We start from the raw sequence: 57,671 nt of genomic DNA on the forward strand, positions 1-57,671 counted from the left end.
TTCCTCCCTCAGGCGCCGCGGAAGCCGCGGGCGCGGGCGTTTTCAAGCGCAGCGGCCTTCACCGCCGCATCGTCGGCCGAGCCATTCGACAACCCATTGAGACCGGACATATGCTGCTGGCCGCCGAAGGTGGTGAGCGGCACGTCCTTCTCCTGCCCGGGCTCGAAGCGCACGGCTGTGCCGGCGGCGATGTCGAGGCGCATGCCGAATGCGGCCGCTCGATCGAAATCGAGCGCCTTGTTGACCTCGAAGAAATGGTAGTGGCTGCCGATCTGCACCGGACGGTCGCCAGTGTTGACGACCTTCAGCGTCAGCTTGCGGCGTCCGGCATTGAGCTCGATGTCGCCATCCTCGGCGACGATCGCCCCAGGTTCGACGTCGTCGGCCGCAGCACCCGCCGCAGGGCGCAGTGGCTCATGCACGGTGACCAGCTTGGTACCGTCACGGAACGTCGCCTCGACCTGCAGCATCGGCAGCATTGCCGCGATCCCGGGCATGACGTCGGCCTGGGTCAGGATAGCCGAGCCGATCGACATCATATCGGCCACCGAGCGCCCTTCCCTGGCACCTTCGAGGATCTCGTCAGTGATGATCGCCACCGCTTCGGGATAGTTGAGCAGGAGCCCCTTGGCCCGGCGCTTGCGCGCAAGTTCGGCCGCCGTGTAGATCGTCAGGCGCTCGAGTTCGGTCGGTGTCAGCAACATCGTGGGTACTCCTCAATTCGAAAACAGGCGCTGGCCCGAAGCGCCGTGCATGGCGACCGCGATCTCGCAGAGCGGCGTGAACGACCGTAGCGGCTCGTCGTCGACGACAGGCACGCGGGCCGCAGCCTCGATGGCAGGCAGAGCGCGCGCAACAACCTTCTGCGCGTCGATGGCGCCGATCACGCCAAGCCGCACCGCGGCGGTCGCCAGCGACGCCACCATCTGGTAGCCGCCGATCGCAACGGCACTCGCCTCATCGAGTTCCAGCGCCTGCCATGCCAGCCCTTGCACAACAGCCAGGTGGCCGCAGGCTTCGCCCTTGCGGACCATCGCGCGATAGGCGGCAGCGCCCCTCGTCCCAATCCGCTCATGTGTCGTCAGCAGCGCCATGCCGTTGCGGCGCGAGCCAGATCGCAGCCCCTCGACGAAAGTCGAGGCCTCGACCTCGCGGTCGAGTTCGGCCAGCGCCTCGAGGTCCCCTGCGAGTCGAAAAGCCCGCACCAACGCGACGCGATCGGCGGCGGCCCAGCGATGGCGGATCTGGATATCTACGAAGCCGGCAAAGTCAAAGGCGCCCAGTTTCCCGGCAAGCGTGGACGACGCCTCCAACCCTTGCGAAAAGGCAAAGCCGCCGGAGGGAAACTGCCCGTCGGCATGTTGCAGGGCGACGAGCAATTGTGCCGATGGGATGCTCATTCGGCCTCCTCGGCCATCTCGACGCGGCCGCCGGAGATAAGCTGCTCGATGCGCGCGGCGTATGCCGAGGCAGGGCCGTCCTGTGCGACAAGCAGGTCCTCGCCGTCGAAACGCACTCGCCAGTGCAGGTTGCCGGCGTGATAGCCGAGTTCGAGCGCGTCGCTGGCCGAGCGCGGCGTGAACCTCAGCCAACGCTGCTCTCCGGCGCGCACGATCACCGCGCGATGATGGTCGAGCACCAGCACCGCCCCGTCATGCAGCTTCTGGTCGCGCGGCAAGGTGATCGCCACCTCCTCACCCTTGTCGGTCCGCGCCATCAGCCGCCGGCGGTCGAGATCACTTGCCGCCACCGTCACGAACTCCACGGCGTGGTGGTGTTCGAGATGATGAATGGCCTCATGCATTGCCGGATCGCTTCGGCTGCCAAGAACGCTTTCAACTCGGAGCATTGTTACCTCATCCGGCCCTCTTGGAGCCGCTAACGGAATGACCGGTCACTGGAGGACCCTCAGGCGTTGCCAGTGAGCATGTCGTAAAGGGCCAGTGTCACGACGTTTGTCGCAAGCACGAGGTCATCGATTTTGAGCTTCTCGTCGGCGCGATGCGCATTGGCCTCGAGCATCGTTCGCGGACCGGCGCCGTACAGCACGGTCGGGATACCGGCATTGCTGTAGTGTCGCGCGTCGGTGTAGAGCGGCACCCCGTGCGTCGGGACTGCCTCGCCGATGAGCTCGGACGCATGTCTCTGCAAGGCACCCGCCAAGCGCTCCTGCCCGTCGAGCGGCTTCAGCGGATTGGCCAGCATCAGCTGGCGGACATGGCATTCGACGCCCGGCATTTCGCCAGCGGTAGCCTCGATGAACGCGATCAGGTCGCGCGCCACCTCCGGACCGTTCTCTTCCGGGATCATGCGGCGGTCGACGCGCATCACGATCTTGTCGGGGACGACATTGGTGTTGATGCCACCTGAGATGAGCCCCACCACCAGCGACGGCGTCGTGATGCCTTCGACCGACGAGCGCTGCTCGGAAAAGCCCGAGCGCAGCGAATAGAGCCGGCTGAGAATGTGGGTTGCGGCCTCGAGCGCGTCGATGCCTGTTTCGGGCCGCGCCGCATGGGCAGACTTGCCGCGGACATCGATGTCGAGGTGCAGGCAGCCATTGTGGGCGGTGACGACGCCATAGGACAGGCCGGCGCAGATCGCATAATCCGGCTTGGTCAAGCCCTGTTGCAGCAGGTAGAGCGGGCCGATGTCGCCGCCGACCTCTTCGTCATAGGTCAGGTGGATCTCGACCGTGCCTGACAGCTTTTCGCCCAGCGAGCGCAGCGCCAGCAGTGCATAGGCATAGGTGACGAAATCCGACTTCGAGGTCGCCACGCCACGGCCGTACATCCAGCCGTCCTTGGCCACAGCGCCATAGGGATCGACCGACCAGCCTTCACCAGGCGCCACGACATCACCATGAGCATTGAGCGCGATGGTCGGGCCGGGCCCGAACGTGTGCCTCACAATCAGGTTGGTGGCGCTGATCATGCCGACGCTCGCAACTAGCGCGTCTGGCACCTTGTGTCGCTCGACGGTGAAGCCAAGGCGTTCATACAATTGGGCAGCGCGATCGGCATGCGCTGCGCAGTCTCCGGGCGGATTGTCGGACGGCACCTTGACCAGTTCCGCCAGCATGCGCACCTGATCGTCGCGATGCGAACGGATGATGTTTATTAAAAGGGGTTTATGTTCTGACGTCTCTATCTTCAGCATCGAACGTTCCCCTCAATGACATAGGGCTCGGCGAAATTGTATTCTTCCAGATTACTTCCTAGTCCACCGCGATCGACGACGAGAAAATCTTGCTCGTTAACTAGCGGAGAAAGCACTCCATGCCACACGTTGCTGTGGTAGTTCACGCCCTGTCCCGGTTGCGCAATGAATGCCCTGGGCGCCTGTGGAACGCCTTGCCGGTCAAGACAGACAACCACCAGGAACGATCCCAGCTTCGTCGGGATGAACGCCTGGCTTCCATACGGATGCCTCTCGACAGCTGAAACAACCAACGGAAGCTCACAGTGACGACTCCGGACCATCGAGATCAGAACTCGCCCTTCTGGCCCACTTGCCTCCACTTTCGCCATATCGTGGAAGCGATCCGCCATGCCACCGTTGATCGAGTAGCTTGCATCGCCATCGATCTCGATTACGTCACCAAACTCGCGAAACCGATCTCGTGTGAGCGGTTCAACGTCTACAATTTGCGGCATATTTTTCGTTCCAAGCTGAGCTGACGCATAAGTACAGAATGCGCTCTAGGCATATCTAGGAAGTATTGAGGGGTACTCCGCCTACTCGGCGTGATGCTGGTGCCAATGACGCGCAATTTCGTCTCTACGACAAATCCACACGTCTTCGTGCTTCTGCACATAATCTAGGAAGCGCAGAAACGCTGCCCACCGGCCAGGGCGGCCAACAATCCTCAGGTGCAGACCGGTCGACATCATACGTGGTGTTCTGTCGCTCTCGCGATAAAGCACGTCAAACGTATCTTTAAGGTAGGAGAAGTACTGATCGCCTGAGTTGAAACCCGCGGCCGACACGAAGCGCATGTCATTTGCTTCCAGCGTGTACGGTATCCGCAAATGCTGCTTGCCATCCACGGTAACCCAATAGGGAAGGTCATCCGCATATGTGTCGGAGTCGTAGAGGAACCCGCCCTCTTCGACTACCAGCTTCAACGTGTTTTGACTGCATCGCCCTGTATACCAGCCCACGGGGCGCTCCCCGGTAATCTCTGTGATGGCCTCGATGGCCAGCTTCATGTGGGCGCGTTCCGTTTCCTCTCCCATCCATTGGTGGTCGATCCACTTCCAGCCGTGACTCGCGATCTCGTGGCCCGTTGAATGCATGAACTTACCCGCTTCCGGATAGTGCTGAAGAGCAAGCCCGTTGGCGAGGACCGTGGATCTAATCCCTCGTGCGTTTAGCTCGTTAAAGACGCGCCAAAAGCCGACTCGTGTGCCGTACTCGTAGAGCGATTCCATGTTGACGCTGCGGACACCAAAAAGCGGGGGTGCGCCAATCATGTCGGAGATAAAATTCTCGGAATGGGCGTCACCGTGAAGCACGCTGTTTTCTGAACCTTCTTCAAAGGCCACAATAATCTGCAACGCCAACTTGGCGCCCTTCGGCCAATTGGCATTTGGTGGGTTGTTTCCATATCCGACCATGTCGCGAGCGTAGGTCATACTGTAGTTCCTTTCGAAATCTGGCCGTGTTGCGCGGCGGATACTTATCGAGCGTCGTGGGTCTGGGGCCTGAACGAGCTTGGAAGGTGTTCAAAGATGTCGGACAGTGGCGGTATCATCCTGTTTGCCGGGGTCGCTACCAATAGCAACCGCAGCACGCTGCTCGCTCACTCGGCGGCGGCCCTCCAGAAGAGGTCCAAGCACCGAACCCAATGAGTCAAGGCTGGCGGCAAATACAAGGGCGAGTCCGGCAGCAACGAGTTGTACAAATGGCGTCACATTCAGCTGCGTGAGTCCATTCTCTAGAACCCCGAGAAAGATCCACGCCGTCGCCACACCACCAATTCGACCGCGACCGCCAGCAAATGCAACGCCGCCCAGCAGCACGATCGTCAGCGCTTGAAGTTCCATCTGCAAGCCAAGTGCGCCTGGTGCGGAGCCATCTAGCCGTGCTGCCGACATCACGCCCGCCAACCCGGCAGCTGCCCCGGTAACGACATAGAGTGCAAATGGCAGTGCACGTACCGGCAATGCTGCCAAGAACGCAGCCCGCGGATTTGACCCGATGGCGTATACGTAGCGGCCCCAGGTGGTCAGTGAAATGAAGACGGCCGCAGCAATGAAAGAGATACCTACGATCCACAGCTGAATCGGAACATAAAGAAATTCGCCATTGCCCATAACGACAAAGAACTCGTCGAGGCCCGCAATTTCATTGTGCTGGATGAGCAGTGTAGTCCCACGGAGAATGCCGAGCATGCCAAGGGTAACGATAACGGGATTGAAGCGGAGAATACCGCAGAGAACCCCGTTGACGACGCCACCCAACGCGCCGCCACCGATACCAACCAACATGCTCACCCAAGGTGAAAGACCCCATTCCGCATTGGCTAGCGCAACGAGTGTCCCGGCAAACCCGATATTTGATCCGACAGACAAATCTACGTGCCCGGCGATCACCAACAAGGCCATTGCTGCCACCAGAACACCGATGACTGCATTGTTTGTGAGGATTACCTCGAAATTCGACACGGTAAGGAATGTCGGCGTCCTGGAGGAGAAATAGACGATCAAAATGATAAGCGCGATCACCAGGATATTGTTTATTATAACCTCCGGCCGCTTAATCTTATCCAAAAGTGATGATGAGCGCTCATTGTTTGTTGCAGCGCCGGTGCTGGACGTAGTTGACCTGGTCATCTCATTCTCCCACATGCGCCAAGTGCAGCAGGCGCTCTTGATTGATCTCGGCCCCGTGCAGAACTCCGGCAACGCGGCCTCGAGATAGCACTACGACCCGATGGGCCAATTGCATCAACTCTTCCGGCTCCGACGAAGTCACCACGACTGCAAGGCCGGTTTTCGTGCTCTCCGACAGGACGTTGTAGAGGTCGCCGCGGGCACCAACGTCCACGCCTTGGGTCGGCTCATCGAGCAACAGCATCCGGCAGTCTTGGCCGTCTTGGAGCCACCTGCCCAGAACAAGTTTCTGCTGATTTCCACCCGAGAACCGCCTGGCCTCAAGTTCAGACCGCCGCGGCTGCAGGTTCAGCTTTCGTGAAACGTCGTGAAAAGCCTTTTGCTCTGAAGATTTGCTCCGAAAGCCCAAAGTGCCCAGTTTGGCGGCGCTGGCCATCGCTACGTTCTCGCCTGCCGTCAGCGTCTGAAATACGCTCTTCCTAAGCCGATCTTCTGGGACAAGCGCTATGCCAGCCCTTACTGCATCGGACGGTCGGCGCAAATTCAACGGCTTACCGCCCAGAGTAATTGTTCCGCCCGCCAGCGCTCGCGCGCCGAACAACGCTTCAAGCAGCTCAGTCCGACCGGAACCAACCAGGCCGAAAATACCCAGTATCTCGCAGGAATTGACATCGAGGTCGATCGGTCCAATGCCTGGCGCAGTCAATCCACGAACTTGAGCCAGGGGAGATCGTCTGCTCTCCTGACTGGCATAGTCAGGGGGCGTAGTTCCCACACTGCGGCCCGCAATTGCGCTGACGATCTCTTGCTCTGTCACATCAGAGACCTTGGATGAAAGAACAATCTTGCCGCCTCGAAGGACAGACACTCGATCAGCAATGGCAAAAACTTCTGCAAGCCGATGCGTAACATACAAGAGTGGCAGCCGTTTCTTTTTGAGAGCGAGAAGCTGAGCTGACAGTTGCGCAGCCTCGCGTTCAGTGAGTGATGCAGTAGGCTCGTCAAGTATCAATAGTTTTGGATTTGTACGAAGAGCCTTAACGATCTCAATGACCTGTAGTTCTGCGTTGCTTAGTTTAAGCAAATCAGCTTCAGGGTCGATACTTACTCCCAAATCTGCAAACCATTTTCGTACTTCTCGTTCCTCTTGGGCTTTGCAAACAAATGGACCGCGCTTGTATTCCTGTCCAAGAAAGACATTATCGAGCACGTTTAGGCCAGAAGCTAACGAAAGCTCTTGGTAAACAACGGAAATACCTGCTCGCATTGCATCTCGAGGTCCGCTTGCTGCAAACGGTTTTCCGTCGACTTCGATCGCGCCGGAATCCGGCTGTTCGGCCCCGGACAAACACTTGATTAACGTCGATTTTCCAGCGCCATTGGCGCCTAGAAAGGCATGGATTTCTCCATCCTCAATTTCAAGATCGACCCCCTTGAGGACAGGAACACCAGAATAGGCCTTCTTGAGATTGCTGATCACAACAGACACGGAAACCACCTTGTTCTATAGTATTTTCCTTGTATCGTGCGATAAGGACCGCGCCTTTTGTTGCTGCTATGTAACAAGTGCGGCACTCGTGCTCGGCGCCTGTCCTTATCGCGTCGATATCGTAAGGAAGACTCTATTCGATGCCTTGCTGTTTCAAGTACTTGTCAGCCAGTGGCGATTTAGCCTCGACCAACTCCAGCGCGATGATGCGTTCGGCAACGGTTTCACCATGCGCAAGCTTGTCAGCCGTCGTTGCGATCGCCTCACCCAGGTCGATCAAGGGGAGAGCCATGGAAGCACGATAAATGGTGTCACCGCTTCGCAGCAATTTTAGTGCACCTGGGGTGCCATCCATTCCGCCAATGAACGCCTTTGGATCGGCCTTGTCGCGCCCAGCTGCGATCCAGGCCTTGTATGCACCCTCTGTTGCCGGATCTTCGATACCGAGGATCACGTTAACTTCAGGGTGCGCTTGAAGGATACTGCGGGTCGTTTCGAGGCCCTCGGTTGCGCTGATGGCATCCTGGCGAGCAACAATGGTTGCACCGGGCGCCACACTGGTAAGGCCTTTCGCGATGCCATCCGCTCGAGAACGGCCCCAGAAAGCTCCTTCATAGCCCAGAATTACGACATTGGCCTTGCCGTCCAGGTTGGAATTTATCCACTTGCCAGCATACTCGCCTAGAACTGCAGCAGACTCGTATTGGCTGAAACCTACGGTCGCGTCCTGGTTCTGTAGCTTTTCCGCATACGTGATCCACTTGATGCCGGCACTGCGAGCTTTCTTGGCGACACTTTCAAAGACCGCTGGATTGAGTGTAACGCAGACAATGACCGCTACTTTTTGCTCAATCCACGTGTTGAGGGTATTGATCTGCTTCTTCAGGTCTGTTCCAGGGTCATCTACAACGACCTGATAGCCAAGCTCTCCTCCCTTCTTCTTTGCCGCCTCCAAGGTGGCAATAACTGCACCCTGAAGCGACGAGTTCGGGAAGCTGACGGCGATTACAGGTGACTGGGCAAAAGCAGGTTGCGGCAGTGCAATTGAGATAGCGGCCAGGCCAGCCATCCCTAGGGCCACAAAGTTTCGCCTCGACAGAGAACTCCACATTTTGTCAGACATTTACTATTCCCCTTTTTTGTTAGCAGTTTTGTTCCTTTTTCATTCCATTTCGAATTCTTACGGATTCTCCTTCCTGGCAATAATTTCGCCATTTCGTACTTCGATTTTGGTTCCAAACGGACTGGATAGCCGCCTAAGGCGAGAGAGGAGGCGATCTAACTCAGCGCCCTTCGCAAGCCCGGGCAGGCGTCTTGCGTTAAGGATGTGAGGGACAAGCTGCACCTGGGGATCGGCACTTGAGTGGGGGCACAGCAACGCGACAAAACCCTCTGCCGACATCTCGCTCCAGAGCTTTTTGATCGTCGGGGCCGCTTCCATGAATACCTGCTGGCCGACCAACGTCCCTAGGCCGTATAGAATTGGCTTATTCCGATAGAATTCTATCGGATGGATAGTATGGGGGTGGTGACCGTGAATCATGTCGGCGCCCGCCTCGATCAACGCATGAGCCAACGGCCGCTGGTACTCCGCCAAGTCATCGCCGGAGCCGAAACCCCAGTGAACCGTCACAATCAAGAAATCGAAGCGAGAGCGGCAATCGCGGACACACCGGCTGGCAAACTCCATGTCGTCGTCATGGACACGCGTTCGGACCCGCACTGCCGACAGGTCACCTGGCTCCTCCATTTGATAGTACGGGTCGATCTCGTATGAGGTCACTATCTTCAGACCGGATATCCCCGCCCTGCGTTCTGCCGCGCCCATCCCGGTCGGAACAAGGCAAGAGAATGCCAGTACTCCAACGCGCTTGCTGCGGAGAAAAGCCTCCGCTGGCGTGACAGCCTCGGTTACTGTCTCCCCAGCCCCTACGACTTGCAGGCCCGTGGCGCGTAGATTTTCAACCGTGTCCTTCAGACCCTCACACCCATAGTCGACGGTGTGATTGTTGGCGACCGTGACAATGTCGAGTCCAAGGGCGTCAAGGTCAGATGCGATCGATGGGTCTGCGCGAATATTCAATAACTTTTGAAGCGGCGTCTCCGCGCAAGTGAGCGGCATCTCAAAGTTCCCAATGACCAGGTCTGCGTCATGAAGATGCCGCAGGACCGCCTGGACTTCCGGCGCTTGCGCATCCGGTCGCAAGTGGTCAAGCGGGATGACATCCCCTGTGACAGCCAATGTGGGCACTGTTTCCTCCAACTGCTCCCTGGCTCCGTCGCAGCTAATCGCTTTGTTTTGCGTCCGTGAGACCTGGCTGCTTGGTATTATCAACCTAACGAGAGGTCTTTACTACCTAGCTAACAGGGTGTACCCTACTGGAGAGTGCCGACAGTGTCAAGGCGCTACGCAATAACCAGCGCAGGAGATGCAAAAATGACGAAATGCACGCAGCCAGACTTCGCAAGCAGGTACATTAATTTGGCGAATCCGCAGCTTGGCGCCGAGGCTGTTTTTGCCAACGACGAATTTTTTGCTTCGAAAGAGAGAATGCTAAGCCCGATCAGCCCAGTATTTATCTTTGGAAAGAAAGACGATACGCGGCCGGGACTGTATATGGACGGTTGGGAGACGCGACGACGCCGAACTGAAGGTCACGATTTTTGTATCGTAAAGCTCGGTGTACCAGGAGTTATTCAAGGCTTTGATATCGACACGAGCCACTTTACCGGGAATTTTCCTCCTGCGGCCTCAATAGAGGGCTGCAATTCAGAACAGAAAGTCCCAGCCGACGATGCCAAGTGGACTGAAATATTGCCTTCCACGGAACTCTCCGGCAATGCACACCATTTCTTGCCTGCTCTAAATTCCGGTATCTTCACTCATATTCGCCTAAACATTTATCCGGACGGAGGCATAGCGAGGCTTCGGGTCTACGGCGAAGCGGCGGTCGATTGGGAAGAGGCAAACAAGAGCGCCATATATGAGTTGTCGGCTTTGGCGTTTGGCGGTCGCGCGCTCGCTGCCAGCGACCAGCATTACGGTTCGCCCAATAATCTGCTTATGCCCGGATCCGGTGACTCTCCCATTGACGGATGGGAGACACGTCGGCGACGCGCTCCGGGCAATGACTGGGTGGTGGTGGCATTAGGGCACCGGGGGCGCGTTTCGGAGATTGAGGTGGATACAGCACATTTCCGCGGAAACTACCCGGACAGGTGCTCTGTGTTGGCCGCTGACCTCAGTGGCGTCGACGTAAATGGGGTAGTTACCCAAAGCATGTTCTGGCGGACATTGCTGCCCGAACAGAAGCTAGAGATGCACAAGCGGCATATATTTGAACGGGAGATTCTGGACATTGGAGCTGTAACTCACTTGCGCTTCAATGTATTTCCCGACGGTGGTGTAATGCGCTTTCGCGCGTCTGGCAGACTCGCCTAAAGCGCCGGCTCATTGGTGAGCGGGTAACTATACATAGGTGGCGCGATCGATACGTTGAGGTATTAGGAGATGATGGGTCATCAGGTTTGGTCCAACCAAACTTGATGCCTACAGGAGGCGAAATATGGAACGTGTTACCCTGTCGAGACGCAAGCGTCCGCTTTCAAACGAAGTTTGCGACCGGATTGTTAATGACTACATCGCGAATGGCAACGTCAAGCCAGGATCGCTTCTGCCAAGTGAGAAGGAATTGACGGCGAAGTACGACGTCTCGAGGGTAACGTTGAGAGCCGCCATCAAAAGCCTCCACGATCGAGGACTCGTAAGCGTTCGAAACGGGGTTGGCGCGACCGTACTGCCGCGCCCCCCCGTTTCGTCAAAGATCGTGCACCACCTCGAGAGGCTTGCTTCGCTGGACAAAGCGGCCAGCGAAGCAGGCAAGCTTCTCGAAACTGAGGACCTGAAATGGGGCGAAAGTATCGTTACGCCAGAAATAAGCACAAAGCTGAGACTTCCTGTCGGCGATCCGGTGTATTTTGTGCAACGCTCTAAGATTCTTGACGAAGCGCGAATTGCATGGACAATAGACTGGCTTCCAACGACAATAATAGATCTTGATTTGATTCGAAGCGAGTTTAAGGGATCTCTCCTTGATGCATTGCTGCAGCATTCAGAGCTGGAGCTAAATTATGCCGACTTAGAGATAGTTCCACAAATACTTAATTCAGAGATTGCAGAGCATCTGGGAACCCCAACTGGTGGACCTGTGCTTTATCTCGATACTGTCGTCTATGGAGCAGCAGGTCAGCCAGACATATGGGGACAGGTTTGGGTTTTGCCGGAGCATGTTCGCTTCTTCATTCGTCGTCACATGCAGTTTTGAAAGGCCGCCGAGCTCCATGCTGGATCCAACAGCAGCCAAGCGCATTGCACGCTTGCGCGGCGCGCAACGACCTCTATCTGGTTAACTCGCCCCTCATGAGCGCACCCCAATTGCTCATGGTCGGATCAATCCCCGCAAGCATGCATCCCTTCCAGAACGTCACCGCGATTGAGTCAATGACGGGCTTACCGAGTTCTCGCTCCATCTCTTCAACGAGGAACGTTGCGGGAAGGTTGGTGCATACCTGCGACAGATCCTGGCAACGGAACAAAGCCCCGGCGAGGTCGGCCTGTCCCGCCAGATCGGCGGCTGTCACGAGCGCAACGTCGCGCTTGTCGAAATGCTCTCCGGCCCAGTTGTCGGCATAGGACTTCTGCTTGAAATCGTCGCAGTCGTTGGCGAAGAGGCACTGCCAGCCGCTGCCGAGACCCATTCGAGCCATGCCGACACCAGCGAATAACTCATAGTATTTTAACTTAACCGTCAAGTCCGCCCCGTCAGGGGTTATAATATAGATCAAGTTAAATCGTGATGCAAGGCAGTCGATTTGCACGAAATTTGGTTGCAGACATCCTAATTCCCTACCTCTAAAAACGCCCAGGCAGACCGACAATCAACCGACGCCTGCAGATGGGAATGCTCAAGCGATTGGCCGCTGAGCTGGTAACCTGCACGGTCGGCATCCCGCCCCGTGTGCCCACGGGCGAACAGCTGCCACGTCGTTATCCCGCCAGTCGCGTCGATCGCTCAACGACGAATGAGCGGCAGCTTTTGGGTATCGCACCGTCTCGTCCGACGACCGAAATCAGGGCGCAAAGCCGACATCCACGGGTCTCTGCCGTCACGTCCGCTTTGCGCGTAGGCAAAGTTTTGCCTGAGCCACCTGTATGAGGGCGCGAGCTGTTCGTCCGTGTAGACGCGCCAGTTGCTGCATCCCCTATGTACCCTTTAGGCAAAATGCAGCTGTGGGGAAACTTTGCCTGACCGGGCTCTCACGCCAAAAGTATCGTGCTATGTATCGTTCGAAGTATCGCTGAATGCGTTTCCGGTCGGGCGACTGGCGGGAAAGTGGTTTTTTGCGGGTATCTGGCGAAGAATCCCTCCCTCTCCGCCACTTGATCCAAGTTCCTTGATTTGAACCGGCGCCCCGTCGACGACCGCTCCGAACAACATTCGCGCCGCCGTTGTACGCTTGGAATATTCCTTCGCGTGCGCAGAGCAGCCTTAGAGCAACCGCTTGGTGTATACAATTATCTAACCACACCACGTCCAAACAAAATTCCTTCGAGGCCACGCCACGCGATCTTGGCCAGATCCCAACCGGCCTCTCCAAAAGCCCTAAACCTATAAAAAGCTCGGACTTATCTGCCGCCTTGCGTGGGACGCGAGCGCCCGTGTTCCGCCAAATCGCGCCAAGCTATGCCTCACCCGCTGCAGCAGCCGCTGGATTTCGTCACAAGCCGTGTTGACAACAGCAAATTATATCCAATACGAATATCTAATAGTATACAATTTTGAAGCACGCGGGATTGGCCCGCGCTTCCACGTGCCCGCCGGCTCAGAGGATCGCATGAGGATCAAGCTCATCAATCCGAACACGACCCAGTCGATGACCGATCTCATCGGCGATGCGGCGCGGGCGGTGGCGGCACCGGGGACAGAGATCCTGGCGGTGACGTCGCGATCCGGCGCCGCATCGATCGAGGGTCACTACGATGAGGCGATGAGCATCATCGGCCTCGTCGACGAGATCATGGATGGACCGGCCGCCGATGCCTACGTCGTCGCCTGCTTCGGCGATCCGGGTCTGCTTGCAGCGCGCGAACTCACCGGAGCGCCGGTGTTTGGCATCGCCGAGGCGGCGATGCATGCCGCGACCTTCGTCGCCACCGGCTTTTCGGTCGTGACGACGCTCGAGCGCACCCGCATCATCGCCGAGCACCTCGTGCGCAACTACGGCATGCAGAACCATTGCCGCCGGGTGCGCGCCACCGATGTGCCGGTGCTCGAACTCGAAAAACCGGAATCGAACGCCCGCGCGATCATCCTCGCCGAATGCGAAAGGGCGCTCGCCGAGGACCGCTCGGAAGCCATTGTCCTGGGCTGCGCCGGCATGGCCGACCTGGCGAAATTCCTCGAGGACAGGTTGCAGGTGCCCGTGATCGACGGCGTCGTCGCGGCGGTCAAGTTTGCCGAGGCGGTCGTCGGCATGGGCCTGAAGACATCGAAGCGCGGCGACCTCGCCTATCCGCTGCCCAAGACCTATCGCGGCAAGCTCGCCGGCTATGCGCCCGACACGCGGCTTGCCGACGGGCTGGCGGCACGCAAGGTGAGTTAGCCGACCGGCTTGAACAGCGTCTTGAAGTCGACGCGAACGGGGTGATCGGCAAGGTCGATCTGAGCCTCGATATGACGGAGGTGGTGGTCCATGTACTGCGCAGCTTTCTTGCCGTCCCGCCGCTTCAGCGCGTCCACGATTTCCTTGTGCTCGCTATATGAACAGGGCACCGCGCCCGGCGACTCATACAAGGCGATGATCAGCGACGTCCGCGACACCAGTTCGTGGACGAAGTCGCGCAGCACCTCGTTTCCGGCAAGCGAGGCGAGTTCACGATGAAAATCCCCGGAGAGCTGCAGCCGCCTTTGCTTGCTGTCTTGCTCGCCTGCCTCCGCCTCGGCGCTCACCATGGCCGTCAGCCGATCGACGTCTTCCCTGGTGATCGTCGAGGCGAGCTTTTCGGTGAGGATGCATTCGACCCCGCGCCGCGCCTCGAACACCTGCCGCGCCTCCTCGATCGAGGGCTTGGAAACAAAGGCGCCCTTGTTGGGGATCAGGTCGACGAGCTTTTCGTGCGACAGCCGCTGCAGCACCTTGCGGATGATCGTGCGGCTGACGCCGAAGGCGGTCGCCAGCGCGTCCTCCTGCAATGCCGTTGCCGGCCTGATCTGGTGGTTGATGATCGCCGAATAGATCTCGCCGTGGATGTGCTCGTCGGTCGGGCCGCCACGCTTCCTGGTCTTGTCGGGGCTCGGCGGGACTGCGGATTTCAAGGCGCGGGGCTCGCGTAACATGTCACGATCCTGGTGAAGCGGCATAGGGAGGGCTGAGATGTATTCTATCCTGTACGTTGCTCGCTTGGAACACGCCTTTTCCGCCAGCACAATCCCTCAAGCAAAAGCGGTGCGATGATGCCTGTTCACGTTGTCGAGACCGGAACGGCGGCGCAGATCCTGCCCGTACTGGATGTACACAATCTCCGCATCGAATTTCCCTTGCGCCAGCGCGCGCTCGTTGCCGTCGATGACGTCTCGTTCAGCATCGGCAAGGGCGAAATCCTCGGTGTGGTGGGCGAGTCCGGCGCCGGCAAGTCGCTGACCGGAAGCGCCCTGATCGGACTGCTGCAACCGCCGGGCCGCATTGTGGGCGGCACCGTTCATCTCTCCGGTCAGCGCATCGACGACCTGCCGCAGGCCGAGCAGCGCAAGCTGCGCGGCCGTCACATCGGCGCGATCTTCCAGGATCCACTGACCAGCCTCGACCCTCTCTTCACCGTCGGCCGCCAGCTTACCGAAACCATCCGCGCGCACCATCCCGGCAATGCCGAGACGGCACGCGCGAAGGCGCTGCAACTCTTGCGCGAAGTCGGCATCGCCGATCCGGAGAACCGTTTCAACCAGTATCCGCACCAGTTTTCCGGCGGCATGCGCCAGCGCATCGTCATCGCCTTGGCGCTGGCTGGCGAGCCGGAGCTGATCATCGCCGACGAGCCCACGACCGCCCTGGACGTCTCGGTTCAGGCCCAGATCATCGGGCTCCTGAAGCGGCTCGCGGCAACGCGCGGCACGGCGATCATGCTGGTCACCCACGACATGGGCGTCATCGCCGAAACCGCGGACCGGGTGGCTGTGATGTATGCCGGCCGCGTCGTCGAGATCGGGCCCGTCGACGAGGTCATCCACCGTCCAAGCCACCCCTACACGGCCGGGCTGATGGCCTCGATCCCCTCGCTCAACAGCAAGGCAGTGCGCCTTGCCCAGATCGACGGCTCGATGCCGCGCCTTGGCAGCTGGCCCGACGGCTGCGCCTTCAACCCGCGTTGCCCCAAGGCCGGCACGCGCTGCCGGTCGGAGCTTCCGCACCTGGCGGACGCCGGCGGCACATCCGCTGCCTGCTTCATCCACCAGGGCGGCACCCAACTCTGACCGAAACCGCATCGCCGGCAGGTGCAGAGAGTTAGGCAATTCGCGCCTGCCAAAACGGCAATTGTTCTGCCTGCCTGTTTTCCGGGCATTTGTGTATACAATTGATGCATATCTGCGCATACAAGCCTGTAGACGAAGCGTATTCAATGTGAAATCATCCTTCCTGTCGGCTCTCAACAGGCTGGGTTCCAGTGACAAGCGATCGAGATCAGAACGGATCGAAAATGGGCATTCCCCGACCCTCGGGGGATGAGAGGATCGCGGCTTCGATCTTGTCACGCCGGCCACGCAGCACTGTTGAGCCACCTCAAGCACCCGATGGATGCCGCGCGTTTCGGCACGCTCGACGCCGCGTCCTCGGCCAGCCGACGCCTGAACGAGAAAACAAAAAGCCAACAAACAAGAACTGCGTGGGAACAGCCGATGAAAAACTACCTGAAACTGCTACTTCTCGCCTCGTGCGCCGGCCTGGCCGTCAACGCGGCTGACGCCAAGACGCTGCGGTTCGCTGAATCGCAGGAAATCAGCTCGATGGACCCTCACGCGGCGCGCGAGGATTTCACGCTCAGCCTGATCGGCAACGTTTACGAAGGCCTCGTCCGCTGGAACAAGGAACTGAAGATCGAGCCGGCCCTTGCCGAAAGCTGGGAGACCCTGTCCGACACCAAATGGCGCTTCCATCTGCGCAAGGGTGTTGAATTCCACAACGGCAACCCGTTCACCGCCGACGACGTGATCTTCTCCTTCGAGCGTGCCGGGTCGCCCGGCTCGCCCTTCGCCGGCCTGCTCGAGCCCATCGCCGGGGTGGTCAAGGTCGACGACCACACGGTCGACATGACGCTGAAGCGCAAATACGCCTTGCTGCTCAACGACTTTGCCGGATGGTACATCCTCGACAAGGAGTTCCAGGAATCGATCGGCGCCCAGAAGCCGCTCGACCTGTCGACCAACACCGGTGGCGCGATGATCACCCAGGGCGTCGGCACCGGGCCGTTCAAGGTTGCCAGCCGCGAGCCCGACGTGAAGACCGTCTTTGCCGCCAACGAAAAGTGGTGGGACAAGCGCGAGCACAACATCGACGAGATCGTCTACACGCCGATCGCCAACAATGCGACGCGCGTGGCAGCCCTGCTTTCGGGCGAGGTCGACTTCATCCGCAACGCGCCGCCGCAGGACGTCGCGCGCATCGAGGCAACCGCCGGCATGAAGGTGATGCGCGCCCCGCACCTGCGCAACATCTTCTACGGCATGGACCAGTTGTCCAAGACCCTGCCTGGCCTCGATTCCAATCCGCTCGCCGACGTGCGCGTCCGCAAGGCGATCTACCAGGCCATCGACGTCGAGGGCATCAAGCGTTCGATCATGCGCGACAACAGCCGTCCCTCGGCGATCATGATGGCGCCGGAACTGCCGTTCTACGATGCCAGCCTCGACGTCCGCTTCCCTTATGACATCGAGGCTTCGAAGGCGCTGCTCAAGGAGGCAGGTTACGCCGACGGCTTCACCTTGCCGATGGATTGCCCGGCCGGCTCATTCATCAATGACGAGCAGATCTGCCAGGCAACCGTCGGCATGCTGGCCAAGGTCGGCATCAAGGCGCAGCTGACGATGCACCCCCCCGTGCAGTTCGATACCGAGCTGCCGGCTGGCAAGTATTCCTTCTACATGCTTGGCTGGGCCGGCCTGCCGACGCTCGATGCCTACAACATCATCTCGGCGACATTCCATACGCCCACCGGCGATCTCGGCGCCTGGAATCCGAAGGGCTATTCCAACGCTCGGGTCGACGAACTGATCCCGCAGATCGGCACCGAATACGATGCCGAAAAGCGCCAGGAGATGATCTCGGAAGTCATGAAGCTGCACCGCGACGAGGTCGGCAAGATCATGCTGCACCAGCAGTTCCTGACCTGGGGCATGACCGACAAGGTCCATGCCATCGTGCCGGCCGACGAGTATACGCGGTTCTGGTACTACACGATGGACTGACGATTGATCGGAGGCTGGGCGCCTGGCGCCCGGCCTCTCTCTATTTCAGAGGCTGAGATGATTTCCTTGCTCGCCACGCGACTGACCAGCGTTGTCCTCGTGATGCTGGTCGTGTCCGCGCTTTCATTCTCCATCTTCAACTTCCTCGGCGACCCGGTGAACAACATCCTCGGCGTCAACGCCACGCTTGCCCAGCGCGAGGAGCTGCGTGTCGCCCTGGGTCTCGACCAGTCGACATTCGTCCAGTTCTGGCGTTTCGTCGAACGTGCGGTGGTCGGTGATTTCGGCGTTTCCTACCGCAACCGCCAACCCGTGGTCGACCTGATCCTCGCCCGCCTGCCGGCGACGCTGGAGCTGGTCCTGTGCGCCACGATCATCGCCCTTGCCGTCGGCATTCCGATGGGCGTCTACACCGCGCTCCGGCCGCGCGGCCTCGTCAGCCGCACCCTGCAGTTCGGCTCGCTGCTCGGCATCTCGATGCCGCAGTTCCTGATCGGCATGCTGCTGATCCTCGTCTTCTCGGTCGAGCTGCGCTGGCTATCGGCATTCGGCCGCGGTGACGTGGTCACGCTCGGCTGGTGGACGACCGGCCTGCTCACAGCTTCCGGCGTCAAGGCGCTGATCATGCCGACCATCACGCTCGCCGTGTTCCAGGTGTCGATGATCATGCGGCTGGTGCGCGGCGAGATGCTGGAGGTGGTGCGGACGGATTTCGTCAAGTTCGCCCGCGCCCGCGGCCTTTCCGACCGCGCCGTCTACCTGACGCATGCCCTGCGCAACAGCCTGCTTCCGGTCATCACCATCACCGGCCTGCAGATCGGCTCGCTGATTGCCTTCGCCATCGTCGTCGAGGCGGTGTTCCAGTGGCCGGGCATGGGCATGCTCATCCTCCAGGCAATCGAGTTCGCCGACTTCCCGGTGATGGCGGCCTATCTCGCCTTCGTTGGCTTCAGCTTTGTCACGATCAACCTGATCGTCGACTTGATCTATCTCGCCGTCGATCCAAGGTTGCGTGCAAAATGAGCCAGTTTGTCCTCCGACTGAAAGCAATCGGCAACAGCGAACTGGCCTGGCGATTCAGGACCTCGCCGCCGGTCATCTTCGCCACCGTCGTGCTGGTGACGCTGGTCTTTTGCGCCGCCGCCGCCAACCTGATTGCCCCGCACAATCCGTTCGACCCGGCAACGCTCAACATCATGGATGCGCGCCTGCCGCCGGCGTGGATTAACGGCGGCTCCTCGACCTATCTGCTCGGCACCGACGAGCAGGGCCGCGACATCCTTTCCACCATCTTCTACGGCATGCGCGTGTCGATCCTCGTCGGCATCGCCGCCGTTGCATTCTCGATGACCATCGGCGTCGCCCTCGGCCTGATCGCCGGTTATCTAGGCGGCTGGGTCGACACCATCATCATGCGCCTCGGCGACATCCAGCTGAGCTTCCCAACGATCATGATCGCCTTCTTCATCGACGGCGTCGCCAAGATCGTCATGCCCATCGGCATGCGCGAGGAGATGCGCTTCTACGTCGTTATCCTGGCGATCGGCGTTGCCGACTGGGTGCAGTTCGCCCGCACCGTGCGCGCCGCCACCATGATCGAGCGCCGCAAGGACTATGTTGCGGCTGCCCGCATCAGCGAGGTCGGCGGCTTCCGCATCCTGCTGGCCCATATCCTGCCCAACACCATCGGCCCGGTGCTGGTCCTCGCCACGCTGGGCCTTGGCGTCGCCATCCTCACCGAGGCGATCCTGTCCTTCCTCGGCCTCGGCATGCCGCCGTCGCAGCCCTCGTTGGGCACGCTGATCCGCGCCGGCAACGACTTGCTTCTGTCGGGCGAATGGTGGATCGCGCTGTTCCCCGGTGCCGCACTTGTCCTTCTGGTGCTGGCCGTCAACATCGTCGGCGACTGGCTGCGCGACGTCCTCAACCCCCGCCTCCGCTGAGACCCGCATCATGAACGATCTCCTGCTCACCAATGTTCGTCCCGACGCCGGCGCCCCGGCCAGCATCCTGATCGAAAACGGCCTGATCTCGGCCATCGGCCCCGACATCAAGCCGCGCGATGGCGTCAAGGTCGTCGACGGCAAAGGCGCGATCGCCATCGCTCCCTTCGTCGAGGCGCATGTCCATCTCGACAAGATCCTGTGGGGCCTGCCCTGGCACGGCATCAACGTGCCGGACTCCTTGCGCGCGATGATCGACAACGAGGTCGAGATCCGCCGCACGCTGCCCTGGTCGGTCGCCGAGCGCGCCGGCAATCTGATGCGCCAGTGCGTCGCCAATGGCTCGACCCACATCCGCAGCCATGTCGACATCTCGCCCGAATACAAGCTCGACAATCTTCATGGCGTGCTTGCCGCCTGGGAGAAGACGAAACATGCGGTCGACCTCGAGATCGTCGCCTTCCCGCAGCTCGGCATGCTGATCGAACCCGGCACCGCCGAGTTGATGGAAGCCGCCCTCGACGAAGGCGCCTCGATCATCGGCGGCATCGATCCGGCCAGTGTCGACGGGGATGCCAAGGGCCATCTCGATACCATTTTCAACATCGCCCATCGCAAGCAGGCCAAGATCGACATCCACCTGCACGAACGCGGCGAACTCGGGCTCTACGAGCTGGGCCTCATCACCGAGCGCGCCAAGGCGCTCGGGATGCAGGACAAGGTCATCGTCAGCCATGCCTTCTGCCTGGGCACCGCATCGCGCGACGAGCTTGCCCGCACCATGGACCTGCTCGCCGAGGCTGGCATCGGCATCATCTCTGCAGTACCCGGCGACATCCCCTTCCCGCCGATGTTCGAGCTCGCCGAATATGGCGTCCGCTGTGCGGTCGCGTCCGACTCGCTGCGCGACACCTGGAACCCGCACGGCAATGGCGACATGCTCGAACGCTGCTGGCTGCTGTCCTGGCGCAGCAACTGCCGCACCGATGCCGAGCTCACCGCAGCCCTCGACATGGGCACCAGGCGCGGCGCCGACCTGCTCGATCTCGACGGCCACGGGCTGGAGATCGGGTGCGACGGCAGCCTGGTCCTGATCGAAGGCGAGAACCTCGCCCAGATCGTCGTCGACCGGCCGAAGCGCGCGCTTGTCGTCAAGCGCGGCCTTGTCGTCGCGCGGGACGGCAAGTGGATCGACGGGGCCGGGGCATGAACGCAATCGTCACCGAACAACCCTTGCTCAAGGTCGCCAATCTTGGCCGCACCTTCGACGTCTCGGCGCCCCTCCTGCAACGGCTGGTGACCCGTGCGCCGCGGCGCAGCGTCAAGGCTGTGGACGGCGTCAGCTTCGCGATCAGTCCCGGCACGACCTTTTCGCTGGTCGGCGAGTCCGGTTGCGGCAAGTCGACGGTGGCACGCCTCGTTGCCGGGCTGGAAAAACCCACCCGCGGATCGGTCGACATTAGCAAGGCCAGCGGCGAGCGCGTCCGCCTGCAGATGGTGTTCCAGGATCCGGTTGGCAGCCTCAACCCGCGTTGGCGCATCGGCCAGAGCATCGCCGAACCGATGGCAAAAAAACTCGGCCGCACCGAGCGCCGCAAACGCATCGGTGAATTGCTGGTCACCGTCGGCCTGGCACCCAGCGACGCTGACAAATATCCGCATGAGTTTTCCGGAGGCCAGCGCCAGCGCATTTCGATCGCCCGCGCGCTTGCCGCCGAAGCCGAATTGCTGCTGCTCGACGAGCCGACCTCCGCGCTCGACGTGTCGGTGCAGGCACAGGTGCTGAACCTGCTCAAGGACCTCCAGCAGCGGCTGGGGCTGACCTACCTGTTCATCAGCCACAATCTGTCGGTCGTGCGCTTCCTCACCGACCGCATCGGCGTGATGTATCTCGGCCGGCTGGTCGAGGAAGGACCGGGCGAACTCATCCTCGACAATCCCCAGCATCCCTACACCAGGCTGTTGCTCGAAACCGTGCCTGACCTGGAAGCGCCGAAACGCGACCGCGCGCCATTGGGTGGCGATATCCCGAGCCCGCTCAATCCGCCGAGCGGCTGTACCTTCCATCCGCGCTGCCCGTTGGCGATGGACATCTGCAGCAGGGAGCGGCCCGAACTGAAACGCTCGGCCAGCGGCGCCAACGTCGCCTGCCATGCCGCATAGGGATAAACCCGCCGGCTTCGGGAGGCGCTGCGAGCTTGGATCGCTCCGTATGCCCTGACATTGGCATGCGCCAGCATGCCTCTGCCGTCGAGGCGACCTTCCAACGACCTGCAAATCCGCGCCGCGACAATGGCAGCGCGCATGACCTCGGCCGCGCCGACCGCTCAATCGCCCGGGCCAATTGCCACGATCAAATCTCGCTTCGCCATGCCAGGGCCTGCGGCAGGCAGCACCACCCAGGCTGCCGTCTTGGCCCACGCATTTTTGTGTACAATCTTGTATCAAAAACATGTTGATTATGTATCCAATAGATGCAAGTCTGCGCTGACAGAAACAAACTGAACAGCCCGGACGATCCTACACCTGTAGGCTCCCGGTGAGAAAACTTAGCTTTTTCGGCCGGTTTCTCGCCTCGACAGCAAGCCAGCATATCCCTGCAGCGGTTCACGCTCGTTTCTGTATTTGTATCCAATCCTCTAACATCCAAGATCGGATGGAAGCGGGCATTCGGGTGCATGACGTTGGGAGTGAGGAGCGGTTTCTTTGCCGGCCTGGGCATTCGCCCGGGGAGCCGAAGGCTGCCGCATTGCGTCAATCAAGCAGGCATGAGGAGGAAACATGGCCGTGCAAAAAGATCTCGAAAATCAGGGCAAGGTATCTCGACGCACTGTTCTGGCAGGCATGGCAGGAGCCGCACTCACGGGAGCCATCGCATCCCGGGGCTTGGTCGGCAGCGCCAGTGCCCAAGGCAGCTACAAGCTCGACCTCGGCGGGTATGCCGGCCCCGAATTGACCAGCGAACCGGTGACGCTGCGCTTCATGCGCCAGGACTTCACGCCCGACGTCAACGCACTGCTCGAAGCCGCCTATGCCGAATTCAAGGCGGCCTATCCCAACATTTCGATCGTCGAGGAGAAGGTGCCTTACGGCGATCTGCAAAAGAAGCTGCTGGTCTACATCGCATCGGGGGATGCGCCCGACATCATGATGGGCCGCACCGATTTCACCGACGCCTACCACGCCGGCAACGTCGCCCTGCCGGTACAGGACTATTTCAGCGCCGACTACATCAACGACATCCCGGCCAACCTGCGCGCGGCGGCATCCTCCGGCGGCAACCTCTATTCGGTGCCCTGGGAAACCAGCGTGATGATGCTCTATTTCAATCGCGACCTGTTCGAAAAGGTCAAGATGCAGACCCCGCCCGAGGTCACCGGCCTCGACGGCGGCTGGACCGACGAGGAGCTCGTCGCCAATCTGGTCGAGATGAACGCCAAGCTCAAGGAAGCCGGCGACAATCAGTCCTGGGCACTTGCGGCCGCCGGCCAGGGCAATGGCGGCCCGGGAGCCAACTACAGCCAACTCGAAAGCATCTGGATCCGCTCCCAGGGCGATCCGAACGCGGCCAAGGATTCGGCCGCCTACAAGACCTTGATGGGCATCAGCGACGACGGCTTTACCGTCTCAGGCCACATCGACACGCCCGAGGCGATCAAGGGCATGCAGTTCTATCAGAGCCTGTTCGCCAAGGGTCTGACCCCGCTCGGCCCCGTTCCGAACCAGTATCCCGGCGGGCTCGCCGCGACCTATTTCGGCGGCCTCAACTTCACCAACCGCTTCCGCGTGCCTGGCAAGGAGCCCCCGTTCAAGTGGGGCGTGTCTCTGCCGCCCAAGGGCAACATCGTCTTCAACGGCAACGGCTCGGATGCGCCACTCGTCTGGTCCAAGTCCCAGCACCCCGCCGAAGCCGTCGCGCTTCTGTCCTATCTCTGCAACGACAAGAACCGGCTCGCCTTCCACAAGACCTGGGGGTCGATGCCGTCGCGCACCTCGCTGCGCGAGCAGATGAGCGTGTTCGCCACGGAGCAGCCGTTCAAGATGGCCCAGGCCCTGTCCGACGCTTCCTACAGCGTGCCGCGCAGCCCCGGTTACTTCGACTACTTCAACGCCATGAACCCGGCGGTGAAGGACATCGCCCTCGGGGCCGATCCGGCAAAGGTTCTACCCGACACGGCCGCCAAGATCGACCGCCTGCTGGCCAAGTACCGGCGCTGACCGGAAGGCCATCACGCCTGACGCGACGGACCACGGGCCGTCGCGCGATGTCGCCTGAGCAAGCGGAGGAGAATTCCATGCAACCGACGACGGCACCTGCGCGCAAGAAGCGGCAGTGGACCGGCCCGAACAGCAACATGATCCTTGGCCCGGCGATGATCCTGCCGGCGGTCGTTGCGCTCGCCCTGTTCCAGTATCTTCCGCTGATCACCGCTGTCTTGAACAGCCTGCAATCGTTCAGTCCGTTCGACCAGTCGTCGACCGGCTGGGTCGGCTTGGGCAACTATTCCGACATCTTCGCCGATCCGGCCTTCCGCTACGCGCTGCTCAACACCTTCCTCTACATCGTCCTGATGCTGGCGCTGACCATTCCCCTGGCACTGCTGCTCGCGGTGCTGCTCGACCGGCGCCTGCCCGGAACGACCTGGGCCCGCAACGCGGTGATCGGTGCGCTCGCCGCATCCGAGGCGGTGACCGCGCTCATCTGGAACCAGATGTACGAGCCCAGCAGTGGCCTGTTCAACGCCATCCTCCACGCTGCCAGCCTGCCAACGCAACCCTTCCTCACCGGCGGCAGCCAGGCGCTGGTGTCGATCGTCGTCATGACGGTCTGGAAGGACGTCGGCTTGCCGTTGCTGATCTTCCTCGCCGGGCTCCAGGCCATACCGCGCGAACTGCACGAGGCGGCCCAACTCGACGGTGCCAACGACTGGCAGATTTTCCGCAAGATCACCTTGCCGCAGCTGCGCCCCAGCATCGTCGTGGCGCTGTTCATGGTGACGATCACCGCCACCCGCATGTTTACCCCGATCCTGATCATGACCCAGGGCGGCCCACAGGGAGCGACGACCAACCTGGCGCTCTACTCCTACCTCCAGGGCTTCGAGTTCCAGTCCCAGGGCACGGCATCTGCAAGCGTCGTCTGCATGCTCGCGGTTCTTGCCATCGTCACGCTCGCGCAAAGCTACCTGTTGCGCGGACAGCAGGAGAAATAGGCCATGACCGCATCCTCCCTGACCCTGCAGGCTGAAAATGGCATCGACCGCACCGCGCGCCGTGCCGCCTTCCTGCACCATGGCGCCAGCATCCTGCTGCTTGCCGTGGTCGGCGCGGTGTTCGCCTTTCCGATCCTGTGGGCGGCCATGTCGTCGCTCAAGTCGACCGACGACATCATCACCGGAACCTATCCGCTGTCGTGGTCGTCCTTCGTGCCGCTCAAGGCGACGCTCGAAAACTACGTCTATCTGTTCAGCGAGCTGAATTTTCAGCGCAACCTGCTCAATACACTGATCGCCGCCTGCGGCCAGGTCAGCGTCGCAGTGATCACCTCGTCGCTCGCCGGCTATGCGTTCGCCCGCCTCAACTTTCCGTTCCGCGATGTCGTGTTCGGGTTGCTTTTGCTGACGGCGTTCGTGCCGGTCGAGGCGATCATCGTGCCGCTCTACCGGATCATGCACTGGCTCGGGCTGGTTTCCACCTATCCGGCACTGTTCCTGCCCTTCGCCTGCAACCCCTTCGGCATCTTCCTGATGCGCCAGGCCTTCCGCGACATCCCGGTCGAGATGGAAGAGGCCGCCCGGCTGGATGGCGCCAGCCCGTTGCGCATCTTCTTTTCCATCGCCCTGCCCAACGTGCGCCCCACCCTGGCGACGCTGGTGCTGATCCAGTTCATCTGGTCGTGGAACGCCTATCTCTGGCCGCTCGTCATCATGCAGGATCCCAACAAGCAGATCGCCCAGGTGGCCATCGCCAACCTCAAGTCGATCCCCAACTCGCCGATGGATGGTCCGCTGTTTGCCGCCGCGACCGCCGTGACGATACCGCTCGTCATCCTGTCGATCGTGCTGCAGCGCTACTACGTTCGCGGCCTCGTCACCTCCGGCATGAAATAACCCGGCGCCACGCTGGCGCCGACCGCATCCAACAAACCTGAAAGAGGGAAGATCCGGCATGAGGATTGGCATCGACGGCCGCAAGATACCCGAGGCCGCAAAGCGCGGCCCCGTCGGCAGTCTCGACCACGGCAAGAGCCTGGGCATGGCCGGCCTGTTTTACCGCACCGTGCTCGACATGAGCCCGACGCTCGACCTCGGCGAACTTCGTGCCATCCGGACCCGTGCCGACGAACTTGGCATGTATCTCGAGACCGGCCTCGGCAAGGTCAATCCTTATGCCAGCCCGGAGGCGCCCGAACTGCGCCTGGTCGGCGATGGCGACATCGTCCTGGGGTTCCGTCGGATGATGGAAGCCTGCGTTGCCATCGGCTGCACCGAGCTGTGGATCGCCACGGCCAACTACAAGCCGGTCTACAGCGCCCGTTTTGCCTACGACCGCTTCCGCACCGACGTGACCTGGCCGGAACAGCTCGAGGCGACGAAGAGCTTCCTGCTCAAGCTGGCGCCGATCGCCCGCGACCTGGGCGTGCACATGAACATGGAAACGCACGAGGAGATCACCACCTTCGAGCTGCTGCGCCTGATCGAGGCCGTCGGCGAAGACGTCATGGGCGTCGTGCTCGACACGCTCAACCCGATGCAGCGCGCCGAGCATCCGGTCTTCGCCGCTCGCCGTGTCGCACCCTATGTCCGGCAGACGCACATCAAGGACGCCTATCTCGCCCATGTCCCGGGCGGCGTCACCATCCAGTCGCGCGCCTGCGGCGATGGCGTCGTCGATTTCCGCGAGGTCCTGAAGGTGCTGGCCGCGCACAACCCGACACTGAACCTGTCGCTGGAATGCGCCGGCCCGCGCGAAGCGAATTTCGTGCCGCGCCACACCTTGCTCGAGGTCTTCGACCGCGGCTGGCTGGCGAATCATCCCGATCTCGGCATCGACGAATATGCCGCCTTCCTCGAACTCGTGCAGGCCTATGCCGGCCGCATCGCATCGGGCGAGGTGCCGAGCTGGGACGCCTATGTCGCGGCACCCTTCGACTATGAGGAGTCCGTCGCCACCATCAGAAAGAGCACGGCCCACCTTCGCGCCATCTGCGACGAGTTGCAGCTTCCGCTCGAGGCCGCGGCATGATCGGCATCGTCAAGAGTTCATTGCCTGAGGGCCGCAGCCTGGACGCGTGCGAAGCCTTGCGCTCCGCCGCCCAGAAGGGCCTCAAGGGCGTGTTGTTCAACTCGCTGATCGACCTGAGCCCGGCCCTCGATCCGGCTGAACTGCGTGCCGTGCGTACCGAGGCCGACCGTCTTGGTCTCTACATCTCCTCGATGTTGGGGGTGCTCAACCCTGCACTGCCCTTCCGTGGCGAAGCCGTGGCCAAGGCAGGCGGCGGCGATCTGGAGACGGGCGTCAAGCGCCTGGTCCGCCTCGCTGCCGACATCGGCATCCATGACATGTTCTTCGTCATCGGCATGATCGAGGAGCGGTTCCATGACACCGTGAGCTGGCACGACCAGCGCCAGTCACTTGCGGCGATGCTGCTGCGCTGCGCACCGGTGCTGCGTGAGTGCAGGTCGAAGCTGCTGCTGAAGACCCACGAGGAGATCACCACCTCGGAAGTCGTGTCGCTGGTCAGGACGGTCGGCCCGGACCTGCTCGCCATCGCCTTCGATCCGGTCAATGTCGTCTGTCGGCTCGAAGACCCGCTTGAGGCGGCACAACGGGTGGCGCCTTATGTCGCCCAGGTTCACGTCGATGATGCCATCGTCCGTTTCCAGGACGGCGGCATCCGCCGATACCTCGCGCCCATCGGCGAAGGCGTCCTCGATTGGGCAGCGATCATGGCGCTGATGCCCGACGCCAAAGTGTGGGTCGAGATGCACAGCGGCCAGTTCGCCATGCCGATCTTCGACCCTGCTTGGTTGCACGCCCAGCCCGATATCGCCCTTGCCGAATACGCTTCGGTGCTTGCCATGGCAGCCAGCTTCGGACGGCGCGCAATGCCCTGGAACCAGGACACGCCTGTCGAACGCCTGCCGAACGCCCTGCGGAGATTCCAGCCATGACCGACCTTCTGCTGCTTCACGGCACCGTCATCGCGGTCGACCGCGAGCGCCGCATCATCGAGGACGGCGCGGTTGCCATCTCGGGCGACCGCATCGTCGAGGTTGGCACATCGGCCGACCTCGAACCCAAGCACGCCGGCAAGAAGGTGATCGACTGCCGGGGCAAGCTGATCATTCCTGGTCTCGTCGATGCTCATGGCCACGCCGGCCATTCGCTGATCAAGACGATCGGCGCCGACAGCCCGTCGGTGTGGATGCGCATCGTCACCCCGACCTATTTCCACTATACGACGCGCGACTTCTGGTATGCCGACGGCCTGGTTTCGGGCCTCGAACGCCTGCGCGCCGGCGTGACCACCGGCGCCAGCATCATCGCCTCGATGCCGCGCAGCGACGATCCGGTCTTCGGCATCAATCACGCCCGCGCCTATGCGGAAGTGGGCATTCGCGAGATCCTCTGCGTCGGGCCGACAGGATTGCCCTGGCCGCATCCGGTCACGCGCTGGGAGAGCGGCAGGCCGGAGCGCCGGAACATCGGCTTCGAAGAGATGATCGAAGGCGCCGAAGCGGTGATCGAAGCCTGCAATGGCAGCGCCGATGGCCGCATCAAGGTCTACCTGACCCCGTTCACCATCGTGCCTTCGGTCGACCCGTCAAACCCGACGACGCCCGACAAGGCGACCAGGCTTACCGACGACGACCGCATGCAGGCGCGCCGGGTGCGCGAGACCGCCCGCAAATGGGGCGTCCGCATCCATTCCGACGCCTTCGCCGGCCATGTCCGGATGGCGTTCCAGGACAAGGAAAACGCCCTGCTCGGCCCGGACGTGCACCTGCAGCACTGCATCGGCCTGTCGCACGAGGAGGTCGATATCCTTGCCGAGACCGGCACCCACATGACCCATTCGCCGGGTGGCCGCGCGCCGATCCTCGACATGATCTCGAAGGGCGTCAATGTCGCCATCACCTCGGATGGAACCGCGCCGCGCCGGCCGTTCGACATGTTCCAGATGGCGCGCATGGCCCAGTTCGGCCAGCAGTTCCTACATGCAGACCAGTATCTACTGCCGCCCGGCAAGCTGCTCGAAATGATCACCGTCGATGCGGCCAGGGCGCTCGGGCTCGAACACGAGATCGGCTCGCTCGAAGCCGGCAAGAAGGCCGACGTCACCATCCTCGACATGCGCCAGCCGCACCTGACGCCGAACTGGATGTTTGTGCACCGCCTGATGTACCAGGCGGTCGGATCGGACGTCGACACCGTCATCGTCGACGGCAAGATCCTGATGCAGGATCGCAAGGTGCTGACCACCGATGTCCGCGACGCGCTCGATTTCGGCGAGCGCGAGGCCCGCGCCCTGGTCGAGCGCGCCGGCCTGCAAGCCCATATGCGCGACCCGGGCTGGGGCAAGCTCAGCCGCAGCTTCGACGAGCCGATCGATCTGCCGCTGCCGCCCGCGGTCGACTGACGCTACGACCGGCGCGTCTTTCGCGCCGGTCGAATCCACCAACGCCGCATCCTGAGGGAGACAGAAGATGGCCCAGATCGATATCCGTGACGTCCGTAAATCCTATGGCACGACCGCCGTCCTGCACGGCGTCTCGATCGACATCCCCGATGGCGAGTTCGTCATTCTCGTCGGCCCCTCCGGCTGCGGAAAATCGACGCTGCTGCGCATGATCGCCGGCCTCGAAACGGTCACCAGCGGCGACATCCAGATCGGCAATCGCGTCGTCAACCACGTCGCCCCCAAGGACCGCGACGTCGCCATGGTGTTCCAGTCCTATGCGCTCTATCCGCACATGAGCGTCTACGACAACATGGCCTTTTCCCTGCAACTCGCCCGCGTTCCCAAGGCGGACATCGACACGCGCATTCGCAACGCCGCCGAAATGCTGAGCCTGACGGCGCTGCTCCAGCGCTACCCCCGCCAGCTCTCCGGCGGCCAGCGCCAGCGCGTCGCCATGGGCCGGGCCATCGTGCGCAACCCGCAGGTCTTCCTGTTCGACGAACCGCTTTCCAACCTCGACGCCAAGTTGCGCGTCCAGATGCGCACTGAAATCAAGGCCCTGCACCAGCGCCTGAAGACCACCACCGTCTACGTCACCCACGACCAGATCGAAGCAATGACCATGGCCGACAGGATCGTGGTTATGCATGACGGGATCGTCGAGCAGATCGGCACGCCGCTCGACCTCTACGACCGCCCGGTCAACCTGTTCGTCGCCGGCTTCATCGGCTCACCGGCGATGAACTTCCTTAGCGGACGCATCGCCGCCGACGGCAGCAAGGCCTTCATCACCGACGACGGCTACCGGCTTCCGCTCAAGAACGTCCCGGCCGACGGCGCCGGTCGCCAGGCGATCTACGGCATCCGTCCTGAGCACTTCGTGCTTGGCGGCGCCAATTCTGTCCCGCTCACCGTTGAGGTCATCGAGCCGACCGGCTCGGAAACCCAGGTGTTCGCCAAGCTGGGGGACAACAACGTCGTCGGCGTGTTCCGCGAGCGCATCGACGTGCGGCCCGGGCAGGCCATTTCGGTTGTCCCCGACCTGGACCATGTGCATCTGTTCGACGCCGACACCGGTGTCCGCCTCGTTGCCCGCAAGGAAGCGCTGGCAGCATGATTCAGATACGCTGGGCGATCCCCGGCGTGCCGCGCGGAAAGGTCAGGTCTCGATGGCGCTGGCCCTTGCCTGGTCCGCATGGACCCGAATGGCGGCAGCACAGGCATCGAGATAGGCATAGCCATATCTCAGATCGGGTTCGAGATACGCACCCTCGCCCCATTCGTTCCAGGCGTTGATGAAAACCAGGCGCTGGTCGGGAGGATTTTTCGATGCGCGCTGCATGGCCTGCGTCAGCCACTGCTCGAACAGCTTGGGTGTCGATCCATGGTAGATTTGGGCGGAACGGGGCAGACGCGCGCTGTTGTCCCACGATGGCATGACCCCCGGATGGACCACGCCCTGCCCCGCCGGTTTGGCCTTTTCGGCAGCCACCACATCGGCATAGTTTCGAATTCGGCCACCATCCCTGAAATGGGAGACTGCCAGGCCCTTTTCGATGTTGGTTGTGCGGACCTGGTGCGGCGGAAACTCCGACAAGGCGTCGAAGCCATATTGCTCGTGGCCGGCGAAATCGAAGGCGTTGGTCGCGATCAAATAGATGCCCGGATAGCCCATCCGTTCCATTTCGTCGCGCCAGCGCGCAATGGTTGCCTTTAGGTCGGGAAAGAGGCTGGCACGATAGATCGTGAAAACCGGCTTGCCGTCGATCTTCAGGTAGCGCTGATCGCGGAAATACCTGTCGAGACCGCGAATGACGGCGATGTCGTCTTCGGCCGAATGCCTCTGTGCCATGAGCACGTCCTGCTCGCGGCCGGACCAGCGCCGCGACCACGTCTCGTTGGCCCAGCACAGGCAGAACGGCAGATCGAGGCTCGTCGTCTCCAGATAGTGGTCGAGCGGCCTCTCGAGCAGCCGCCTGCCACCAAACCAGTAGAAATGAAAACAGAAGGCCGAGATGCCATGGAGCTTGGCAAGTTCGACCTGTCGTTCCATGACTTCCGGCAGGCGCAGGTCGTAGTAGCCGAGTTCTCCCGGAAGCCGCGGCTGATAGTGGCCCTCGAAGACAGGAAACGCGCGCGCCACGTTGCGCCACTCGGTGAACCCCTTGCCCCACCACGCGTCGTTTTCCTCGATCGCATGGTACTGCGGCAGGTAGTAGGCGATCAGCCGGACGTCGGCCTGCGGCGGCTCTTCGGCTGAAATCGGCACGTGGTCGGTAGGCGGGTAACGTCCCATCGCATTGCCGACATAGCAATCATACATCCGAGCGCCCGTTGCGGAATGCCAGGTTCCGGGCCGGACGGCACGGCGCAACAAGGCCCACAGCTTGCGCGGCCATGACACCTGCTCGCGCCATGGAACCCCGGCGCGCTCGCTCATGAACGCCCGCCGGCATTGTCCATCGGGCGAGCATTGAGGCCGCGCAGGAAGCCGAGAAGCTTGGAACGCCGCGCGCTGCTAAACAGCACATGGGGCGCCATCAGCTTCAGCCACGAGCGGTGGCGCTCCGCCGGCAGGTCGAGGCGCAGGTGATGCTTGTTCATGACATAGACGAGCGAACGGCCCATGGCTTCGCCCTTGATACGTCCGGACTGTGCCGATCGGGCGCTGGAGCAGCCTTCGGCGTGATCGATCACAGCCGCGGCAGCGAGCCGAATCCCGATGCCAGCCTGCCGCAGGCGCAAGCTGAGGTCATCATCCTCATGGAACAGGAAAATGTTCTGGTCGAAGCCGCCAACCCGTTCGAAATGCTCGCGGCGGATGAAGATGCACGCGCCATGCAGAACCGGAATGTCGCAATCGCTGTCGGGCGGCGCCCCAAGCCAGAAATCGGAGGCCGGCAGCAGCCTCGACCAGCGCCTGAAGCGACGGCGCGTACCTGAATAGAAGCGCGGATTGAAGGCAGCGTGTGGGTAGGAAGCCGCAGCCGACACCAGCGCCTCGATGGCGCCGGGTTCGAACCTGACGTCCGGATTGACGAACAGCAGGAACGCCCCGTCGCCGGCAGCGGCGCCCACGTTGCAGGCGCTGCCATAACCGACGTTTTCGCCGATTTCGACAACCTCGACGCCGGCAGCCGCCGCCACCGCGACGGAACCATCGGAACTGCCATTGTCGACAACGATGACATTCACAAAGTCGGGGATGCTGCCAAGAAACGGCCCAAGAACCGAACCGCTATTGTAGCTCACGACGATCAGATCGATGTCGAAGTTCATATTATTGTCCGCATCTCAGAGCGACAACTCCCGCAGAGCTCAAGGCACTCGAAAGCACACCCCGACACCATCTATAGGTTCCATTCTCAAATCTAGCGATCGCGATTGAAGGAAGTCATCGACTGCCTGCTTGGCGGCCGGCACCACGTTGTAATCGTCAACTATTACCCAGCCACCGGTTGGAATACGGTCATAGAGATGGACCAGCGGATCGATAGTAGATTCGTACATATCACCGTCGAGTCGTAGCACCGCTACGTTTTTGCATGGGAGCGTCGGCATGGTGTCACGAAACCACCCTTTTACAAAAACGACTTGGTCATCGAGCAGATCAAACTTCGCAAAATTTGATCTCACGGCATCCAAGGATACCGACAAGTCTACGTAGTTATGGAAGACGGAGCCTTCGTCCACTGGAAACTTGTCGGGGTTCGGGCGCGGAAGACCCTCGAACGAATCGCAAGCAAAAACTCTGCGGTCCGTTACGCAATATGCCTGTAACACCGCACGGGCCATGATACTTGCTCCGCCCCTCCAAACGCCGGTCTCCACGAAATCTCCCGGAACATCCGAGCCGATCACGGATTCCAAAAGTCTCCTCACATTCTCCAGGCGCTTTGATCCGACCATGGTGAAAGCGCGTGAAGGCCAGTCCCAACCGTGAGCCCTGAGGTTGGCGTCATATGCCACTGCCCCGCTCGCAGGCAGCGGTGGATCCTCGCATATCGAACCATCAAGCGATGCGGCAACCACTTTGAGATAGCGATTGCGAATATCTTGAATATAGTCGCCCATATCTACGCTTATCCCAGAGACCTTAACTTAGACCTCATTTTTTTCCAGGCGCGACTTGCCGCATTTTTCTTTTTAACTTTGAAATATGTGAATTGCGCTTGGGCTTCGTGACCATCGGAAGCCTCGGCGGGAATACCGCTGTGCGTCCACTTCATGTAGTTAGATCCTTGTCTAGCGCGTGCGGTTGCTTCAAGAAATTGGTGCCCGTACCTTCGGTCAGGCTCCAAATGGCAACCCTCTGCCCATTCGTTCCACGCATTGATGAAAAGCAGGCGCTCCTTCCCGGGATAGTCCTCGACAGTTTTGCGAATTGCCTCGGACAGCCAGTATTCATAGTTTTCCGGCGTCCCGTTTAGGATCACTGTTCCCCGCGCACCTCGCCGAGCCGTATTGTCCCAAGATGGAAAAACTCCCCTGAACCCACTGTTGGCATCGTCGTATCTGCGGGCAAGGTACATCTCTGCAACGTCCTTGTAGTCGGGGCAATATCCCTCATAGGGAGCGAAGAAATTGAGTTCCGTAGCTCGGTTGGCTGCCGTCATGTTATGAGGCGGAAATTCCACCCCACTGTCGAAGCCATAGGCCTGGTGGTCCCAGTTGCCATGCGTGAGTGCGCACGCGACATGCAAATTCGGAAAGCCTTTTTTGGCGCAGTACTGCCGCCAGACCTCTACAGAGCGCCGTGAGTCTGGCAAATGCTGTGGACGGTACACGAGCAGAAGTGGAGCGCCATCGACCCGGATATATCGCGGGTCCTCAAAAAACGGCATGAGGCTTTTGATGAATTCGACGTCATCCGTAGCTTGGTATTTTTGGGCAATAAGGACTTCTTGCTCGGCCGCATCCCACCGGCGCGTCCAGTTCTCGTTGGCCCAACACAAGCAGAAGGGCATGTTGCTTTGACGATCTCCCAGCATGTCGTCCAGTGGCTGTTCAAGCAACCGCTTTCCGGAGAACCAATAGTAGTAGTAGCAGAAACCATCAATTCCAAACAACTTGGCAAGCTGGATCTGCTCTCGGCGAGTTTCCCGCACCCGCAAATCATAGAAACCCATGTCGGCAGGAAGATGTGGTTGATAGTGCCCCGCAAATTGGGGGCCAACTTTGGTCACATTGGTCCACTCAGTGAAGCCCTTACCCCACCATAGATCATTCTCTGGAATAGGATGAAATTGCGTCAGATAAAACGCGATTAGCTTAACGCGATCACGGTCACTCTTTGCTAGCACGGAATCCACTCCGCTTATGAACCAAACAACCGCCGAGCGAAACGCCCAATGGGTGTCCTGCCGGAGTGCACACGGACAGCGACGCCGTCCCCCATGGTCGATCGTAAGTCGCTATCGTTCCCCGGGGAAAACGAAGACATGACCGATTCCCAATAAGACGCCACCTTCTTTTCCGGAGCAGGAACGTCCACACTCATGAGATCTATTTTGCCAACTGCACGCTCTCGTGGTACCGACCTAGTAACCACCTGGTATACATGCGAATAGCGGTTACGCTCGAGAGCATTCCGGACGTCTTCGGGAAGCCTTGCCCACCTGTGCGCAAATTCGGTCATCTGAGGCGTACGAACAACATACTCCGCCTGCTCGATTTCTAGTCCCTGGGACTGAATAAGAGCTTGCACGTTTTTGATACCGAAGAAGCGGATATGCGTCTTATCCAGAAGGCCCCAAGGGCCGTACTGAAAATCTTCGTCCAAGAGGCACGCCGCAACAGCAGAATGCCCCACATGAGGAATGGATAAGATTACCGATCCTGTGTCGTTGAGCAGGGCTTTCATGCCGTTGAGCACCCTCCAGGGATCGTAAACATGTTCCAGAACGTCCGCCGCGATGACGACGTCAAATTTCCCCTCCAGGTCTTCGATGTTTTGGTGCCACGTGGGGTCGTTAAGATCCAATTTGTACACGCTCCGCGCAAAAGGCTTCAGCTTTTCTAATGCCTCGGGTTCGATCTCCAATGCGACTACGTCGCAGCCAAGCGTCCCAGAAAGATGTCGCGTGATAGAGCCCGGACCTGCTCCAATTTCCAGTACTTTCTTTCCAGTTCCAACCATCCGGAGCACGCGAGCTGGTGCTACATCGCTGCCCAGATCAATATCGTATTCGTATTTGTGCGCCGTTTTGCCATTGCGTTTGGCCATATTGATCAATCCTATGACGTAGTTCAGTTCGTATGTTGGTCTGGCAGCGCTGTCGACTGGTTTTTGTCAAACATGACTTTCGTCCGCTTCGCGAAAGAGGCACACAGCGATATCTGATTCACCATTTCATGATTGTTGGACCAAGGTTTTCACCAGCGCCTCGACCCTCTCCCGCCAGTCTCCCGCTCGAAACCCGAAATCGCGTTGAAAGGCATCGGAGTTCAGCTCCGAATTGGCCGGGCGGACGGCCTTGGTCGGCCATTGCTCGCCGCTGACGGGCTCGACCACTGCCGACGGCCCGCCACGCAAAGCACTGGCCGCGAGCACGTGGCTTGCAAGTTCGAACCAGCTGGCGCGGCCCTGGCCGGCGAGATGGTAGAGACCCTGTGGAAAACCCTTTTGGCTTGGCCAGACGCCTGCCGCCGCCAAAAGGCCATCGGCCAGGTCGTCGGCGCAGGTCGGGTTGCCGAACTGGTCCGCGACCACCTGTATCCGCTCGCGTGCCGCAGCCAGCGACAGCATCGTCTTGACGAAATTGCGGCCATGGCGACTGACAACCCAGGCCGTGCGGACCACCAGGTGATCGGGATTGCCGGCACGGACCGCCTCTTCGCCGACGAGCTTGCTGCGGCCATAGACCGTCTGCGGGTTGGCGCCGTCAGTCTCGGCATAAGGCCTGTTCGACCTGCCGTCGAAGACGTAGTCGGTGGACACTTGGACGATCGGAATGCCGGCAAGCCTTGTCAGTCGCGCCAGTTCCGCCGGAGCCTCGGCGTTGATCCTGAAAGCTCTTTCGGACTCGTTTTCCTGCTGGTCGACACCTGTGTGCGCTGCCGCATTGATCACCATGTCAGGCGCGACCGACTTCAGGACGGGAGCCAATGTCGCCGGATTCTCGAGGTCGAGATCGGGGCGACCGACCAGCACGATCTCCGCCTGCTCCCGCGCCCGCGCTGCGAGGGAACACGCCAGTTGTCCAGATGTTCCTGTTACCAGAATTCTCACTTCGACCGCACCAGCCCCAGCCGGCTCCCGTCGAATTGTTGCGCACGGATCGGACGCCACCACCAGCCATTCGCCAGGTACCAGTCGACGGTTTTCTCCAAGCCGCTTTCGAATGTCTCCCGGGGTGCCCAGCCGAGCTCGACTTCGCTCTTGGTCGGGTCGATGGCATACCTCCTGTCATGGCCGGGACGATCCGCAACGTATGCGATGAGATCGAGATGTGAGCGACCGCCGGCCCTTGGTCTGCATGCGTCGAGCAACGAGCAGATCGTCTCGACGACCTCGAGATTGGTGCGCTCGGCCCGGCCGCCGATGTTGTAGCTCTCGCCGACCTTGCCTTTGGTCAGCACTGCTTCCAATGCCCGGGCATGATCCTCGACAAAAAGCCAGTCGCGCACGTTGGCGCCCTTGCCATAGACGGGCAGCGGCCGCTCGTCGAGCGCGTTGGCAATCACCAACGGGATCAACTTCTCCGGAAAATGGTAGGGTCCATAGTTGTTGGAGCAGTTGGACAGGACGACCGGCAGGCCATATGTCTCGTGCCAGGCCCGGACAAAGTGGTCCGATGCCGCCTTTGAGGCCGAATAGGGCGATGACGGCTTATAGGGCGATTCCTCGGTGAAGACGCCGGAATCGAATGGCAGGTCGCCGAAGACCTCGTCCGTCGAGACATGATGGAGGCGGAACCCCCTGCGGCTCTCCTCGCTCAGGCCGCGCCAGTGGTCGAGTGCCGCCGACAGCAGGCTTGCGGTGCCGACAACATTGGTAGTGACGAAGTCCATCGGCCCGTCGATCGAACGGTCGACATGGCTCTCGGCGGCCAGGTGCATGATCAGCTCGACCTTCTCGTCAGCCAGGATCTGGCGCACGCAGTCTGTGTCGCAGATGTCGGCCTGACGGAAGACGTAGTTGGAATTCCCGTCTATGTCGCGCAGGGACGCCAGGTTCCCCGCATAGGTCAACTTGTCGAGGTTGACGACCCGATAGTTGCCCGTGCCGATCAGATGCCGGCATACGGCAGAGCCGATGAAGCCGGCGCCGCCCGTGACCATGACTGTTTGAAGAGCTTGTCTCACGCGTATACGAACCCGGTTTCGACTTCGTTCAGGCGGGGAGCCGCCGCGTCCTTGGCTGACAGAACCATCTCGGCGACAGCCACCGGCCAATCGATCCCGATGTCGGGATCGTCAAAGCGGATCGAACGGTCATGCGGCTGCGAATAGGGGGCTGAAACCTTGTAGACGACCTCGGTGTCGGGTTCGAGCGTGACAAAGCCGTGCGCGAACCCCTTGGGCACCAGGATCTGGTTCCAGTCCCTGTCCGAAAGGGTCAATCCGATCCATTTGCCGAAGCTCGGCGATCCTTTCCTGATGTCGACCGCAACGTCGAAGATGGCTCCCCGCAGCACGCGCACCAGCTTGTCCTGCGCGAAAGGTGGCGTCTGGTAATGCAGGCCCCTCATCACCCCGCGAGCCCGCGAAAACGACTGGTTGTCCTGGACAAATTCCACCGCGACGCCGGCGTGCGCAAGTTTTTCGGCGTTCCATGTCTCGGAAAAGAACCCGCGCGCGTCTTCGATTTTGGCTGGCCAGATCTCGCAAACCCCATCCAGGCCAAGCTTCCGCACCTCAACCATGGGCGATCTCCCGGACACGGCGCTCGAGATAGCGCGCATAGTCGGTCTTGCCGAGCGACGCGGCCCGGCGGAGCACGTCATCTTCGGTGAGCCAACCCAGTTCGAAGCCAATCTCTTCGGGGCACATGATCTTGATGCCTTGGCGATGCTCGATGGTGCGGACGAAGGAGGAGGCATCGTGAAGGCTGTCATGCGTGCCGGTGTCGAGCCAGGCATAACCTCTTCCAAGCCGGACGACATGCAAATTGCCCTGCTCGAGGTAGGTCCGGTTGACGTCGGTGATCTCGAGCTCGCCCCGGGCCGAAGGTTTGATCGCCGCCGCGATGTCCACTACTGGGTTGTCGTAGAAATAGAGCCCCGTCACCGCCCAGTTCGAACGCGGTTGCACTGGTTTTTCCTCGATCGAAAGCGCCCGCTGGGTCGCCTTGTCGAAAGTCACGACGCCATAGCGCTGAGGGTCCTCGACCTGATAGGCAAAAACGGAGGCCCCGTTTTCGCGCGCAACTGCGGCGCGGCAGCGCTCGGAGAGGCCGTCGCCATAAAAGATGTTGTCCCCGAGGATCAGGGCCACTGGACTGCTGCCGATGAACTCGCGCCCGATGATGAAAGCCTCGGCCAGCCCGTTGGGAGACGGTTGGGCAGCATATGAAAACGACACGCCAAACGCCGAGCCATCGCCGAGAAGCTGCTGGAATTGCGGCAGGTCGCGCGGGGTCGAGACAACGAGGATGTCCTGTATGCCCGACAGCATGAGAACGCTGAGCGGGTAATAGATCATCGGTTTATCATATATCGGCAATATCTGCTTCGATACTGCAAGCGTGACCGGGTAGAGTCTTGTTCCGCTACCGCCGGCTAATATAATACCTTTCACCCAGGCGAGTTCCTGACCTTGTTGCCTTTGGCCCCCGCCTAGGCACCCCATTCGAGAATGATTCTAAGTCATACGCTGTACAGACTCCACGCATTTAGAGTCATAACCGCACAGATTTGATTACAACCGGTAACGTTTGGAGAACGACCTGCGGCTGGGATCGACGAGAACACCGAGACATGCGTCCAATATTGTCGTTTCGATGTGCTTTCAACAACTTAGTGTGCACTGCCGAGGGGAAGATGGTTAACAGTCGAAGGCGCTGGTAGAGATCGCTTACGAACGCGCGAGGTCTCGAATGTTACCAGAACCAGATACTTGCGACGCAAGCCTCTCTGTACTTCGAACGCAAAAAGCCGCCGGGGTTACCGGCGGCTCGAGCGAATGTCGACTGAAGCAGGCTATCGGGCCGAACGGCCTCAGATCGCGGCTTCCAGCGTCGACAGGTGGTTGAGGTAGGATTCTGCCTTGGTGCGAACCTGGTCGTCCTTGGCATCCGACACGTCTTCGCGGGCTTCCTGGATGCGGCGAAGCAATTCGGCGCGATCGATGTCCTTCACCGGCGTTGCCGATTCGGCAAGCAGCGTGCAGCCGGCAGGAACGATATCGGCGAAACCGCCGAACACGACGTAGCGCTCTTCCTTGCCGCCGACGGCCTTCACGGTCACGACGCCCGGCTTGATCGTGGTCATCACCGGCGCATGGTTGGCCATGACAGTCATCTCACCTTCCGCACCGGGAATGACGACGGACTCGACCTGCTCCGAAACGAGCAGACGCTCGGGCGAGACCAGTTCGAATTTGAAAGCTTCAGCCATGGTGTCTCACAAATGCTTGGACGGAGTTCCGAGCAGACCTGCCCGGAAGACCGGACAGTGATCGGTGCGACAGCGCGGACCGAAGGCCCGCGCTGCGGCTCTGATGATTACGCTGCTTCCGCAGCCAGGCGCTGGGCCTTCTCGATCGCCATATCGATACCGCCGACCATGTAGAAGGCAGCTTCCGGCAGGTGATCGTACTCGCCGTCGACCAGGCCCTTGAAGCTCTTGATGGTGTCTTCGAGCGGCACCAACTGGCCCGGCGAACCGGTGAACACTTCGGCGACGAAGAACGGCTGCGACAGGAAGCGCTCGATCTTGCGGGCGCGGGCGACCGTGATCTTGTCCTCTTCCGACAGCTCGTCCATGCCCAGGATGGCGATGATGTCCTGCAGCGACTTGTAGCGCTGGAGGATTTCCTGGACGCGACGGGCGACCGAGTAGTGCTCTTCGCCGACGATCAGCGGATCGAGCATGCGCGAGGTCGAGTCGAGCGGATCGACGGCCGGGTAGATACCCTTTTCCGAGATCGCGCGGTTGAGAACCGTCGTCGCGTCAAGGTGCGCGAACGAGGTTGCCGGCGCCGGGTCGGTCAAGTCGTCGGCGGGCACGTAAATGGCCTGAACCGAGGTGATCGAGCCCTTGTTGGTAGTGGTGATGCGTTCCTGCATCTGGCCCATGTCGGTCGACAGCGTCGGCTGATAGCCCACGGCCGAAGGAATACGGCCCAGCAGAGCCGACACTTCCGAACCCGCCTGCGTGAAGCGGAAGATGTTGTCGACGAAGAACAGCACGTCCTGGCCCTGGTCGCGGAAATGCTCGGCGATCGTCAGGCCCGACAGGGCGACGCGGGCGCGCGCACCGGGCGGCTCGTTCATCTGACCGAACACCAGGGCGCACTTCGAACCTTCGGTCGAGCCGTTGTTCTCGTGCGGGTCCTTGTTGACGCCCGACTCGATCATCTCGTGATAGAGATCGTTGCCTTCGCGGGTGCGCTCGCCGACGCCGGCGAACACCGAATAACCACCGTGCGCCTTGGCGACGTTGTTGATCAGTTCCTGGATCAGAACGGTCTTGCCGACGCCGGCGCCGCCGAACAGGCCGATCTTGCCGCCGCGGGCGTAAGGTGCCAGCAGATCGACGACTTTGATGCCGGTGACGAGGATCTGCGCTTCCGTCGACTGGTCGACATAGGCCGGCGCTTCCTGGTGGATGGCGCGCTTCGACTTGGTCTTGACCGGGCCGGCTTCGTCGACGGGCTCGCCGATGACGTTCATGATGCGGCCGAGCGTTTCGTCGCCAACCGGAACCATGATCGGCGAGCCGGTGTCGCGAACGGCCTGGCCGCGGACGAGGCCTTCCGAGATGTCCATGGCGATGCAGCGGACAGTGTTTTCGCCGAGGTGCTGCGCCACTTCGAGGATCAGGCGGTTGCCGCCGTTCATCGTCTCGAGCGCGTTCAGGATCGGCGGCAGCTCGCCATCGAACTGCACGTCGACGACGGCGCCGATGACCTGCGATACGCGGCCGGCACCCGAGGCGACGACCGCCGACTTTTCGACCTTGGCAGCGGCTGCCTTGGCAGGCGCCGCCTTCTTTGCTGCGGGGGCCTTTTCCGCCACCGGAGCGGCTTTCGGAGTAGCTGCTTTAGCCATCGTTCTAACCTCTGTGTCCGTTCGTTGTTTCACGCGGACCCGCCTTGCGGCGAGCCATCACGTGGCTAGAGCGCTTCGGCGCCCGAAATAATCTCGATCAGTTCCTTGGTGATCTGGGCCTGACGCTGGCGGTTATACGTGATCGTCAGCTTGTTGATCATGTCGCCTGCGTTGCGCGTGGCATTGTCCATCGCGCTCATCTTGGCACCCATCTCGCCGGCGGCATTCTCGAGCAGCGCACGGAAGATCTGCACCGAGATGTTGCGCGGAATGAGATCGCCGAGGATTTCGCCCGGCTCGGGCTCGTATTCGTAGACGGCGCCGCCGCTGGTATCGCTGGCAGCGTCCGCCGCCGAAGCAGCCGCCGGGATGATCTGCTGCGCCGTCGGGATCTGGCTGATCACCGACTTGAACTCGGAGTAAAACAGCGTGCAGACGTCGAAGTCACCCTGGTTGAACAGGGAGATCACCTTTCTGGCGATCATGTCTGCGTGGACGAAGCCAACCTGCTTGGCATCGCGCAATTCGACGCGATCGATGATCAGCGAAGCGAAATCGCGACGCAGGACATCGTAGCCCTTCTTGCCGACGGTGATGATCTTGACCGTCTTACCCGAGGCCTGGAGCTTGCGGACGTGGTCGCGAGCCAGACGCGAGATCTGGCTGTTGAAGCCGCCGCACAGGCCACGCTCAGCAGTGCAGACGACGAGCAGATGCACGTCGTCCTTGCCGGTGCCGGTCATCAGCGCCGGGGCATCGCCACCGCCGCCGACAGCCTGGGCGATGTTCGCGAGAACCGCACCCATGCGCTGCGAGTAGGGACGCGCGGCTTCCGCAGCTTCCTGGGCACGACGCAGCTTCGCCGCAGCGACCATCTGCATCGCCTTGGTGATCTTCTGCGTCGCCTTGACCGAGGCGATACGGTTGCGGAGGTCTTTTAGCGAGGCCATGCCTTATCCGTCAGTGTCAGGCGAAGTTTTTCGCGAAAGCGTCGATGTGACCCTTGAGCTTGCCGCGGAGGTCGTCGCTGAGCGCCTTCTCCGTACGGATGCCGTCGAGGACGTCCTTGCCTTCCGAGCGCATGTAAGCCAGCAGGCCCTGCTCAAACTTGCCGACCTTGTTGAGGGCCAGCTTGTCGAGGTAGCCGTTGACGCCGGCGAAGATCACCGCGACCTGCTCTTCGGTCTTCAGCGGCGAGAACTGCGGCTGCTTGAGCAGCTCGGTCAGACGCGCGCCGCGGTTGAGCAGGCGCTGGGTCGCAGCATCGAGGTCGGAGCCGAACTGCGCAAACGCCGCCATTTCGCGGTACTGCGCCAGCTCGCCCTTGATCGAGCCTGCAACCTGCTTCATCGCCTTGATCTGGGCCGACGAGCCGACGCGCGACACCGACAGACCGACGTTCACGGCAGGACGGATGCCCTGGAAGAACAGGTTGGTCTCGAGGAAGATCTGGCCGTCGGTGATCGAGATCACGTTGGTCGGGATGTAGGCCGAGACGTCGTTGGCCTGCGTCTCGATGACCGGAAGTGCGGTCAGCGAACCCGAGCCGTTTTCGTCGTTCAGCTTGGCCGAACGCTCGAGCAGGCGCGAGTGCAGGTAGAAGACGTCGCCCGGATAAGCTTCGCGGCCCGGCGGGCGGCGCAGCAGCAGCGACATCTGGCGGTAGGCCACGGCCTGCTTGGACAGATCGTCATAGCCGATCAGCGCATGCATGCCGTTGTCGCGGAAATATTCGCCCATGGCGCAGCCGGCAAACGGCGCCAGGAACTGCATCGGGGCCGGGTCGGAAGCCGTGGCGGCGATGATGATCGAGTATTCGAGCGCGCCGCGCTCTTCGAGCACCTTCACGAACTGCGCGACGGTCGAGCGCTTCTGGCCGACGGCGACGTAGACGCAGAACAGCTTTTCCTTGTCCGGGCCGACCTGGTGGATGGCCTTCTGGTTCAGGATGGTGTCGAGGATGATCGCGGTCTTGCCGGTCTGACGGTCACCGATGACCAGCTCGCGCTGGCCGCGGCCGACGGGGATCAGGGCGTCGATGGCCTTGAGGCCGGTCGACATCGGCTCGTGCACCGACTTGCGGGGAATGATGCCGGGCGCCTTGACGTCGACGCGGCGACGTTCCTTGGCCTTGATCGGACCCTTGCCATCGATCGGGTTGCCGAGCGCGTCGACGACGCGGCCGAGCAGCTCCGGACCGACCGGGACGTCGACGATCGAGCCGGTACGCTTGACGGTGTCGCCTTCCTTGATGTCGCGGTCGGCACCGAAGATGACGACGCCGACGTTGTCGCTTTCAAGATTCAGCGCCATGCCGCGGATGCCGCCGGGGAACTCGACCATTTCGCCCGCCTGGACGTTGTCGAGACCGTATACGCGGGCGATACCGTCGCCCACCGACAGAACCTGACCGACTTCGGTAACTTCGGCTTCCTTGCCGAAATTCTTGATCTGGTCTTTCAGAATTGCGGAAATTTCCGCGGCGCGGATGTCCATCAGCCGACCTCTTTCAGTGCAAGCTTGAGCGAATTGAGTTTGGTTTTGAGCGACGTATCGATCTGGCGCGAGCCCATCTTCACGATCAGCCCGCCGAGCAGCGAAGGATCGACGGCGACCGAGATCGCCACGTCCTTGCCGGCGACGCTCTTCAGCGCCGTCTTGAGTTCCGTTTCCTGGGCTGCCGTCAGCGCATGCGCCGAGGTCACTTCAGCCGAGGTCTCGCCACGGTGCTCGGCAGCGATCTGGCGGAACGCCTTGATCATGCCGGGCAGGGCGAAAAGGCGGCGATTGCGCGCCACGAGGCGAAGGAAGTTGCCGGCCAGGCCAGTGATCTTGGCCTTGTCGGCGATCGCCGAGATGGCCTTTTCCTGGTCTTCGCCAGAGAAGACCGGGCTCCTGATCAGGCGGTCGAGATCAGCGCTGCCATCGAGCAGCGCGGCGAAACGACCGAGGTCGGCTTCTACCTTTGCAACGGCGCCTGCATCGAGCGCGAGATCGAACAGCGATCCAGCATAACGCTCAGCAACACCGGAGATTGGCGAGGAAGATTGGGTCACGGACCGTCTTTTCTCTTGTCTGACAGGCCGCAAGATTGTTGGCGCGAGCGTTTGACTCTAGCTAAATCTCTGACCTTACTGCGTTTTTTGACCCCGGAGCTCGCGGCAGCCGCATCCCCCCGGCCGAAAGTCGATTGCCGTCTAGCACAGGCTTTTGAGGACCGCAACACGTCCTCTAACAGCCATTTCAGGCACTATTGTCGCATCTTGGGCCTTGAGGCTGCCTCTGGACGACGATTCACGGCCAGAAGCCGAAAACAAACCCCAGGGGTAGGACGGCCAGACCCAGTTCGATGACGATGGCTACCCAGTTGTACGGGGTGTTGGCGCCGTCCGACATCATGGCGACGATCCGGCCGAAGGCGGTGAACAGCCACGACACGCCCAGCGCCATGTAGAGCCACGGCTGGGCGAGCAGGATCGAGCAAAGGCCGACGCCGAGAAAGAAGCCGGCCATGGTCGCGCGGCCCTGGGCGATCGCTTCGGGATTGTCGGGACGCGCCTGCAGCCGCAGCAGGCGGAAGGCTATCCTGGGCGCGAAGAACAGGATGACGCCGAACAGCAGCGTCGCCGCTGCCGAACTCCACGCCAGCCACTCGCCCTGGCTCATCGGCCACGGAAACGCGAACTCCATTTTTCCCCCTCCGGCAAGCCCCGAATCCGTGGTGATCATAACTGACGCCGGGCCCGGCGCCAGAGCGCAACTGACGAGGCATGGGCAACCGGTTATGTTGGTGGCAGGACAGCCACAGGAGAGGGCAAATGGCGGTACCTGAACGCATTGCCTGGGCGATCGGCCAACTCGACATTTCGGCGGGCGACCGGCTGCTGGAAGTCGGCTGTGGCCGCGGCGTCGCCATCGCCGAGATCGCCCCGCTGCTGATCGATGGCCACATCACCGGGCTGGACCGGTCCGACAGCGCGATCAATTCAGCGGAGGAGAGGAACCGGGCATCGATCTCCTCCGGCAAGGCAGCGCTCGTCCAGGCTGCTTTGGCGGATTGGTCTAGCACGACCCCGCCTTTCGACAAGATTTTCGCCGTCAACGTCAACCTGTTCTGGCTGGAGGCTGCGCGCGAGCTGAAGCGGATTCGTTCACTGCTCACCCCTGAGGGCCGGCTGTACCTGTTCTTCGAGCCGCCAAGCGCCGGCCAGGTCCCGACCATCGAGCACGCGATCGCGGTGCGCCTGAAGGCAGCCGGCTATGTGCTGGAAAGGACGATGTACGGTCCAAGCCCGAAGCCGCCGCTGCTCGGCATGGTCGCAAGGCCCGGAGCTGTACCCAGCTAGAGGAAACTTTGCGGGTCGATGTCGACCTGGACCCGCACCGATCCGCGCACCTTCGGCCCGGCGGCGAGCAGCGCGCGGATATAGCCCTGGATGTCGGCCCTCCTGTCGGCCTGCACCAGGAGCCGAAAACGATGCCGGCCGCCGACAAGCGCCAGCGGCGCTTCGGCGGGGCCGAGCACGTGGACGTCCTGCGCCACTTGCGCCGCGCGCCTGAGGCCGCGTGCATGGCTCTCAGCCTCGGGCCGCGTCGCCGCGCTGACGATGATGCCGGCGAGCCTGCCAAAGGGCGGCAGGGCCGAGCGTTCGCGTTCCGAAATCTCGCGCTCGTAGAAAGCCTCCGAATCGCCCGAGACGATCGCCCGCATGACGGGGTGGTCGGGCTGGAACGTCTGCAGCAGACCAAGGCTCTTCTTGCCCGTGCGCCCTGCCCGGCCGGTCACCTGCGACAGAAGCTGGTAGGTGCGCTCTGCGGCACGCGGGTCGCCATTGGCGAGACCGAGATCGGCGTCGACGACGCCGACCAGCGTCATATTGGGAAAATTGTGGCCCTTGGCGACAAGCTGGGTGCCGATGACGATGTCGGCCTCGCCATTGGCGATCGCCTCCAGTTCGAGCCTGAGCCGCTTCACGCCGCCGAGCATGTCCGACGACAGCACGATCGTGCGCGCATCCGGGAAATGCGAGACGACTTCCTCGGCAATGCGCTCCACGCCAGGCCCGCAGGCGACCAGATGATCGAAGGTGCCGCATTCCGGGCAGGCCTCGGGCCGCTTCTCGTTGTGGCCGCAATGGTGGCAGACGAGCTGGCCGCGAAAGCGGTGCTCGACCAGCCATGCCGAGCACACCGGGCAGCCGAAGCGATGGCCGCAGACCCGGCACAAGGTCAGCGGGGCGTAGCCACGACGGTTGAGGAACAAAAGCGACTGTTCCTGCCGGCCAAGCGTCTCGCGCATCTTGCCGAGCAGCACCGGCGACAGGAAACCGCCGCGCGCCGGCGGTGAACGCCGCATGTCGATGGTGGCAAGCTTCGGCAAAGCGGCTTCGGCAAAGCGCGCCGACAGCACCGAGCGCGCGTACTTGCCTTGCTCGGCGTTGACCCGGCTTTCGACCGAAGGCGTGGCGGAGGCCAGCACCGTGGGAAAGCCGCCGATATGGGCCCGCACCACGGCCATGTCGCGGGCGTTGTAGAAGACGCGGTCTTCCTGCTTGTAGGCAGGGTCGTGCTCCTCGTCGACGACGATCAGGCCGAGGTCGTTGAACGGCAAAAACAGCGCCGAGCGGGCCCCGGCAACCACCCGCACCCCGCCCTCCGCCACCTGGCGCCAGACGCGCTCGCGCATCCGCGGCGGCAGGTCCGAGTGCCACTCCGCCGGCTTTGCGCCGAACCGGTTCTGGAAGCGTTCGAGGAAAACCTGGGTAAGCGCGATTTCCGGGAGCAGGATCAGCACCTGCTTGCCCTTGTCGAGCGCCGCCGCCACCGCCTCGAAATAGACCTCGGTCTTGCCCGAGCCGGTGACGCCGTCGATGAGGGAAACGGCGAAGCGATCTGCTTCCACCTGGCCGCGTAGAGTATTCGCCACCGCCTGCTGGTCGTTGGTCAGTCCGGCGCTGGCATAGGACGTGTCGGGCGCCGCCACCACTGGCCGCGGCGGGATCATCACCGTCTCGAACACGCCTTGCGCCCTGAGTCCGTCGATGACGGTCGAGGACACGCCGGCAGCATGCGCCAGGCCCGAACGTGTCCAGGCCATGCCGTCATTGGCCATTTCGAGGACGCGTGAGCGCGCCGCCGTCATCCGGTCGGGTTCGCCGTCGCTGCGCTTGAGGCCCTCCGTCCAGGGCTCCGGATCGAAAGCCTCCGGCGCCCGTAGGATCATCCGCGCCACCATGCCCGGCGGCGACAGGGTGTAATGCGCGATCCAGTCGACCAGGCGGCGCATCTGGTCGGTGATCGGCGGGCAATCGAAGACGTGGGCGATCGGCCTGAGCTTCTTCGGATCGACTGCTTCGACCGGACCGTCCCAGACGATGCCGGCCACTTCGCGCGGACCCAGCGGCACGCGCACGATCGAGCCGGGCACCACCTGCATGCCGTCGGGGACGGCATAGGAATAGGCGCGCTCGGCCGGCATCGGCACCAGCACGGGGGCGGCCCTGGTTCTTGGCGAATCGGCGGTCATGACGCGTGACCTTGCCCCGAACTTGGTTTAGAGCAAAGGCCGACAAGTGCCGTGCCCCACAGGCACCCTTCCATTGCCAAGGAGACTCCCATGAAGTTTTTCGTCGACACCGCCGACGTCAAGGACATCCGCGAACTCAATGAACTCGGCCTCCTCGACGGCGTCACCACCAACCCGTCGCTGATCCTCAAGTCGGGCCGCAACATCGCCGAAGTGACCAAGGAAATCTGCGACATCGTCGAAGGCCCGGTCTCGGCCGAAGTCGCCGCCACCGAATACGCCGAGATGATGAAGGAAGCGGCGGTGCTGTCGAAGATCGCCGACAACATCTGCATCAAGGTGCCGCTCACCCTCGACGGCCTCCGCGCATGCCGCGCGCTGACCTCGGAAGGCCGCATGGTCAACGTCACGCTGTGCTTCTCCGCCAACCAGGCGCTGCTCGCCGCCAAGGCCGGCGCCACCTTCATCTCGCCCTTCATCGGCCGTCTCGACGACATGGCGGTCGACGGCATGGAACTGATCGCCGAGATCCGCCACATCTACGACAATTACGGCTTCGACACCGAGATCCTCGCCGCCTCGATCCGCTCGACCGAGCACGTCAAGCGCGCCGCCCTGATCGGCGCCGACGTCGCCACCATCCCGCCGGCAACGCTGAAGGCGCTGGTCAAGCACCCGCTGACCGACAAGGGCCTCGAGATGTTCCTGGCCGACTGGGCCAAGACCGGCCAGAAGATCGGCTGATCCTTCTCGACACGATGACCAAGGCCGGCGCCGCAAGCGCCGCCTTTTTCGTGTCCGCCTGCCGTCAGGCCAGCGGCGGCAGCCGCCGCTTCACCGGCTGCGCCTTGACGATCGAGCTGTTGGTCTCGGCCTTGTCGGTGATCTGGTCGAGGATTTTGTCGAGTTCGTCGATGGAACGGATGTGCAGTCTGGCGATGAAGCAATCGTCGCCGGTCACCTTGTCGCATTCCGAGAACTGGGCGATGTCCTCGATCAGCTTCTGCACCTGGTGCAGCTTGCCCGGCAGCGGCCGGATGCGCACGATCGCCTGCAGCGTATAGCCGAGCGCCTGGGGATCGATGTCGACCGTGAAGGCGCGGATGACGCCACGTTCCTCCAGTCGCCGCAGCCGCTCCGAGGTGCTCGGTGACGACAGGTTCACCCGCTGAGCCAGTTCCTTGAGCGAAATCCTGGCGTCGTCGACAAGGATTTCGACGATGCGCCTGTCCAGATCGTCCAGCATGCAATCCTCTTAGGCTACTCTACCATTCTACCTTATATGATTAGGAAACATCGAACAAACGCCTTCCGATAGCCATATACCCTCCCAAACCATAGGCGTAAAAATACAGCCCTGAACCGTAAGGGGCTGCAACATGTCGGACAAGATGCGCGGCACGGTCGATATGACAGCTGCCATGGTGATTTCGGGAACCATCGGACTATTCGTCGTGCTGTCGGGCCAGCCGGTGATGGACGTCGTCTTCTGGCGCTGCGCCTTCGGCGCGGTCATCCTGCTGATCGTCTGCGCCGCGCTCGGCCTGTTCCGCTCCGGTGTTATGTCGCGCAGCCAGATCGCGTGGGCGGCCGTTGGCGGCATCGCCATCGTCTCCAACTGGATCCTGCTGTTCGCCGCCTTCCCGCGCGCCTCGATCTCGATCGCGACCGCGGTCTACAACACCCAGCCCTTCATGCTGGTGGCACTGGGCGCGATGTTCTTCGGCGAACGCCTGACGCTGACCAAGCTGACCTGGCTCGGCATCGCTTTCGGCGGCATGCTGATGATCGTCCAGGCAAAGTCAGGCGCCACCACTGGAACCGACTATCTCGCCGGCATCCTGCTGGCGCTGGGCGCCGCCTTCTTCTATGCGATTGCCGCCATCATCACCAAGAAGCTCAAGGGCGTGCCGCCGCACCTGATCGCGCTGATCCAAGTCACGGTCGGCATCCTGATGCTCGCGCCCTTCGCCAGTTTCGGCCAACTTCCCACCGGGGCGACTACCTGGGCACTGCTGGTCGCCGTAGGCGTCATCCATACCGGCGTGATGTACATCTTGCTCTACGGCGCGATCCAGAAGCTGCCGACCAATCTCGTCGGCGCGCTGTCCTTCATCTATCCTGTCGTCGCGATCGTCGCCGACTTCCTGGCTTTCGGCCATCGCCTGCAACCGCTGCAGATCATCGGCGCCGCAGCCATCCTGGTTGCCGCCGCGGGCATGACGCTCGGCTGGTCGCTGGCAAAGCCGCGCCTCGTCCGAACCTGAGCAGGCTCAATCGTCGTCCCGCATCAGCCCGCTGGTCCGCATGCCTTCGATCATGGTGGCACCTTCCAGGCGCACGACCGTCAGCGCCCGCGAACCGGTACGGTCATGCACGAAATCGGCAAGCTCGTGTGAATGCGTCACCACCCAGACCTGCGTCCGTTCGGCGGCGCGGGCGATCATGTCGGCGAGGGCCGGCAGCATGCGCGGATGCAGGCTCGCCTCCGGCTCGTTGAGCGCGATCAGCTTCGGCAGGCGGTAGGACATCAGGGCACCTGCCAGCGCCAGGAACCGGATCTGGCCGTCCGACAGTTCCTGCGGCCGAAACACCCGCTGCGGAAACTCAGGCAGCACGAGCCCGAAAGTCGCCGTTTCGCCCGGTACCGGAACGTCGAGCAACGCCCCGCCAAGCGCCTCGGCAATGCAGCGGTCGAGATCGACGGTGTCGTCCCTGATATGCCGCAGTGTGGCAAAGACGGCGGCGAGGTTGGCGCCGTCCTCGTCGAGCATCGGCGCCGTCGTCGCCAGCGCCGGGCGGCGCACCAGCGAGTCCGCGTCGGTGCGAAAGCCGTGGTAGAAGCGCCAGCCGGAAACCGCAGCACGCAGGTCGCCGACCTCGGGATAGCGCCCGGCGACGCCGAGCAGCGCGAGCGCCGTTTCGGAATTGAAGATGCGCTCGGGATGCTCGACCCGGCGTCCGTCGCCGTCGCGGGCAAACACCGCCGGTCCCTTGCGTGTCATCATCTCCACCGGGCGGCGCCCGGCCTCGACGGTAAGGATCTCTTCCTTGACGTGCGGTTCGAAGGCGAAGCCGGCCGAAACCGGCGGCGGCAGGCCGATCTCGACCTTGTAGCCGTATTTCGCCGCCGTCTCATCGTCGAGGAACTCGGCATCGATGACGACGCGGACCGGCTGGCCAGCGCGACGCTTGCCCGACCACAGCGCCGAACTCATGCCGCCTTCGCCCGCGATCTCGCGGGCCAGCGTTCCCTCGGCAGATGCCTTGATGAGTTGCAGCGAGCGGTAGAGGTTGGACTTGCCAACCCCGTTCTCGCCGACGAAGACACTGACCTGGCCAATGTCGAGCCGGATCGCTCTCAGCGAACGGTATCCTGCAGCCGAAAAGGACGTCAGCTGCATCGACCGCCCTTCCGTGAAACGGCCTCAGCCCCTGGACATGTCCTGGGCGATGGCCAGCCTGAGCAGTTCGGCCAGCTCGCGTGCCGCGCGGTTTTCGGCGTCGCGCTCGGCGCGCATCCTGGCGAACTCCTGGCGCGGCCGATCGAACGATGCCGAGACGTTGCGTTTGCCCGCGGCGATGCGCTTGCCGGTCTTGACGTCGGTGATGACATAAGTGCCGGTCAGCGTCACCGCGCCCGCGGTCGGCTCATCGTCCTTGCTGGTCACTTCGGCCAACAGGGAGGCCTCGGTGAGGGCTGCGACCGCCAGATCCATGGTGTAGGGCGCCGTGGCCTGCTGGCCCGCTCCGCCATTGAACATGAAGATCAGGTGGTTGCGGACTTCCTGGCCGTAGCGGGTGTTGATAGGCTTGATGTTGATCGAGGCCAGTTGCGTCGCCGTGCCGGCTTCGACGCCTGCCGACACCGGGCCATCCGAATAGAGCGGGCGCACCGTGCAGGCTGACGCCAGTGCAAGCGAGGCCAGGAAGGCCAGGCGTGCAGCAACACGCACCGGGCCGGCAGAATTTCGCGCATCAGGCAACGACATTGACGATCCTCTGCGGCACAACGATCACCTTGCGCGGCGACTTTCCATCCAGCGCCTTCTGCACTGCTTCCAGTGCCAGCGCCGCTTTTTCGACGGTCAATTGATCTGCGTCGCGGGCGATTGTCAAATCGGCTCGCTTCTTTCCGTTGATCTGCACCGGATAGGTGATTTCATTGTCGACAATGAGCGCCGGGTCGAATTTCGGCCATGGCCGATCGGCGACCATGCCTTCGCCCCCGAGCGCCACCCAGCACTCTTCGGCGAGATGCGGCATCATCGGCGCGATCATCACGATCAGGATGTCGACCGCCTCGCGCAAGGCCGAAACCATCTCGGCCGAAGCCTTGCCGGCGGCAGCGTCGGCCGCCGGGCCCTGCAGCGTGTTGGACAGCTCGTAGATGCGCGCCACGGCCTTGTTGAAGGCCAGCTTGCCGATGTCTTCGCCGACGGCTTTCAACGCCTTGTGCGCGGCCTTGGACACCCCGGATGCATCGCCCTCGATCGCTGCCTTGGCGTTCGCCTTGGCCAGCACTTCGGCAGTTTCCGAAATCAGCCGCCACACGCGCTGCACGAAACGATGCGCGCCCTCGACGCCGGCCTCGGTCCAGATGACGTCGCGCTCGGGTGGCGAGTCCGACAGCATGAACCAGCGCGCCGTGTCGGCGCCGTAGCTGGCGATGATGTCGTCGGGGTCGACCACGTTCTTCTTCGACTTCGACATCTTCTCGATCGAGCCGATCTCGATCGGCGTGCCGTCGGAGATGAGCGCGGCGCGGCGCTTGCCGTCGGCCTCCTCGATTTTGACCTCGACGGGCGTGACCCAGCCGTTCGGCCCCTTGTAGGTCTCGTGCACGACCATGCCTTGCGTGAACAGCCCCTTGAACGGCTCCGCCAGGTTCAGATGGCCGGCCTCGCGCATCGCGCGGGTGAAGAAGCGCGAATAGAGCAGGTGCAGGATCGCATGCTCGATGCCGCCGATATACTGGTCGACCGGCAGCCATTCATTGGCGGCCTTGGGGTCGGTCGGCTCGTTCTCCCACGGTGCAGTGAAGCGTGCGAAATACCACGACGAGTCGACGAAGGTGTCCATCGTGTCGGTTTCGCGGCGCGCATCCTTGCCGCATTTCGGGCAGGCGACATGGCGCCAGGTCGGGTGACGGTCGAGCGGGTTGCCCGGCCGATCGAACTCGACGTCGTCCGGCAGCTTGACCGGCAGGTCAGCCTTCGGCACCGCCACCACGCCACAATCGTCGCAATGGATCATCGGGATCGGGCAGCCCCAGTAGCGCTGGCGCGAAATGCCCCAGTCGCGCAGGCGGAACTGCACCTTGCGCTCGCCCATCGGACGGTTGCCGATCGAGATCTGCTCCAGCCGGCTGGCGACGTCGTCGAACGCGTCCGCCGGCTTCATGCCGTCGAGGAATCGCGAATTGATCATCACGCCGTCGTCGGTGTAGGCCTCCTCGGTGACCTGGAAGCTCTTCGCATCGCCGCCTTCCGGCATCACCACCGGCACGACCGGCAGGCCGTACTTGTTGGCGAAGTCGAGATCGCGCTGGTCGCCCGACGGGCAGCCGAAGATGGCGCCGGTGCCGTATTCCATCAGCACGAAGTTGGCGACATAAACCGGCAGCGTCCAGTTTTCGTCGAACGGATGGACGACGCGGATGCCGGTGTCCATGCCCTTCTTCTCGGCGGTCTCGAGTGCTGCCACCGACGTGCCCATGCGACGCACGTCTTCCATGAAGGCGGCAAGCTCGGGCTTGTTCTCGGCGGCCTTCCTGGCCAACGGATGGTCGGCAGATATCGCCATGAACGAAGCGCCGAAGATCGTATCCGGACGGGTCGTATAGACCTCCAGTTCGGTCTCGCCGGCGGGTGCCGTGCCGGCGGCCAGCGGCCAGCGGATCAGCAGGCCTTCCGAACGGCCGATCCAGTTACGCTGCATCAGCTTGACCTTCTCGGGCCACTCGTCAAGGCCATCGAGCGCGTCCGACAGGTCCTGCGCGAAGTCGGTGATCTTGAAGAACCACTGCGTCAGCTCGCGCTGTTCGACCAGTGCGCCGGAACGCCAGCCGCGGCCATCGATGACCTGCTCGTTGGCGAGCACGGTCATGTCTTCCGGGTCCCAGTTGACCTTCGAGGACTTGCGCGTCACCAGTCCCTTCTCGACGAAGTCGATGAACAGCATCTGCTGGCGATGATAATAGTCGACGTCGCAGGTGGCGAACTCGCGGCTCCAGTCGAGCGACAGGCCCATCGACTTCAGCTGCGTCCGCATCGTGGCGATGTTCTGGTAGGTCCATTCCTTGGGGTGGACCTTGTTTTGCATCGCGGCGTTTTCCGCAGGCATGCCAAAGGCGTCCCAACCCATCGGATGCAGCACATTGCAGCCAAGCGCGCGGCGGTAGCGCGCGACCACGTCGCCCATCGTGTAGTTGCGGACGTGGCCCATGTGGATGCGCCCCGACGGATAGGGGAACATCTCGAGCACGTAGTATTTCGGCCGCGGATCCTCGTTCTTCGTCTCGAAGAGCTTCGCCTCGGCCCAGGCCTTCTGCCATTTGGGTTCGGAGGCGCGGGGATTGTATCGTTCGGTTGCCATCGGATGTTTTTCACTTAAAAGCGTGCGTGGACCGGGGCGAAAACCCGCGGTTCAGGAAATCGTTGCCGGGTGTTCACCATGGATTCCCGGACCCGTCAACTCCGGCAAGCCGGGGGCGGGCAAAAAGCAGCAGGGCCAGCGATATGGAAAAGTCGGTCGAACAGCTAACGCTGGTGAAGGATAAGATAGGTGCGGCCGAGCGCGAGGCCAACAGGCCGGAGGGTTCGACAACGCTCGTGGCGGTCTCCAAGACCTTTGATGCCTCGCACATCCGCCCGGTCATCGAGGCCGGCCAGCGCGTCTTCGGCGAAAACAGGGTGCAGGAAGCGCAGGGCAAGTGGCCCGGGCTGAAGGCCGAATTCCCCGACATCGAGCTGCACCTCATCGGCCCGCTGCAGTCCAACAAGGCCAAGGAGGCCGTCGCCCTGTTCGACGTCATCGAGACCGTCGACCGCGAGAAAATCGCCGCCGAGCTCGCCAGGGAAATCGAGCGCCAGGGCCGCGCACCAAGGCTCTACGTTCAGGTCAACACCGGCTCGGAGCCGCAGAAGGCCGGCATCGAGCCGCGCGAGGCCGTGGCCTTCGTCAAGCGCTGCCGCGAGGTCCACGGGCTGGCGATCGAGGGCCTGATGTGCATTCCTCCGGCGGAGGAGAATCCGGGGCCGCACTTCGCCCTGCTCGAAAAGCTGGCGCGTGAAGCCGGCCTCGAAAGGCTGTCGATGGGCATGTCAGGAGACTACGAGCTTGCGGTTGCCTTCGGCGCGACAAGCGTCCGCGTCGGCTCGGCAATCTTCGGGACGCGCTGACCAGCGCCAGCCTGGAAAACGAAAAAGGCCGGAGCTTGCGCTCCGGCCTTTTTCTTGAACAGTTGACGCGCTGGCTTATTCAGCCGCGACGATCTTGCCGCCTTCCCACTTGAACAGCGAGAAGCTCGGCGAGGTCAGGTCGCCGCTTTCGCCATAGGTCAGGTTGCCGATGGCGGTGGCGATCGGCTCGCCCGACTTGAGCGCTGCGGCAACGGCCGCCGTGTCGTCGGCCTTGCCGGCCTTCTCGATGCCGGCCTTCAGCACCTCGACCGCAGCATAGGCGTTGAGCGTGAAGGCTTCCGGCGGAATGCCCTTGCCCTCGAGCACCTTGACGGCGTCGGCCGAAGCCGGGTTCTTCAGCGCGTCGGAGGCGTTGGTGAACAGCGTGCCGGCGGCGGCTTCGTTGCCGATGGCCCAGAACTCGGTGTTCGACAGGCCTTCGCCGCCGATGATCACGGCATTGACGCCACCGTCCTTGAGCTGGCGGGCCAGCAGGCCGCCCTCAGGGTGGTAGCCGCCAAAATAGACCACGTCGACGTTATCGGACTTCAGGCGCGTGACGAGGGCCGACAGGTCCTTTTCGCCAGGGGTCAGCGAGTTCTGCTGAACTTCCTGCAAGCCGCCGGCATTGATCGCTGCCTTGAAGGCATCGGCCAGGCCCTTGCCGTAGGTGCCCTTGTCGTCGATCACCGCGACGCGCTTGTCCTTCATGTTCTTGAGGACATAGGCAGCGGCGACTTCGGCCTGCTGGTCGTCGCGGCCGCAGGTGCGCAGCACGTTGGTCAGGCCACGGGTGGTGAGGTCCGGCGCGGTCGCGGTCGGGGTCACCATCAGGATGCCGTTTTCGGCAAACACGTCCGACGCCGGGATGGCGACGCCCGAGGTCACCGGACCGACGACGTACTGGACGCTTTCGCCGACCAGCAGGTTGGCGGCCGAAACGCCCTGCTTGGGATCGCCGGCGTCGTCGGCGAGCTTCAGCACGACCTTCTCGCCGAGAATGCCGCCCTTCTCGTTGATGGTGTCGACGGCCGCCTGGGCACCGTTCTTGACCTGGTCGCCATAGGCCGCGACCGGTCCGGTCAGCGGTGCAACGAGGCCAATGGTGATGTCGGCGCGCGCAGCAGAACCGAATGCGAGCAATGCAGCCAGCGAAACGCCAGCCAGGATCTTGGTGTTCATCGTAACTCTCCCTTTGACCCGCTGGCATCGAGGGCACAGCGGAAGTTCTCGTGGCGGAATACCCGTCCCGGGACCTGCATGCAATCAGCCCAGTGGCTGCATCGCTTGCGATTGATTTGTGCCAGCACGCCTGCCAGGCCACCGACAGCAGCGAAACCGCCCCTCAAAAGTATCGTCGCACCCGCGGATGCCGGCTCAGCGAGCCAGGCCTGTAGCGAGGGTTGTAATCGTCGAAACGCTTCTCGATGTCGACGCACAGCCTGTCGACGTCGATGGCCTTGCATTGGATCGAACGCTCTCCCGGCAGCCAGAATATACCCAGGCCCGTGCGTTCGTCATGCGCGCGGCCTAGCACCTTTCCTTCGATCTCGACTGCCACGGGAAAATCGAGGCCGGACAAGGTGCGCAGCCTGTCCAGCATCCAGCCGAGACTGAGCTTGGCCAGGTTGTCGTCGTCGTCATATCCCCCGCCGATGTCGGAATGCACGCCTGGAAACCAGCATTGTTCGACGACCTGGCCCGCAGCCCTGCCGTCGGCATCGACCTCGTCCCACGGCACCGGAGCAAATGCCTTGCGGTTTTCGTCGATGGAGAGCGCATGCAGGCCGACGGGAACGCGTACCGACAGTTCGTTGTCGTGGAACTCGTGCTTGTAGGGGTTCACCATGTTCATGATGCCGGGCAGCCCAAGCGCGCGAACGGTGTCGAACACGCCGATCACGTCGGGCACCACGGCTGCCGCACCATGCCTGGCGCCGAAATCGGAACCGGCCCTCTGCCGCTCGGTCTTGTTCTTGATCTTGTAGGCCGTGACCGCCGCCGCCGCGATGGCCCGCCGCCGCTCCGCACCGGCACCCTCCTTGTCCCGCGATATC

Annotated in this window: 54 protein-coding genes (1 of these 54 running past the window's edge); 20 read left to right on the forward strand and 34 right to left on the reverse strand. The window is 61.9% G+C overall.

The genetic code is table 11. The features are described from left to right. Positions 1-8: 8 nt before the first annotated feature. From GGR00_RS16120 to GGR00_RS16165, 10 genes are all read right to left on the reverse strand, one after another. Positions 9-704, reverse strand: coding sequence for an urease subunit beta (locus GGR00_RS16120; protein ID WP_184699989.1), 696 nt, complete (start codon positions 702-704; stop codon positions 9-11). 12 nt (positions 705-716) lie between these two features. Beyond that, on the reverse strand, positions 717-1,400 hold the full coding sequence (locus GGR00_RS16125) for an urease accessory protein UreF (protein WP_184699990.1): 684 nt from the start codon (positions 1,398-1,400) through the stop codon (positions 717-719). Continuing rightward, complete coding sequence (gene ureE, locus GGR00_RS16130; protein WP_184699991.1) at positions 1,397-1,849, reverse strand: urease accessory protein UreE; 453 nt, start codon at positions 1,847-1,849, stop codon at positions 1,397-1,399. Before ureE ends, GGR00_RS16125 begins: the two co-directional genes overlap by 4 nt. A gap of 59 nt (positions 1,850-1,908) precedes the next feature. Continuing rightward, complete coding sequence (locus tag GGR00_RS16135) at positions 1,909-3,159, reverse strand: ArgE/DapE family deacylase (protein ID WP_184699992.1); 1,251 nt, start codon at positions 3,157-3,159, stop codon at positions 1,909-1,911. Then, positions 3,153-3,656, reverse strand: a complete 504-nt coding sequence (locus GGR00_RS16140; RefSeq protein ID WP_184699993.1) for an ureidoglycolate lyase — start codon at positions 3,654-3,656, stop codon at positions 3,153-3,155. Before GGR00_RS16140 ends, GGR00_RS16135 begins: the two co-directional genes overlap by 7 nt. An 81-nt stretch (positions 3,657-3,737) precedes the next feature. Beyond that, the gene (gene puuE, locus GGR00_RS16145; protein ID WP_184699994.1) at positions 3,738-4,637 is read right to left on the reverse strand and encodes an allantoinase PuuE; all 900 of its coding nucleotides are present in this window, start codon (positions 4,635-4,637) and stop codon (positions 3,738-3,740) included. A gap of 90 nt (positions 4,638-4,727) precedes the next feature. After that, on the reverse strand, positions 4,728-5,837 hold the full coding sequence (locus tag GGR00_RS16150) for an ABC transporter permease (protein ID WP_184699995.1): 1,110 nt from the start codon (positions 5,835-5,837) through the stop codon (positions 4,728-4,730). 1 nt (position 5,838) lies between these two features. Then, positions 5,839-7,326 (reverse strand): ATP-binding cassette domain-containing protein, encoded by a 1,488-nt coding sequence (locus GGR00_RS16155; RefSeq protein ID WP_184699996.1) that lies wholly within the window; start codon positions 7,324-7,326, stop codon positions 5,839-5,841. Between the two features lie 133 nt (positions 7,327-7,459). Then, on the reverse strand, positions 7,460-8,449 hold the full coding sequence (locus tag GGR00_RS16160; RefSeq protein WP_184699997.1) for a sugar ABC transporter substrate-binding protein: 990 nt from the start codon (positions 8,447-8,449) through the stop codon (positions 7,460-7,462). A 57-nt stretch (positions 8,450-8,506) separates the two neighbouring features. Further along, positions 8,507-9,577 (reverse strand): CapA family protein, encoded by a 1,071-nt coding sequence (locus GGR00_RS16165; RefSeq protein WP_184699998.1) that lies wholly within the window; start codon positions 9,575-9,577, stop codon positions 8,507-8,509. A gap of 186 nt (positions 9,578-9,763) precedes the next feature. On the opposite strand from GGR00_RS16165, the gene alc reads away from it, so the two are divergent. Both alc and GGR00_RS16175 read left to right on the forward strand, forming a co-directional pair. Next, positions 9,764-10,768, forward strand: a complete 1,005-nt coding sequence (gene alc, locus GGR00_RS16170; protein ID WP_184699999.1) for an allantoicase — start codon at positions 9,764-9,766, stop codon at positions 10,766-10,768. A gap of 124 nt (positions 10,769-10,892) precedes the next feature. Then, complete coding sequence (locus tag GGR00_RS16175) at positions 10,893-11,651, forward strand: GntR family transcriptional regulator (RefSeq protein ID WP_184700000.1); 759 nt, start codon at positions 10,893-10,895, stop codon at positions 11,649-11,651. Positions 11,652-11,724: 73 nt separating this feature from the next. On the opposite strand, the gene GGR00_RS16180 is transcribed toward GGR00_RS16175, so the two are convergent. Continuing rightward, positions 11,725-12,204 carry a DNA cytosine methyltransferase gene (locus GGR00_RS16180; RefSeq protein WP_343065569.1) on the reverse strand — a complete coding sequence of 160 codons (480 nt, stop codon included), beginning with the start codon at positions 12,202-12,204 and terminating at the stop codon, positions 11,725-11,727. 1,017 nt (positions 12,205-13,221) lie between these two features. Here GGR00_RS16180 and GGR00_RS16185 point away from each other — a divergent pair. Then, positions 13,222-13,989 carry an aspartate/glutamate racemase family protein gene (locus tag GGR00_RS16185; RefSeq protein WP_055974832.1) on the forward strand — a complete coding sequence of 256 codons (768 nt, stop codon included), beginning with the start codon at positions 13,222-13,224 and terminating at the stop codon, positions 13,987-13,989. Here the strand turns inward: GGR00_RS16185 and GGR00_RS16190 are convergent. Further along, positions 13,986-14,702: a GntR family transcriptional regulator gene (locus tag GGR00_RS16190; protein WP_055974836.1), complete on the reverse strand. Its 717-nt coding sequence runs from the start codon at positions 14,700-14,702 to the stop codon at positions 13,986-13,988. The two genes, GGR00_RS16185 and GGR00_RS16190, sit on opposite strands and share 4 nt — an antisense overlap. Positions 14,703-14,837: 135 nt before the next feature. Between GGR00_RS16190 and GGR00_RS16195 the strand changes: the two genes are divergently transcribed. From GGR00_RS16195 to GGR00_RS16255, 13 genes are all read left to right on the forward strand, one after another. Beyond that, the gene (locus GGR00_RS16195; RefSeq protein ID WP_246441410.1) at positions 14,838-15,854 is read left to right on the forward strand and encodes an ABC transporter ATP-binding protein; all 1,017 of its coding nucleotides are present in this window, start codon (positions 14,838-14,840) and stop codon (positions 15,852-15,854) included. A 423-nt stretch (positions 15,855-16,277) separates the two neighbouring features. After that, complete coding sequence (locus GGR00_RS16200) at positions 16,278-17,843, forward strand: ABC transporter substrate-binding protein (RefSeq protein WP_055974837.1); 1,566 nt, start codon at positions 16,278-16,280, stop codon at positions 17,841-17,843. A gap of 57 nt (positions 17,844-17,900) precedes the next feature. Continuing rightward, a complete protein-coding gene (locus GGR00_RS16205) occupies positions 17,901-18,866 on the forward strand; it encodes an ABC transporter permease (protein ID WP_184700001.1) in 966 nt (321 codons plus the stop codon). Then, positions 18,863-19,786 carry an ABC transporter permease gene (locus tag GGR00_RS16210; RefSeq protein ID WP_055974845.1) on the forward strand — a complete coding sequence of 308 codons (924 nt, stop codon included), beginning with the start codon at positions 18,863-18,865 and terminating at the stop codon, positions 19,784-19,786. Before GGR00_RS16205 ends, GGR00_RS16210 begins: the two co-directional genes overlap by 4 nt. Positions 19,787-19,796: 10 nt before the next feature. Then, positions 19,797-20,996 (forward strand): amidohydrolase family protein, encoded by a 1,200-nt coding sequence (locus GGR00_RS16215; RefSeq protein WP_184700002.1) that lies wholly within the window; start codon positions 19,797-19,799, stop codon positions 20,994-20,996. After that, positions 20,993-21,949 (forward strand): ABC transporter ATP-binding protein, encoded by a 957-nt coding sequence (locus GGR00_RS16220; RefSeq protein ID WP_184700003.1) that lies wholly within the window; start codon positions 20,993-20,995, stop codon positions 21,947-21,949. The genes GGR00_RS16215 and GGR00_RS16220 overlap by 4 nt, the downstream gene beginning before the upstream one ends. Before the next feature lie 618 nt (positions 21,950-22,567). After that, positions 22,568-24,004, forward strand: coding sequence for an extracellular solute-binding protein (locus tag GGR00_RS16225; protein WP_184700004.1), 1,437 nt, complete (start codon positions 22,568-22,570; stop codon positions 24,002-24,004). A 77-nt stretch (positions 24,005-24,081) separates the two neighbouring features. Then, positions 24,082-24,999 carry a carbohydrate ABC transporter permease gene (locus GGR00_RS16230; protein ID WP_184700005.1) on the forward strand — a complete coding sequence of 306 codons (918 nt, stop codon included), beginning with the start codon at positions 24,082-24,084 and terminating at the stop codon, positions 24,997-24,999. A gap of 3 nt (positions 25,000-25,002) precedes the next feature. Next, complete coding sequence (locus GGR00_RS16235; RefSeq protein WP_184700006.1) at positions 25,003-25,896, forward strand: carbohydrate ABC transporter permease; 894 nt, start codon at positions 25,003-25,005, stop codon at positions 25,894-25,896. Positions 25,897-25,954: 58 nt separating this feature from the next. Further along, positions 25,955-27,031 (forward strand): sugar phosphate isomerase/epimerase family protein, encoded by a 1,077-nt coding sequence (locus GGR00_RS16240; RefSeq protein ID WP_184700007.1) that lies wholly within the window; start codon positions 25,955-25,957, stop codon positions 27,029-27,031. Continuing rightward, positions 27,028-27,960, forward strand: a complete 933-nt coding sequence (locus GGR00_RS16245) for a sugar phosphate isomerase/epimerase family protein (protein WP_055974864.1) — start codon at positions 27,028-27,030, stop codon at positions 27,958-27,960. The genes GGR00_RS16240 and GGR00_RS16245 overlap by 4 nt, the downstream gene beginning before the upstream one ends. Next, positions 27,957-29,429: an amidohydrolase family protein gene (locus tag GGR00_RS16250; RefSeq protein ID WP_055974867.1), complete on the forward strand. Its 1,473-nt coding sequence runs from the start codon at positions 27,957-27,959 to the stop codon at positions 29,427-29,429. The genes GGR00_RS16245 and GGR00_RS16250 overlap by 4 nt, the downstream gene beginning before the upstream one ends. Before the next feature lie 67 nt (positions 29,430-29,496). After that, on the forward strand, positions 29,497-30,588 hold the full coding sequence (locus GGR00_RS16255; protein WP_055974870.1) for an ABC transporter ATP-binding protein: 1,092 nt from the start codon (positions 29,497-29,499) through the stop codon (positions 30,586-30,588). Between the two features lie 42 nt (positions 30,589-30,630). On the opposite strand, the gene GGR00_RS16260 is transcribed toward GGR00_RS16255, so the two are convergent. From GGR00_RS16260 to GGR00_RS16330, 15 genes are all read right to left on the reverse strand, one after another. After that, complete coding sequence (locus tag GGR00_RS16260) at positions 30,631-31,911, reverse strand: glycosyltransferase WbsX family protein (RefSeq protein ID WP_082496525.1); 1,281 nt, start codon at positions 31,909-31,911, stop codon at positions 30,631-30,633. Then, the gene (locus GGR00_RS16265; protein ID WP_055974877.1) at positions 31,908-32,750 is read right to left on the reverse strand and encodes a glycosyltransferase family 2 protein; all 843 of its coding nucleotides are present in this window, start codon (positions 32,748-32,750) and stop codon (positions 31,908-31,910) included. Before GGR00_RS16265 ends, GGR00_RS16260 begins: the two co-directional genes overlap by 4 nt. A gap of 39 nt (positions 32,751-32,789) precedes the next feature. Further along, positions 32,790-33,545 (reverse strand): TylF/MycF/NovP-related O-methyltransferase, encoded by a 756-nt coding sequence (locus GGR00_RS16270; protein ID WP_082496526.1) that lies wholly within the window; start codon positions 33,543-33,545, stop codon positions 32,790-32,792. Positions 33,546-33,553: 8 nt separating this feature from the next. Further along, complete coding sequence (locus GGR00_RS16275; RefSeq protein ID WP_162244917.1) at positions 33,554-34,774, reverse strand: glycosyltransferase WbsX family protein; 1,221 nt, start codon at positions 34,772-34,774, stop codon at positions 33,554-33,556. 14 nt (positions 34,775-34,788) lie between these two features. Beyond that, the gene (locus GGR00_RS16280) at positions 34,789-35,697 is read right to left on the reverse strand and encodes a class I SAM-dependent methyltransferase (RefSeq protein ID WP_082496528.1); all 909 of its coding nucleotides are present in this window, start codon (positions 35,695-35,697) and stop codon (positions 34,789-34,791) included. Positions 35,698-35,823: 126 nt separating this feature from the next. After that, the gene (gene rfbD / locus GGR00_RS16285) at positions 35,824-36,762 is read right to left on the reverse strand and encodes a dTDP-4-dehydrorhamnose reductase (RefSeq protein WP_343065570.1); all 939 of its coding nucleotides are present in this window, start codon (positions 36,760-36,762) and stop codon (positions 35,824-35,826) included. Continuing rightward, positions 36,699-37,754, reverse strand: a complete 1,056-nt coding sequence (gene rfbB / locus GGR00_RS16290) for a dTDP-glucose 4,6-dehydratase (protein ID WP_055974893.1) — start codon at positions 37,752-37,754, stop codon at positions 36,699-36,701. The genes rfbD and rfbB overlap by 64 nt, the downstream gene beginning before the upstream one ends. A gap of 20 nt (positions 37,755-37,774) precedes the next feature. After that, positions 37,775-38,338 carry a dTDP-4-dehydrorhamnose 3,5-epimerase gene (rfbC, locus tag GGR00_RS16295; protein WP_055974896.1) on the reverse strand — a complete coding sequence of 188 codons (564 nt, stop codon included), beginning with the start codon at positions 38,336-38,338 and terminating at the stop codon, positions 37,775-37,777. Next, entirely contained in the window at positions 38,331-39,212 is an 882-nt protein-coding gene (gene rfbA / locus GGR00_RS16300) for a glucose-1-phosphate thymidylyltransferase RfbA (protein ID WP_055974899.1), read from the reverse strand. Before rfbA ends, rfbC begins: the two co-directional genes overlap by 8 nt. Positions 39,213-39,631: 419 nt before the next feature. Next, positions 39,632-40,030: a F0F1 ATP synthase subunit epsilon gene (locus tag GGR00_RS16305; RefSeq protein ID WP_055974902.1), complete on the reverse strand. Its 399-nt coding sequence runs from the start codon at positions 40,028-40,030 to the stop codon at positions 39,632-39,634. A gap of 107 nt (positions 40,031-40,137) precedes the next feature. Continuing rightward, on the reverse strand, positions 40,138-41,685 hold the full coding sequence (gene atpD, locus GGR00_RS16310; protein WP_055974905.1) for a F0F1 ATP synthase subunit beta: 1,548 nt from the start codon (positions 41,683-41,685) through the stop codon (positions 40,138-40,140). A 65-nt stretch (positions 41,686-41,750) separates the two neighbouring features. After that, the gene (locus tag GGR00_RS16315) at positions 41,751-42,635 is read right to left on the reverse strand and encodes a F0F1 ATP synthase subunit gamma (RefSeq protein WP_055974908.1); all 885 of its coding nucleotides are present in this window, start codon (positions 42,633-42,635) and stop codon (positions 41,751-41,753) included. A 16-nt stretch (positions 42,636-42,651) separates the two neighbouring features. Next, positions 42,652-44,181, reverse strand: coding sequence for a F0F1 ATP synthase subunit alpha (atpA, locus tag GGR00_RS16320; RefSeq protein WP_055974911.1), 1,530 nt, complete (start codon positions 44,179-44,181; stop codon positions 42,652-42,654). Further along, positions 44,181-44,741: a F0F1 ATP synthase subunit delta gene (locus tag GGR00_RS16325; protein WP_184700008.1), complete on the reverse strand. Its 561-nt coding sequence runs from the start codon at positions 44,739-44,741 to the stop codon at positions 44,181-44,183. Before GGR00_RS16325 ends, atpA begins: the two co-directional genes overlap by 1 nt. Positions 44,742-44,979: 238 nt before the next feature. Further along, positions 44,980-45,375 carry an AGROH133_08824 family phage infection protein gene (locus GGR00_RS16330; protein ID WP_055974916.1) on the reverse strand — a complete coding sequence of 132 codons (396 nt, stop codon included), beginning with the start codon at positions 45,373-45,375 and terminating at the stop codon, positions 44,980-44,982. A gap of 128 nt (positions 45,376-45,503) precedes the next feature. Here GGR00_RS16330 and GGR00_RS16335 point away from each other — a divergent pair, with 128 nt between their 5' ends. Further along, positions 45,504-46,031: an SAM-dependent methyltransferase gene (locus tag GGR00_RS16335; RefSeq protein ID WP_184700009.1), complete on the forward strand. Its 528-nt coding sequence runs from the start codon at positions 45,504-45,506 to the stop codon at positions 46,029-46,031. Here GGR00_RS16335 and GGR00_RS16340 read toward each other — a convergent pair. Next, a complete protein-coding gene (locus tag GGR00_RS16340) occupies positions 46,028-48,211 on the reverse strand; it encodes a primosomal protein N' (RefSeq protein ID WP_055974923.1) in 2,184 nt (727 codons plus the stop codon). The genes GGR00_RS16335 and GGR00_RS16340 overlap by 4 nt on opposite strands. A gap of 90 nt (positions 48,212-48,301) precedes the next feature. Between GGR00_RS16340 and fsa the strand changes: the two genes are divergently transcribed. Continuing rightward, complete coding sequence (gene fsa / locus GGR00_RS16345) at positions 48,302-48,955, forward strand: fructose-6-phosphate aldolase (RefSeq protein ID WP_055974926.1); 654 nt, start codon at positions 48,302-48,304, stop codon at positions 48,953-48,955. Positions 48,956-49,019: 64 nt separating this feature from the next. Here fsa and GGR00_RS16350 read toward each other — a convergent pair whose 3' ends face one another. Continuing rightward, on the reverse strand, positions 49,020-49,457 hold the full coding sequence (locus GGR00_RS16350; protein ID WP_055974929.1) for an Lrp/AsnC family transcriptional regulator: 438 nt from the start codon (positions 49,455-49,457) through the stop codon (positions 49,020-49,022). Between the two features lie 133 nt (positions 49,458-49,590). Here GGR00_RS16350 and GGR00_RS16355 point away from each other — a divergent pair, with 133 nt between their 5' ends. Further along, entirely contained in the window at positions 49,591-50,478 is an 888-nt protein-coding gene (locus tag GGR00_RS16355) for a DMT family transporter (protein ID WP_184700010.1), read from the forward strand. Between the two features lie 6 nt (positions 50,479-50,484). On the opposite strand, the gene GGR00_RS16360 is transcribed toward GGR00_RS16355, so the two are convergent. Genes GGR00_RS16360 through leuS form a run of 3 tightly spaced genes read right to left on the reverse strand, consistent with a single transcriptional unit; the run spans position 50,485 to position 54,808 of the window. Further along, a complete protein-coding gene (locus GGR00_RS16360) occupies positions 50,485-51,615 on the reverse strand; it encodes an AAA family ATPase (RefSeq protein WP_184700011.1) in 1,131 nt (376 codons plus the stop codon). Positions 51,616-51,639: 24 nt separating this feature from the next. After that, a complete protein-coding gene (gene lptE, locus GGR00_RS16365; RefSeq protein WP_184700012.1) occupies positions 51,640-52,203 on the reverse strand; it encodes an LPS assembly lipoprotein LptE in 564 nt (187 codons plus the stop codon). After that, positions 52,190-54,808 (reverse strand): leucine--tRNA ligase, encoded by a 2,619-nt coding sequence (gene leuS, locus GGR00_RS16370; RefSeq protein ID WP_184700013.1) that lies wholly within the window; start codon positions 54,806-54,808, stop codon positions 52,190-52,192. The genes lptE and leuS overlap by 14 nt, the downstream gene beginning before the upstream one ends. A gap of 143 nt (positions 54,809-54,951) precedes the next feature. On the opposite strand from leuS, the gene GGR00_RS16375 reads away from it, so the two are divergent. Further along, a complete protein-coding gene (locus GGR00_RS16375; protein ID WP_184700014.1) occupies positions 54,952-55,614 on the forward strand; it encodes a YggS family pyridoxal phosphate-dependent enzyme in 663 nt (220 codons plus the stop codon). Between the two features lie 75 nt (positions 55,615-55,689). On the opposite strand, the gene GGR00_RS16380 is transcribed toward GGR00_RS16375, so the two are convergent. Next, entirely contained in the window at positions 55,690-56,796 is a 1,107-nt protein-coding gene (locus GGR00_RS16380) for a branched-chain amino acid ABC transporter substrate-binding protein (RefSeq protein WP_055974946.1), read from the reverse strand. A 163-nt stretch (positions 56,797-56,959) separates the two neighbouring features. Further along, positions 56,960-57,671, reverse strand: the 3' portion of a protein-coding gene (locus GGR00_RS16385; RefSeq protein WP_184700015.1) for a phospholipase effector Tle1 domain-containing protein. Its footprint extends 416 nt past the window's final position; 712 of the gene's 1,128 nt are visible here — the last part of the coding sequence; its start codon lies beyond the right edge, outside the window; it ends in the stop codon at positions 56,960-56,962.

It is taken from the genome of Aminobacter aganoensis (assembly GCF_014206975.1).
Lineage (GTDB): Bacteria > Pseudomonadota > Alphaproteobacteria > Rhizobiales > Rhizobiaceae > Aminobacter > Aminobacter aganoensis.

Coding starts and splice junctions, on each gene's coding strand:
- GGR00_RS16120 (WP_184699989.1), bottom strand. CDS start 704: ATGTTGCTGACACCGACCGAACTCGAGCGCCTGACGATCTACACGGCG.
- GGR00_RS16125 (WP_184699990.1), bottom strand. CDS start 1,400: ATGAGCATCCCATCGGCACAATTGCTCGTCGCCCTGCAACATGCCGAC.
- ureE (WP_184699991.1), bottom strand. CDS start 1,849: ATGCTCCGAGTTGAAAGCGTTCTTGGCAGCCGAAGCGATCCGGCAATG.
- GGR00_RS16135 (WP_184699992.1), bottom strand. CDS start 3,159: ATGCTGAAGATAGAGACGTCAGAACATAAACCCCTTTTAATAAACATC.
- GGR00_RS16140 (WP_184699993.1), bottom strand. CDS start 3,656: ATGCCGCAAATTGTAGACGTTGAACCGCTCACACGAGATCGGTTTCGC.
- puuE (WP_184699994.1), bottom strand. CDS start 4,637: ATGACCTACGCTCGCGACATGGTCGGATATGGAAACAACCCACCAAAT.
- GGR00_RS16150 (WP_184699995.1), bottom strand. CDS start 5,837: ATGACCAGGTCAACTACGTCCAGCACCGGCGCTGCAACAAACAATGAG.
- GGR00_RS16160 (WP_184699997.1), bottom strand. CDS start 8,449: ATGTCTGACAAAATGTGGAGTTCTCTGTCGAGGCGAAACTTTGTGGCC.
- alc (WP_184699999.1), top strand. CDS start 9,764: ATGACGAAATGCACGCAGCCAGACTTCGCAAGCAGGTACATTAATTTG.
- GGR00_RS16175 (WP_184700000.1), top strand. CDS start 10,893: ATGGAACGTGTTACCCTGTCGAGACGCAAGCGTCCGCTTTCAAACGAA.
- GGR00_RS16185 (WP_055974832.1), top strand. CDS start 13,222: ATGAGGATCAAGCTCATCAATCCGAACACGACCCAGTCGATGACCGAT.
- GGR00_RS16195 (WP_246441410.1), top strand. CDS start 14,838: ATGATGCCTGTTCACGTTGTCGAGACCGGAACGGCGGCGCAGATCCTG.
- GGR00_RS16200 (WP_055974837.1), top strand. CDS start 16,278: ATGAAAAACTACCTGAAACTGCTACTTCTCGCCTCGTGCGCCGGCCTG.
- GGR00_RS16205 (WP_184700001.1), top strand. CDS start 17,901: ATGATTTCCTTGCTCGCCACGCGACTGACCAGCGTTGTCCTCGTGATG.
- GGR00_RS16210 (WP_055974845.1), top strand. CDS start 18,863: ATGAGCCAGTTTGTCCTCCGACTGAAAGCAATCGGCAACAGCGAACTG.
- GGR00_RS16215 (WP_184700002.1), top strand. CDS start 19,797: ATGAACGATCTCCTGCTCACCAATGTTCGTCCCGACGCCGGCGCCCCG.
- GGR00_RS16220 (WP_184700003.1), top strand. CDS start 20,993: ATGAACGCAATCGTCACCGAACAACCCTTGCTCAAGGTCGCCAATCTT.
- GGR00_RS16225 (WP_184700004.1), top strand. CDS start 22,568: ATGGCCGTGCAAAAAGATCTCGAAAATCAGGGCAAGGTATCTCGACGC.
- GGR00_RS16230 (WP_184700005.1), top strand. CDS start 24,082: ATGCAACCGACGACGGCACCTGCGCGCAAGAAGCGGCAGTGGACCGGC.
- GGR00_RS16235 (WP_184700006.1), top strand. CDS start 25,003: ATGACCGCATCCTCCCTGACCCTGCAGGCTGAAAATGGCATCGACCGC.
- GGR00_RS16240 (WP_184700007.1), top strand. CDS start 25,955: ATGAGGATTGGCATCGACGGCCGCAAGATACCCGAGGCCGCAAAGCGC.
- GGR00_RS16245 (WP_055974864.1), top strand. CDS start 27,028: ATGATCGGCATCGTCAAGAGTTCATTGCCTGAGGGCCGCAGCCTGGAC.
- GGR00_RS16250 (WP_055974867.1), top strand. CDS start 27,957: ATGACCGACCTTCTGCTGCTTCACGGCACCGTCATCGCGGTCGACCGC.
- GGR00_RS16255 (WP_055974870.1), top strand. CDS start 29,497: ATGGCCCAGATCGATATCCGTGACGTCCGTAAATCCTATGGCACGACC.
- GGR00_RS16260 (WP_082496525.1), bottom strand. CDS start 31,911: ATGAGCGAGCGCGCCGGGGTTCCATGGCGCGAGCAGGTGTCATGGCCG.
- GGR00_RS16265 (WP_055974877.1), bottom strand. CDS start 32,750: ATGAACTTCGACATCGATCTGATCGTCGTGAGCTACAATAGCGGTTCG.
- GGR00_RS16270 (WP_082496526.1), bottom strand. CDS start 33,545: ATGGGCGACTATATTCAAGATATTCGCAATCGCTATCTCAAAGTGGTT.
- GGR00_RS16280 (WP_082496528.1), bottom strand. CDS start 35,697: ATGGCCAAACGCAATGGCAAAACGGCGCACAAATACGAATACGATATT.
- rfbB (WP_055974893.1), bottom strand. CDS start 37,754: ATGGTCACGGGCGGCGCCGGCTTCATCGGCTCTGCCGTATGCCGGCAT.
- rfbC (WP_055974896.1), bottom strand. CDS start 38,338: ATGGTTGAGGTGCGGAAGCTTGGCCTGGATGGGGTTTGCGAGATCTGG.
- GGR00_RS16305 (WP_055974902.1), bottom strand. CDS start 40,030: ATGGCTGAAGCTTTCAAATTCGAACTGGTCTCGCCCGAGCGTCTGCTC.
- atpD (WP_055974905.1), bottom strand. CDS start 41,685: ATGGCTAAAGCAGCTACTCCGAAAGCCGCTCCGGTGGCGGAAAAGGCC.
- GGR00_RS16315 (WP_055974908.1), bottom strand. CDS start 42,635: ATGGCCTCGCTAAAAGACCTCCGCAACCGTATCGCCTCGGTCAAGGCG.
- atpA (WP_055974911.1), bottom strand. CDS start 44,181: ATGGACATCCGCGCCGCGGAAATTTCCGCAATTCTGAAAGACCAGATC.
- GGR00_RS16330 (WP_055974916.1), bottom strand. CDS start 45,375: ATGGAGTTCGCGTTTCCGTGGCCGATGAGCCAGGGCGAGTGGCTGGCG.
- GGR00_RS16335 (WP_184700009.1), top strand. CDS start 45,504: ATGGCGGTACCTGAACGCATTGCCTGGGCGATCGGCCAACTCGACATT.
- GGR00_RS16340 (WP_055974923.1), bottom strand. CDS start 48,211: ATGACCGCCGATTCGCCAAGAACCAGGGCCGCCCCCGTGCTGGTGCCG.
- fsa (WP_055974926.1), top strand. CDS start 48,302: ATGAAGTTTTTCGTCGACACCGCCGACGTCAAGGACATCCGCGAACTC.
- GGR00_RS16350 (WP_055974929.1), bottom strand. CDS start 49,457: ATGCTGGACGATCTGGACAGGCGCATCGTCGAAATCCTTGTCGACGAC.
- GGR00_RS16355 (WP_184700010.1), top strand. CDS start 49,591: ATGTCGGACAAGATGCGCGGCACGGTCGATATGACAGCTGCCATGGTG.
- GGR00_RS16360 (WP_184700011.1), bottom strand. CDS start 51,615: ATGCAGCTGACGTCCTTTTCGGCTGCAGGATACCGTTCGCTGAGAGCG.
- lptE (WP_184700012.1), bottom strand. CDS start 52,203: ATGTCGTTGCCTGATGCGCGAAATTCTGCCGGCCCGGTGCGTGTTGCT.
- leuS (WP_184700013.1), bottom strand. CDS start 54,808: ATGGCAACCGAACGATACAATCCCCGCGCCTCCGAACCCAAATGGCAG.
- GGR00_RS16375 (WP_184700014.1), top strand. CDS start 54,952: ATGGAAAAGTCGGTCGAACAGCTAACGCTGGTGAAGGATAAGATAGGT.
- GGR00_RS16380 (WP_055974946.1), bottom strand. CDS start 56,796: ATGAACACCAAGATCCTGGCTGGCGTTTCGCTGGCTGCATTGCTCGCA.